The organism is Demequina sp. TMPB413 (assembly GCF_020447105.2).
In the GTDB taxonomy this organism is placed as follows: Bacteria; Actinomycetota; Actinomycetes; order Actinomycetales; family Demequinaceae; genus Demequina.
Window position 1 is genome coordinate 57,672 of sequence record NZ_CP096184.1, and the last position, 53,806, is coordinate 111,477.

The 53,806-nt window shown below is 64.9% G+C and carries 70 protein-coding genes and 1 pseudogene (1 of these 71 running past the window's edge); 63 read left to right on the plus strand and 8 right to left on the minus strand.

The window, feature by feature from the left end; all coding sequences use genetic code 11:
- From rpsG to LGT36_RS00250, 8 genes and pseudogenes are all read left to right on the plus strand, one after another.
- Positions 1-111, plus strand: partial view of a 30S ribosomal protein S7 gene (rpsG, locus tag LGT36_RS00215; RefSeq protein ID WP_226096928.1) — the end only. 360 nt of this gene lie to the left of the window's left edge; the window shows 111 of its 471 coding nt (coding positions 361-471); its start codon lies off the left edge, out of view; the stop codon is at positions 109-111.
- A gap of 48 nt (positions 112-159) precedes the next feature.
- On the plus strand, positions 160-2,274 hold the full coding sequence (gene fusA, locus LGT36_RS00220; RefSeq protein ID WP_226096929.1) for an elongation factor G: 2,115 nt from the start codon (positions 160-162) through the stop codon (positions 2,272-2,274).
- A 123-nt stretch (positions 2,275-2,397) separates the two neighbouring features.
- Entirely contained in the window at positions 2,398-3,588 is a 1,191-nt protein-coding gene (gene tuf / locus LGT36_RS00225) for an elongation factor Tu (protein WP_226096930.1), read from the plus strand.
- A gap of 273 nt (positions 3,589-3,861) precedes the next feature.
- Complete coding sequence (locus LGT36_RS00230; protein ID WP_226096931.1) at positions 3,862-4,728, plus strand: hypothetical protein; 867 nt, start codon at positions 3,862-3,864, stop codon at positions 4,726-4,728.
- On the plus strand, positions 4,725-5,033 hold the full coding sequence (locus LGT36_RS00235) for a hypothetical protein (RefSeq protein WP_226096932.1): 309 nt from the start codon (positions 4,725-4,727) through the stop codon (positions 5,031-5,033). Before LGT36_RS00230 ends, LGT36_RS00235 begins: the two co-directional genes overlap by 4 nt.
- Positions 5,027-5,137, plus strand: a pseudogene (locus LGT36_RS14195) (hypothetical protein); the annotation flags it as partial. The gene LGT36_RS00235 and the pseudogene LGT36_RS14195, both read left to right, overlap by 7 nt.
- 258 nt (positions 5,138-5,395) lie before the next feature.
- On the plus strand, positions 5,396-6,274 hold the full coding sequence (locus LGT36_RS00245; protein WP_226096934.1) for a hypothetical protein: 879 nt from the start codon (positions 5,396-5,398) through the stop codon (positions 6,272-6,274).
- 35 nt (positions 6,275-6,309) lie between these two features.
- Positions 6,310-6,459: a hypothetical protein gene (locus LGT36_RS00250; RefSeq protein ID WP_226096935.1), complete on the plus strand. Its 150-nt coding sequence runs from the start codon at positions 6,310-6,312 to the stop codon at positions 6,457-6,459.
- A gap of 296 nt (positions 6,460-6,755) precedes the next feature.
- On the opposite strand, the gene LGT36_RS00255 is transcribed toward LGT36_RS00250, so the two are convergent.
- Positions 6,756-6,944, minus strand: a complete 189-nt coding sequence (locus LGT36_RS00255; RefSeq protein ID WP_226264520.1) for a hypothetical protein — start codon at positions 6,942-6,944, stop codon at positions 6,756-6,758.
- Between the two features lie 45 nt (positions 6,945-6,989).
- Between LGT36_RS00255 and LGT36_RS00260 the strand changes: the two genes are divergently transcribed.
- From LGT36_RS00260 to LGT36_RS00465, 42 genes are all read left to right on the plus strand, one after another.
- Positions 6,990-7,472: a hypothetical protein gene (locus LGT36_RS00260; RefSeq protein WP_226096937.1), complete on the plus strand. Its 483-nt coding sequence runs from the start codon at positions 6,990-6,992 to the stop codon at positions 7,470-7,472.
- Positions 7,473-7,706: 234 nt separating this feature from the next.
- Positions 7,707-8,015, plus strand: coding sequence for a 30S ribosomal protein S10 (gene rpsJ / locus LGT36_RS00265; RefSeq protein ID WP_062074599.1), 309 nt, complete (start codon positions 7,707-7,709; stop codon positions 8,013-8,015).
- A 21-nt stretch (positions 8,016-8,036) separates the two neighbouring features.
- The gene (gene rplC / locus LGT36_RS00270) at positions 8,037-8,699 is read left to right on the plus strand and encodes a 50S ribosomal protein L3 (protein WP_226096938.1); all 663 of its coding nucleotides are present in this window, start codon (positions 8,037-8,039) and stop codon (positions 8,697-8,699) included.
- A gap of 5 nt (positions 8,700-8,704) precedes the next feature.
- Positions 8,705-9,403 (plus strand): 50S ribosomal protein L4, encoded by a 699-nt coding sequence (rplD, locus tag LGT36_RS00275; protein ID WP_226096939.1) that lies wholly within the window; start codon positions 8,705-8,707, stop codon positions 9,401-9,403.
- A 1-nt stretch (position 9,404) separates the two neighbouring features.
- On the plus strand, positions 9,405-9,710 hold the full coding sequence (gene rplW / locus LGT36_RS00280; protein WP_226096940.1) for a 50S ribosomal protein L23: 306 nt from the start codon (positions 9,405-9,407) through the stop codon (positions 9,708-9,710).
- Between the two features lie 16 nt (positions 9,711-9,726).
- On the plus strand, positions 9,727-10,566 hold the full coding sequence (rplB, locus tag LGT36_RS00285; RefSeq protein WP_226096941.1) for a 50S ribosomal protein L2: 840 nt from the start codon (positions 9,727-9,729) through the stop codon (positions 10,564-10,566).
- Positions 10,567-10,578: 12 nt separating this feature from the next.
- Entirely contained in the window at positions 10,579-10,857 is a 279-nt protein-coding gene (gene rpsS, locus LGT36_RS00290) for a 30S ribosomal protein S19 (protein ID WP_226096942.1), read from the plus strand.
- 30 nt (positions 10,858-10,887) lie between these two features.
- Complete coding sequence (gene rplV, locus LGT36_RS00295; RefSeq protein ID WP_226096943.1) at positions 10,888-11,253, plus strand: 50S ribosomal protein L22; 366 nt, start codon at positions 10,888-10,890, stop codon at positions 11,251-11,253.
- The gene (gene rpsC / locus LGT36_RS00300) at positions 11,254-12,066 is read left to right on the plus strand and encodes a 30S ribosomal protein S3 (protein ID WP_226096944.1); all 813 of its coding nucleotides are present in this window, start codon (positions 11,254-11,256) and stop codon (positions 12,064-12,066) included.
- A 3-nt stretch (positions 12,067-12,069) separates the two neighbouring features.
- Positions 12,070-12,492 (plus strand): 50S ribosomal protein L16, encoded by a 423-nt coding sequence (rplP, locus tag LGT36_RS00305; RefSeq protein WP_226096945.1) that lies wholly within the window; start codon positions 12,070-12,072, stop codon positions 12,490-12,492.
- The gene (gene rpmC, locus LGT36_RS00310) at positions 12,489-12,728 is read left to right on the plus strand and encodes a 50S ribosomal protein L29 (protein ID WP_291379116.1); all 240 of its coding nucleotides are present in this window, start codon (positions 12,489-12,491) and stop codon (positions 12,726-12,728) included. The genes rplP and rpmC overlap by 4 nt, the downstream gene beginning before the upstream one ends.
- A gap of 17 nt (positions 12,729-12,745) precedes the next feature.
- Positions 12,746-13,033: a 30S ribosomal protein S17 gene (gene rpsQ, locus LGT36_RS00315; RefSeq protein WP_255633033.1), complete on the plus strand. Its 288-nt coding sequence runs from the start codon at positions 12,746-12,748 to the stop codon at positions 13,031-13,033.
- A gap of 62 nt (positions 13,034-13,095) precedes the next feature.
- Complete coding sequence (rplN, locus tag LGT36_RS00320) at positions 13,096-13,467, plus strand: 50S ribosomal protein L14 (RefSeq protein ID WP_226096946.1); 372 nt, start codon at positions 13,096-13,098, stop codon at positions 13,465-13,467.
- A 1-nt stretch (position 13,468) separates the two neighbouring features.
- The gene (rplX, locus tag LGT36_RS00325) at positions 13,469-13,810 is read left to right on the plus strand and encodes a 50S ribosomal protein L24 (protein ID WP_226096947.1); all 342 of its coding nucleotides are present in this window, start codon (positions 13,469-13,471) and stop codon (positions 13,808-13,810) included.
- Positions 13,810-14,373 (plus strand): 50S ribosomal protein L5, encoded by a 564-nt coding sequence (gene rplE / locus LGT36_RS00330; RefSeq protein WP_226096948.1) that lies wholly within the window; start codon positions 13,810-13,812, stop codon positions 14,371-14,373. The genes rplX and rplE overlap by 1 nt, the downstream gene beginning before the upstream one ends.
- A gap of 2 nt (positions 14,374-14,375) precedes the next feature.
- Entirely contained in the window at positions 14,376-14,561 is a 186-nt protein-coding gene (locus LGT36_RS00335; protein ID WP_226096949.1) for a type Z 30S ribosomal protein S14, read from the plus strand.
- Positions 14,562-14,618: 57 nt separating this feature from the next.
- Complete coding sequence (gene rpsH / locus LGT36_RS00340; RefSeq protein ID WP_226096950.1) at positions 14,619-15,017, plus strand: 30S ribosomal protein S8; 399 nt, start codon at positions 14,619-14,621, stop codon at positions 15,015-15,017.
- 17 nt (positions 15,018-15,034) lie between these two features.
- Positions 15,035-15,574 carry a 50S ribosomal protein L6 gene (gene rplF, locus LGT36_RS00345; RefSeq protein WP_226096951.1) on the plus strand — a complete coding sequence of 180 codons (540 nt, stop codon included), beginning with the start codon at positions 15,035-15,037 and terminating at the stop codon, positions 15,572-15,574.
- On the plus strand, positions 15,574-15,945 hold the full coding sequence (gene rplR, locus LGT36_RS00350) for a 50S ribosomal protein L18 (protein ID WP_226096952.1): 372 nt from the start codon (positions 15,574-15,576) through the stop codon (positions 15,943-15,945). The genes rplF and rplR overlap by 1 nt, the downstream gene beginning before the upstream one ends.
- A gap of 25 nt (positions 15,946-15,970) precedes the next feature.
- Positions 15,971-16,543: a 30S ribosomal protein S5 gene (gene rpsE / locus LGT36_RS00355; protein WP_226096953.1), complete on the plus strand. Its 573-nt coding sequence runs from the start codon at positions 15,971-15,973 to the stop codon at positions 16,541-16,543.
- Positions 16,543-16,725: a 50S ribosomal protein L30 gene (gene rpmD, locus LGT36_RS00360; RefSeq protein WP_226096954.1), complete on the plus strand. Its 183-nt coding sequence runs from the start codon at positions 16,543-16,545 to the stop codon at positions 16,723-16,725. Before rpsE ends, rpmD begins: the two co-directional genes overlap by 1 nt.
- On the plus strand, positions 16,725-17,534 hold the full coding sequence (rplO, locus tag LGT36_RS00365) for a 50S ribosomal protein L15 (RefSeq protein ID WP_248642127.1): 810 nt from the start codon (positions 16,725-16,727) through the stop codon (positions 17,532-17,534). Before rpmD ends, rplO begins: the two co-directional genes overlap by 1 nt.
- A gap of 57 nt (positions 17,535-17,591) precedes the next feature.
- Positions 17,592-18,893: a preprotein translocase subunit SecY gene (gene secY / locus LGT36_RS00370; protein ID WP_226094627.1), complete on the plus strand. Its 1,302-nt coding sequence runs from the start codon at positions 17,592-17,594 to the stop codon at positions 18,891-18,893.
- Positions 18,893-19,459, plus strand: coding sequence for an adenylate kinase (locus tag LGT36_RS00375; RefSeq protein ID WP_226094626.1), 567 nt, complete (start codon positions 18,893-18,895; stop codon positions 19,457-19,459). Before secY ends, LGT36_RS00375 begins: the two co-directional genes overlap by 1 nt.
- Before the next feature lie 8 nt (positions 19,460-19,467).
- A complete protein-coding gene (map, locus tag LGT36_RS00380) occupies positions 19,468-20,277 on the plus strand; it encodes a type I methionyl aminopeptidase (RefSeq protein ID WP_226264605.1) in 810 nt (269 codons plus the stop codon).
- Between the two features lie 241 nt (positions 20,278-20,518).
- A complete protein-coding gene (locus LGT36_RS00385; RefSeq protein WP_226094666.1) occupies positions 20,519-21,010 on the plus strand; it encodes a hypothetical protein in 492 nt (163 codons plus the stop codon).
- 19 nt (positions 21,011-21,029) lie between these two features.
- Positions 21,030-21,341, plus strand: a complete 312-nt coding sequence (locus tag LGT36_RS00390) for a hypothetical protein (RefSeq protein ID WP_226094665.1) — start codon at positions 21,030-21,032, stop codon at positions 21,339-21,341.
- A gap of 168 nt (positions 21,342-21,509) precedes the next feature.
- The gene (locus LGT36_RS00395) at positions 21,510-22,187 is read left to right on the plus strand and encodes a hypothetical protein (protein WP_226094664.1); all 678 of its coding nucleotides are present in this window, start codon (positions 21,510-21,512) and stop codon (positions 22,185-22,187) included.
- A 131-nt stretch (positions 22,188-22,318) separates the two neighbouring features.
- Positions 22,319-22,957, plus strand: coding sequence for a hypothetical protein (locus tag LGT36_RS00400; protein WP_226264604.1), 639 nt, complete (start codon positions 22,319-22,321; stop codon positions 22,955-22,957).
- A 138-nt stretch (positions 22,958-23,095) separates the two neighbouring features.
- A complete protein-coding gene (locus LGT36_RS00405) occupies positions 23,096-23,404 on the plus strand; it encodes a hypothetical protein (protein ID WP_226096211.1) in 309 nt (102 codons plus the stop codon).
- A 137-nt stretch (positions 23,405-23,541) separates the two neighbouring features.
- Complete coding sequence (gene infA / locus LGT36_RS00410) at positions 23,542-23,763, plus strand: translation initiation factor IF-1 (protein ID WP_061963594.1); 222 nt, start codon at positions 23,542-23,544, stop codon at positions 23,761-23,763.
- Positions 23,764-23,809: 46 nt separating this feature from the next.
- Positions 23,810-23,923 carry a 50S ribosomal protein L36 gene (gene rpmJ / locus LGT36_RS00415; protein ID WP_026917227.1) on the plus strand — a complete coding sequence of 38 codons (114 nt, stop codon included), beginning with the start codon at positions 23,810-23,812 and terminating at the stop codon, positions 23,921-23,923.
- A 127-nt stretch (positions 23,924-24,050) separates the two neighbouring features.
- Positions 24,051-24,419, plus strand: coding sequence for a 30S ribosomal protein S13 (rpsM, locus tag LGT36_RS00420; RefSeq protein WP_226096209.1), 369 nt, complete (start codon positions 24,051-24,053; stop codon positions 24,417-24,419).
- 3 nt (positions 24,420-24,422) lie between these two features.
- Entirely contained in the window at positions 24,423-24,812 is a 390-nt protein-coding gene (gene rpsK, locus LGT36_RS00425; RefSeq protein ID WP_226096208.1) for a 30S ribosomal protein S11, read from the plus strand.
- Between the two features lie 155 nt (positions 24,813-24,967).
- Positions 24,968-25,957: a DNA-directed RNA polymerase subunit alpha gene (locus LGT36_RS00430; RefSeq protein ID WP_248642129.1), complete on the plus strand. Its 990-nt coding sequence runs from the start codon at positions 24,968-24,970 to the stop codon at positions 25,955-25,957.
- Between the two features lie 18 nt (positions 25,958-25,975).
- Positions 25,976-26,533 (plus strand): 50S ribosomal protein L17, encoded by a 558-nt coding sequence (rplQ, locus tag LGT36_RS00435; RefSeq protein WP_226096205.1) that lies wholly within the window; start codon positions 25,976-25,978, stop codon positions 26,531-26,533.
- Positions 26,534-26,565: 32 nt separating this feature from the next.
- Positions 26,566-27,495, plus strand: coding sequence for a tRNA pseudouridine(38-40) synthase TruA (locus LGT36_RS00440; protein WP_226096204.1), 930 nt, complete (start codon positions 26,566-26,568; stop codon positions 27,493-27,495).
- A gap of 359 nt (positions 27,496-27,854) precedes the next feature.
- Positions 27,855-28,298 carry a 50S ribosomal protein L13 gene (gene rplM / locus LGT36_RS00445; RefSeq protein ID WP_226096202.1) on the plus strand — a complete coding sequence of 148 codons (444 nt, stop codon included), beginning with the start codon at positions 27,855-27,857 and terminating at the stop codon, positions 28,296-28,298.
- Between the two features lie 23 nt (positions 28,299-28,321).
- Positions 28,322-28,831 (plus strand): 30S ribosomal protein S9, encoded by a 510-nt coding sequence (rpsI, locus tag LGT36_RS00450; RefSeq protein ID WP_226096201.1) that lies wholly within the window; start codon positions 28,322-28,324, stop codon positions 28,829-28,831.
- A gap of 15 nt (positions 28,832-28,846) precedes the next feature.
- Positions 28,847-30,208 carry a phosphoglucosamine mutase gene (gene glmM, locus LGT36_RS00455; RefSeq protein ID WP_226096200.1) on the plus strand — a complete coding sequence of 454 codons (1,362 nt, stop codon included), beginning with the start codon at positions 28,847-28,849 and terminating at the stop codon, positions 30,206-30,208.
- Entirely contained in the window at positions 30,205-30,906 is a 702-nt protein-coding gene (locus LGT36_RS00460) for a DedA family protein (RefSeq protein ID WP_226096198.1), read from the plus strand. The genes glmM and LGT36_RS00460 overlap by 4 nt, the downstream gene beginning before the upstream one ends.
- Positions 30,899-31,786 carry a bifunctional 2-polyprenyl-6-hydroxyphenol methylase/3-demethylubiquinol 3-O-methyltransferase UbiG gene (locus LGT36_RS00465; protein ID WP_226096197.1) on the plus strand — a complete coding sequence of 296 codons (888 nt, stop codon included), beginning with the start codon at positions 30,899-30,901 and terminating at the stop codon, positions 31,784-31,786. Before LGT36_RS00460 ends, LGT36_RS00465 begins: the two co-directional genes overlap by 8 nt.
- Here the strand turns inward: LGT36_RS00465 and coaA are convergent.
- A complete protein-coding gene (gene coaA / locus LGT36_RS00470; protein WP_226096196.1) occupies positions 31,783-32,757 on the minus strand; it encodes a type I pantothenate kinase in 975 nt (324 codons plus the stop codon). The genes LGT36_RS00465 and coaA overlap by 4 nt on opposite strands.
- Positions 32,758-32,815: 58 nt before the next feature.
- On the opposite strand from coaA, the gene glmS reads away from it, so the two are divergent.
- The 8 genes from glmS (at position 32,816) to LGT36_RS00510 (ending at position 40,489) form a co-directional block, all read left to right on the plus strand.
- Positions 32,816-34,681 (plus strand): glutamine--fructose-6-phosphate transaminase (isomerizing), encoded by a 1,866-nt coding sequence (gene glmS / locus LGT36_RS00475; RefSeq protein ID WP_226096194.1) that lies wholly within the window; start codon positions 32,816-32,818, stop codon positions 34,679-34,681.
- Between the two features lie 2 nt (positions 34,682-34,683).
- A complete protein-coding gene (locus tag LGT36_RS00480; RefSeq protein ID WP_226096192.1) occupies positions 34,684-35,040 on the plus strand; it encodes a holo-ACP synthase in 357 nt (118 codons plus the stop codon).
- Entirely contained in the window at positions 35,037-36,143 is a 1,107-nt protein-coding gene (gene alr / locus LGT36_RS00485) for an alanine racemase (protein ID WP_226096190.1), read from the plus strand. The genes LGT36_RS00480 and alr overlap by 4 nt, the downstream gene beginning before the upstream one ends.
- Positions 36,140-36,637, plus strand: a complete 498-nt coding sequence (gene tsaE, locus LGT36_RS00490) for a tRNA (adenosine(37)-N6)-threonylcarbamoyltransferase complex ATPase subunit type 1 TsaE (RefSeq protein WP_256465904.1) — start codon at positions 36,140-36,142, stop codon at positions 36,635-36,637. The genes alr and tsaE overlap by 4 nt, the downstream gene beginning before the upstream one ends.
- Positions 36,634-37,239, plus strand: coding sequence for a tRNA (adenosine(37)-N6)-threonylcarbamoyltransferase complex dimerization subunit type 1 TsaB (gene tsaB / locus LGT36_RS00495; RefSeq protein ID WP_226096188.1), 606 nt, complete (start codon positions 36,634-36,636; stop codon positions 37,237-37,239). The genes tsaE and tsaB overlap by 4 nt, the downstream gene beginning before the upstream one ends.
- Entirely contained in the window at positions 37,236-37,727 is a 492-nt protein-coding gene (gene rimI, locus LGT36_RS00500; RefSeq protein WP_226096186.1) for a ribosomal protein S18-alanine N-acetyltransferase, read from the plus strand. The genes tsaB and rimI overlap by 4 nt, the downstream gene beginning before the upstream one ends.
- A gap of 84 nt (positions 37,728-37,811) precedes the next feature.
- Positions 37,812-38,849 carry a tRNA (adenosine(37)-N6)-threonylcarbamoyltransferase complex transferase subunit TsaD gene (tsaD, locus tag LGT36_RS00505; RefSeq protein WP_226096184.1) on the plus strand — a complete coding sequence of 346 codons (1,038 nt, stop codon included), beginning with the start codon at positions 37,812-37,814 and terminating at the stop codon, positions 38,847-38,849.
- Positions 38,846-40,489 carry a glycoside hydrolase family 3 N-terminal domain-containing protein gene (locus LGT36_RS00510; RefSeq protein ID WP_226264603.1) on the plus strand — a complete coding sequence of 548 codons (1,644 nt, stop codon included), beginning with the start codon at positions 38,846-38,848 and terminating at the stop codon, positions 40,487-40,489. Before tsaD ends, LGT36_RS00510 begins: the two co-directional genes overlap by 4 nt.
- Before the next feature lies 1 nt (position 40,490).
- Here the strand turns inward: LGT36_RS00510 and LGT36_RS00515 are convergent, their stop codons facing one another.
- Complete coding sequence (locus tag LGT36_RS00515; RefSeq protein WP_226094966.1) at positions 40,491-41,666, minus strand: class I SAM-dependent methyltransferase; 1,176 nt, start codon at positions 41,664-41,666, stop codon at positions 40,491-40,493.
- 185 nt (positions 41,667-41,851) lie between these two features.
- Here LGT36_RS00515 and groES point away from each other — a divergent pair, with 185 nt between their 5' ends.
- A complete protein-coding gene (gene groES / locus LGT36_RS00520) occupies positions 41,852-42,145 on the plus strand; it encodes a co-chaperone GroES (RefSeq protein WP_226094968.1) in 294 nt (97 codons plus the stop codon).
- A 125-nt stretch (positions 42,146-42,270) separates the two neighbouring features.
- Here the strand turns inward: groES and LGT36_RS00525 are convergent, their stop codons facing one another.
- Positions 42,271-42,561 (minus strand): WhiB family transcriptional regulator, encoded by a 291-nt coding sequence (locus LGT36_RS00525; RefSeq protein ID WP_226094970.1) that lies wholly within the window; start codon positions 42,559-42,561, stop codon positions 42,271-42,273.
- A gap of 306 nt (positions 42,562-42,867) precedes the next feature.
- Here LGT36_RS00525 and guaB point away from each other — a divergent pair, with 306 nt between their 5' ends.
- Together guaB and LGT36_RS00535 are read left to right on the plus strand one after the other, a co-directional pair.
- Positions 42,868-44,379 (plus strand): IMP dehydrogenase, encoded by a 1,512-nt coding sequence (gene guaB / locus LGT36_RS00530; protein WP_226094971.1) that lies wholly within the window; start codon positions 42,868-42,870, stop codon positions 44,377-44,379.
- Positions 44,380-44,381: 2 nt separating this feature from the next.
- Positions 44,382-45,131 (plus strand): TSUP family transporter, encoded by a 750-nt coding sequence (locus LGT36_RS00535; RefSeq protein ID WP_226264602.1) that lies wholly within the window; start codon positions 44,382-44,384, stop codon positions 45,129-45,131.
- On the opposite strand, the gene LGT36_RS00540 is transcribed toward LGT36_RS00535, so the two are convergent.
- Positions 45,128-45,874: an exonuclease domain-containing protein gene (locus tag LGT36_RS00540; RefSeq protein ID WP_226094606.1), complete on the minus strand. Its 747-nt coding sequence runs from the start codon at positions 45,872-45,874 to the stop codon at positions 45,128-45,130. The two genes, LGT36_RS00535 and LGT36_RS00540, sit on opposite strands and share 4 nt — an antisense overlap.
- A 51-nt stretch (positions 45,875-45,925) precedes the next feature.
- Entirely contained in the window at positions 45,926-47,188 is a 1,263-nt protein-coding gene (locus LGT36_RS00545) for a Glu/Leu/Phe/Val dehydrogenase (protein ID WP_226264601.1), read from the minus strand.
- An 86-nt stretch (positions 47,189-47,274) separates the two neighbouring features.
- Between LGT36_RS00545 and LGT36_RS00550 the strand changes: the two genes are divergently transcribed.
- Entirely contained in the window at positions 47,275-48,399 is a 1,125-nt protein-coding gene (locus LGT36_RS00550; RefSeq protein WP_226094662.1) for a GuaB3 family IMP dehydrogenase-related protein, read from the plus strand.
- A gap of 197 nt (positions 48,400-48,596) precedes the next feature.
- Here LGT36_RS00550 and LGT36_RS00555 read toward each other — a convergent pair whose 3' ends face one another.
- Positions 48,597-50,687 (minus strand): methyl-accepting chemotaxis protein, encoded by a 2,091-nt coding sequence (locus tag LGT36_RS00555; RefSeq protein ID WP_248642131.1) that lies wholly within the window; start codon positions 50,685-50,687, stop codon positions 48,597-48,599.
- Positions 50,688-50,896: 209 nt separating this feature from the next.
- On the opposite strand from LGT36_RS00555, the gene LGT36_RS00560 reads away from it, so the two are divergent.
- The gene (locus LGT36_RS00560) at positions 50,897-52,198 is read left to right on the plus strand and encodes a hemolysin family protein (protein WP_226094800.1); all 1,302 of its coding nucleotides are present in this window, start codon (positions 50,897-50,899) and stop codon (positions 52,196-52,198) included.
- Here LGT36_RS00560 and LGT36_RS00565 read toward each other — a convergent pair.
- On the minus strand, positions 52,195-53,748 hold the full coding sequence (locus LGT36_RS00565) for an SAM-dependent methyltransferase (protein WP_226264496.1): 1,554 nt from the start codon (positions 53,746-53,748) through the stop codon (positions 52,195-52,197). The genes LGT36_RS00560 and LGT36_RS00565 overlap by 4 nt on opposite strands.
- Positions 53,749-53,806 lie beyond the last annotated feature (58 nt).

The following is a 53,806-nucleotide window of genomic DNA, read 5'->3' on the forward strand; positions in this document are numbered from 1 at the left end:
ATGAACGAGATCCTCGATGCCTCCAACGGCCTCGGTGCTGCAGTGAAGCGCCGCGAGGACATGCACAAGATGGCCGAGTCGAACAAGGCGTTCGCGCACTACCGCTGGTAGTCCGTAAACCTCGTTCGACGACAGAACACACTTAAGGGAGAACCACTCGTGGCACAGGACGTGCTGACGGACCTCACGAAGGTCCGCAACTTCGGCATCATGGCTCACATCGATGCTGGCAAGACGACCACCACCGAGCGCATTCTGTTCTACACGGGCATCACCTACAAGATTGGTGAAGTGCACGACGGTGCGGCAACGATGGACTGGATGGCACAGGAGCAGGAGCGTGGCATCACCATCACCTCGGCTGCCACGACGTGCTTCTGGGACAACACCCAGCTGAACATCATCGACACCCCCGGTCACGTTGACTTCACCGTCGAGGTGGAGCGCAACCTCCGCGTCCTCGACGGCGCCGTCGCAGTGTTTGACGGCAAGGAGGGCGTTGAGCCCCAGTCCGAGACCGTGTGGCGTCAGGCCGACAAGTACAACGTGCCCCGCATCTGCTTCGTCAACAAGATGGACAAGATCGGTGCCGACTTCTACTTCACCATCGACACCATCAAGAAGCGCCTTGGTGCGAAGCCGCTCGTGATGCAGCTCCCCATCGGTTCTGAGAGCGACTTCGTCGGGGTCGTTGACCTCATTGAGATGCACGCGAAGGTGTGGCCAGGTGACTCGAAGGGTGACGTGACCCTCGGTGCCAAGTACGAGGTCGAGCCGATTCCTGCCGACCTTCAGGCGAAGGCGGAGGAGTACCGCGCGGAACTCATCGAGCACGTCGCCGAATCGAGCGACGACCTCCTCGAGAAGTACCTCGCAGGCGAAGAGCTCACGATCCCCGAGATCAAGAAGGGCATCCGCAAGATGGTGCTCAACGCCGAGATCTACCCGGTGTTCTGCGGTTCGGCGTTCAAGAACCGCGGTGTGCAGCCCATGCTCGACGCTGTCGTTGACTACTTGCCGAACCCGCTCGACATGCCCGCCATCGAAGGCCACGCCATTGGTGACGAAGAGAAGATCGTGGAGCGTCACGCAGACGCCAGCGAGCCCTTCTCGGCTCTTGCGTTCAAGATCATGACGCACCCGTTCTTTGGCCGCCTGACCTACATTCGCGTGTACTCGGGCAAACTGGACTCTGGCGCTGCCGTGTTGAACGCCACGAAGGACAAGAAGGAGCGCATCGGGAAGATCTTCCAGATGCACGCCAACAAGGAAAACCCCGTTGACTTCGTGACCGCCGGCCACATCTACGCGGTGATCGGTCTGAAGGACACCACGACTGGCGACACCTTGTGCGACGCTTCTGCGCCTGTGGTGCTTGAGTCGATGACGTTCCCCGAGCCCGTGATTCACGTGGCGGTGGAGCCGAAGACAAAGGGCGACCAAGAGAAGATGTCGCTGGCCATCCAGAAGTTGGCGGAAGAGGACCCCACGTTCCGCGTGCGACTTGATGTCGACTCGGGGCAGACCGTCATCTCGGGAATGGGCGAACTACACCTCGACATCATCGTTGACCGCATGAAGCGCGAGTTCAAGGTGGACGCCAACGTAGGTAAGCCCCAGGTGGCCTACCGCGAGACGATTCGCCGTGCGGTGGAGAAGTACGACTACACGCACAAGAAGCAGACCGGTGGTTCCGGCCAGTTCGCCAAGGTGCAAATCACTCTTGAGCCGCTGCCCGCAGATTCCGAGGTCCAGTACGAGTTTGTGAACGCCGTCACCGGTGGTCGCATCCCCAGGGAGTACATCCCGTCTGTCGACGCAGGCATGCAGGACGCCATGCAGTTGGGTATCCTCGCCGGTTACCCGGTGGTGGGAGTGCGCGCCACGTTGGTTGACGGTGCCTACCACGACGTTGACTCGTCGGAAATGGCATTCAAGATTGCCGGATCGATGGTGTTCAAGGAGGCCTCCAAGAAGGCCGACCCCGCACTTCTCGAGCCGATCATGGCCGTTGAAGTACGTACGCCAGAGGACTACATGGGCGACGTGATCGGCGACCTGAACTCACGCCGCGGTCAGATTCGACAGATGTCGGACGCGGTCGGCGTGAAGGTCATTGATGCTTTGGTTCCGTTGTCGGAGATGTTCGGCTACGTGGGCGACCTGCGGTCTCGCACCCAGGGTCGTGCCGTGTACTCGATGACATTTGACAGCTACGCCGAGGTTCCTCGTAACGTTGCCGAGGAAATCATTGCCAAGACCCGGGGCGAGTAGTCCCAACGGTTGAAAAACAAGAAACAATAACGACCAGTAGGGAAGACGGACCCCGCGAAGGCCCCGGCCAGAGCGCGTATCTTATTCACTACCCGAGTCTCATCATCACAGGAGGAAGCCAACATGGCTAAGGCCAAGTTCGAGCGGACCAAGCCGCACGTGAACGTCGGCACGATCGGTCACGTCGACCACGGTAAGACGACGCTGACCGCTGCCATCTCGAAGGTGCTGCACGACAAGTACCCCGACATCAACCCCTTTACGCCTTTTGCCGACATCGACAAGGCCCCTGAAGAGCGCGAGCGCGGTATCACCATCAACATCGCGCACATCGAGTACGAGACCGAGAAGCGTCACTACGCTCACGTCGACGCACCCGGTCACGCTGACTACATCAAGAACATGATCACCGGTGCCGCACAGATGGACGGCGCAATCCTCGTGGTTGCGGCGACCGACGGCCCGATGGCCCAGACGCGTGAGCACGTGCTGCTCGCCAAGCAGGTTGGCGTGCCCTACCTGCTGGTCGCGCTGAACAAGGCCGACATGGTCGACGACGAGGAAATCCTCGAGCTCGTCGAGATGGAGGTCCGTGACCTCCTGAGCTCGCAGGGCTTCGACGGCGACAACGCCCCCGTGGTGAAGGTCTCCGCACTCAAGGCGCTCGAGGGCGACCCCGAGTGGGTCAAGACGGTTCAGGAACTCATGGACGCCGTGGACGAGCACGTCCCCGAGCCCGTGCGTGACATGGACAAGCCCTTCCTCATGCCGATCGAAGACGTGTTCACGATCACTGGTCGTGGCACCGTCGTCACCGGCAAGGTGGAGCGCGGCAAGCTCAAGATCAACTCTGACGTCGAGATCCTCGGCATCCGCGAGCCGCAGAAGACCACGGTCACCGGTATCGAGATGTTCCACAAGCAGATGGACGAGGCGTGGGCCGGCGAGAACTGTGGCCTCCTGCTCCGCGGCACCAAGCGTGAGGACGTCGAGCGCGGCCAGGTCGTTGTTGCTCCTGGCACCACGACGCCGCACACGCAGTTCGAGGGCAAGTGCTACATCCTGAACAAGGAAGAAGGCGGCCGTCACAACCCCTTCTACACGAACTACCGCCCCCAGTTCTACATCCGCACCACGGACGTCACCGGCGTCATCACGCTGCCTGAGGGCACCGAGATGGTCATGCCTGGCGACACCACCGAGATGTCGGTTGAGCTGATTCAGCCCATCGCCCTTGAAGAGGGTCAGGGCTTCGCGATCCGTGAGGGTGGCCGCACCGTCGGTTCAGGCACCGTCACCAAGATCAACAAGTAGTCCTCAGCACTCGCTGAACCCGGAGGGCCTCCACCGCAAGGTGGGGGCCCTCCGTCGTCTCTTGGCGTCCGTGCGCCGACGCACGACGAAAGTCCCATGCAATTGCACCAGTATTGGGGGCTTTTCCGCGCGCGCCGATCGTCCTAACGTGCTGAATGGGCACAGAGCCGTGCTCCGCGCATCGTTCAGACGATGCGGACCATACCTAGGAGGACTAATGCGCAGGACAGGAAGAGGGGGGGTGTCGCGCTGAGCGCGCTAGCCCTCGTCGTGATGAGCGGCGTTGCCGCAGCCGCTGAGGTCGAAGACACCACCGTCGCCGATGCCGTCGACGCGATCTATGCGATCGATGATGTGCTCGTGCCGGAGGCTATCCAGGTCGCTACAGCCGATGACTCCGTGGTGGTCGGTGACATGAGCGTCGACCTCTCGAGGGAGGCTGAGGACGGCGTGGTTCTTTCGGGTGGCGGTAGCGATCTGACGATCGATCTACCGTTTGCGGATCAGGCCGACGCTGCGGACCTGATCGACGGCACCGTGGTGTTCGACAACAACAACGGGTCAACGACCACGCCCTTGATCCACGGTGACGGGTCGTTGCAGATCGTCACCACGATCGCCGACGCCTACGCGCCTTTTGAGTACGCCTACGAACTCAACCCCGGCGAGGGCGGGGCTTTGGTCGTGACCGAGGACGGTGGCGTTGATGTGGTCGCAGCGGATGGCTGGGTGATAGCCCACATCGAAGCGCCGTGGGCGATGGACGCTGAAGGGCGACCGGTCCCCACCGCCTACGAAGTGAGCGGCACCGTACTCACTCAAGTGATCGCGCACGGAGACGGGTACGCATACCCGATCGTGGCGGACCCGAAGTTCACTCAGACGTGGTGGAACAAGACGCTCTATTTCAACAAGACCGAGTCTGCGGTGGTTGCCGCTGGCGCAGCGTCTGCCTCGTGGATCGCAGGCTATTTCGGGCTTCCGGGCAGGGTCATCTCAGGGGCGCTAGCCGGCTACGCCTCGGCCTTCGGTATCTACGCCGCAGCCGGCAAGTGCGGGAAACTGGTGTGGTACGTGGGCTACCCAACGCCAGTGCCTCAGCCGTACTGGGGCGGCGAAGCGGGGGGGTACTGCAAGTGACCGGTTACGACATCGCCTTGAGTGTCGCGCTCGGCCTGGTCGCCGCAACACTCCAACGCTCGGTGCCCCTCCGCGGGTTCGCGTGGCGGTACTCGTCCGCCCGGTTGTCTCTAGCCGCACAGTGCTTGATGGTCGTCGTGCTTGTCGCCGGACTGCTGTGGGGTCCAGAGGACAGAACGTGGGCGCTCCTGTTGGCGGGCTGGATGGGAGGCGTCGTCATTGGCGACGTTGTGTCAGTGTTGCGCCCGCAGACGCCACGGGATGCGGACACCGACGCAACCCCTCAGCGTGGTCGCCCGAGTTGACGGTCGACTTGGCTCACCCCTTAGCACTCGAACGGGGTCAGGGCTTCGCGATCCGTGAGGGTGGCGGCACCGTCGGTTCAGGCACCGTCACCAAGATCAACAAGCAGTCCTCAGCACTCGCTGAACGCGAAGGCCCCCGGCGCAAGCCGGGGGCCTTCGTCGTCTCCACGCTGATTTGCCCCCACAAGAGGGGTCTGTTCGAAGGATCGGCGCTTCACCTAATGTGAATGCACGCCCCCTATGGAGGCGTCGGTGCGGCCGCTGGGGTCACGCCAGATTCTCGGAGTGGAGAAGGCAATGAAGCAAACACTGAGAGGGGGGGCGTCGCACTGAGTGCGCTGGCGCTCCTAGTGATGTCGGGTGTGACGGCAGGAGCCGAGCCCGAGATCTCAGAAGCCGCGGAAGCCGTGCAAGCCATCGACGCAATCGTGGGTGGGCTCAGGGCTGATGCAGTCGGCGTCGTTGACGCCAACGCGGAAGTGGTCGCGAGCGACACCGTCGTCGAGTTCTCGGCGGACGCGTTGGATGGCATCGCCATCGGTGTTGACGGTGCCCCGGCCATCGAAGTGACACTGCCCTTCGCGGACGCGGCAGACGAGGGCGAGATCGTGGACGGTGCTCTCGTCTATGACAATAACAACGGAAGCACGACCACTCCGCTCGTCCATGACGACGGATCGGTGCAGATCCTCACCACCATTGCCGACTCAACGGCCCCAACGGATTACGAGTATGACCTCACGCTTGGCCAGGGCTCATCGTTGAGTATCGCGCCGGACGGCGGCGTTGTAGTCAAAGACTCCGAGGGCGCAGTGGTCGGCGTTGTCGAGAAGCCGTGGGCCTTCGACGCAACGGGTTCACCGGTCTCTACCCACTACGTTGTCGACGGCGATACGCTGGTGCAGGTGGTTGCGCACGACTCGTCAACCATCTATCCCGTTGTTGCGGATCCGTCAATCAGCTTTGGGTGGGCGATCTACGTGAAGTACTCGAAGGCCGATGTGAAGACCGTGACTTCGGGGCTCGGGGGTGCGATCAACGACAACGCCGAGTTCGGTCTGATTCTCTGTGGCAAGATCCCCCATTGGGCGGCAAAGGCTGGTTGCGCGCTCGTGGGCAAGAAGTTCCACACATCGATCTACAACACCTTCAAGGACGCGAAGGCCAACAACCAGTGTGTCGAGGTTCAGCTTGCCTACATCAGCTACCTACCTGTCTCGTGGAAGCGATACTCATGCTAAGGCGCATCGTCGGTGGTGGGCTCCTTCTAGGAGGCGTGGGAGTCATCGCCCAGTTGGTTTTGGGCGCGGTCCTTGCTTCCCAACCGCTGTGGGACGGCAGCCTGGTTGTGATCATGACGCTCACTGGCATGGTGGGGGGTTTTTTTGATGAGCGCCGCGATCGGCGCAGACGCGTCGACAAGTAGTGCAATTGCGGTACTTCGCGGCGGTGACGACGGTGTGAGCATCGTCACCGACACCAAGAGATAGTGCTGAGCGCTTGCTGAACACGAGGGCCCCCGGCTCACGCCGGGGGTTCTTGTCGTCTCCCATGCGGGGTGCGCCATCGCGCAAGGCGCGATATGGCTGTGGCGGGCGTTCAGGGTGCCCGAATGCCCGCCACAGCCATATCCGCGAGCTTGGGGCCGGTCTGCGAGTGGCCTGTGGGACACCGTTGAAGGGGTGTGTACCCCGTTGGTGGTGAGCCGCGCGACCCTTCGAGTCACTTCGCGTCGGGACGACGGTTCCACTTGACGCCGACGGCAATGAAGCCTGCCGCGAGCGTCAGCGGGAATGGGCCTGCGACGAGGGACAAGAGCAAGAACAGGGCCCCCAGGGTGGCACTCTGCGCCAGTGCGATCAGGCCAGCTGCGGCCAGGAACCCGAGTCCCACGAACCCCTGGCGCGCCACCCGCTGAGCACTAGGCTTGCGACACTAGTGGGAGAGGCGGGGAACGTGCGCGCACAGCAACGGCGTGGACGATCGAGAACCGAGCGGGTGTGGATTGGGGCGACGCTCACCGGTCTCACCGCTGGCGTGTCCACCTACTTTCTTTACTCAGCACGTGCTCTGGGCGGGTGGACGGCGGTAGGTGCCGAGGAGCGCGCGTTGCCGATGCTTGAACCGGCGCTCGCCGTCCTGGTGATCGCCCTGGCGGGGCTCGTTGGACGCGAACGGCTGTGGCTTGGCTTTGCGTGTGCGCCGATCGCAGGTTTTCTGGTGACGGGGTGTGTCCTCGGTGCCAGTTCCGGCCTGGACTCCGGCGTCGTGTTGGGAGTGGCGGCAGCGGCTTTTGTTGGTATCTACTCTGGGAGTTTGCCGCTGACCACCGCAGTCTCTGTGTGTTGTGCTGTGGTGATCTCGTCACTTGAACGCGACGCCAAACTCCGGGATGCGCTCGGCGAGGAGACGGGCACCACGGTAGGGGATCACTCGTAGGGCCCCAATGGCACGTGTCACACGCGTGAGCGGAACGTCGCGGAGTCGCCGGGTTTGCGCGATAGGCCGCGCGTCTGGCAGACTATTGCGGTTGCCTCCTGCAGGCGACCACTAGTTTGACCGCCCACCAACGAAACTTCGCTGGAGCGCGCGCGTGCCAGTACAAGCGACACGCCCGAGCGCGGGGGCCGGTCAGATGCCCATAGATGTACGAGAGAAAAGGCAGATAACGCCATGGCGGGACAGAAGATCCGCATTCGGCTGAAGAGCTATGACCACGAGGTCATTGACTCCTCGGCTCGGAAGATCGTGGAAACGGTCACGCGCGCCGGCGCCTCGGTAGTGGGACCCGTCCCGCTGCCCACGGAGAAGAACGTCTTCGTCGTGATCCGCTCACCCCACAAGTACAAGGACTCCCGCGAGCACTTCGAGATGCGCACCCACAAGCGCCTCATCGACATCGTGGACCCGACTCCGAAGGCTGTCGACTCGCTCATGCGCCTCGACCTGCCGGCGGACGTCAACATCGAGATCAAGCTCTAAGGCCAAAAGGACTCATAGATCATGACTACGACTTCCACTGCCAAGCGCGCCGTCACGGCGTTGCTGGGTACGAAGCTGGGTATGACGCAGGTGTGGGACGCGGAGGGCAGGGTTGTTCCTGTCACCGTCGTCCAGGTAGACACCAACGTCGTCACCCAGGTGCGCAACGCTGAGACGGACGGCTACGACGCCATCCAGCTCGCGTTCGGCGCCATCGACCCTCGCAAGGTGACCAACCCGCTCAAGGGCCACTTCGACAAGGCTGGAGTGACGCCTCGCCGTCACGTGGCCGAGGTGCGCACCACCAACGCCTCCGAGTTCTCGCTCGGCCAAGAGATCGCCGCCGACGTGTTCGAGGCAGGCCAGCTGGTCGACGTCACGGGCACCACCAAGGGCAAGGGCTTCGCCGGTGTGATGAAGCGTCACGGCTTCCACGGCGTCGGCGCTTCCCACGGTGCCCACCGCAACCACCGCAAGCCTGGCTCGATCGGTGGCGCTTCGACGCCGTCGCGAGTCTTCAAGGGCATCAAGATGGCAGGACGCATGGGCAACGACCGCAAGACGGTCCAGAACCTGCGCGTCGTGAGCGTCGACCTTGACAAGGGCTTCCTGCTGATCAAGGGCGCCGTGCCCGGGAACAAGGGCGGCGTCGTTCTCGTCCGCTCCGCCGCGAAGGGTGCGTGATCTCCATGGCTGACACGCTGACCGTCGACGTGGTCGACGCCAAGGGCAAGAAGGCCGGCTCTGTCGACCTTCCCGCCGAGATGTTCGATGTGGTCACGAACGTGCCACTGATCCACCAGGTGGTTGTCGCCCAGCGCGCCGCCGCTCGCCAGGGCACGCACGCCACCAAGACGCGTGCCATGGTCTCCGGTGGAGGTAAGAAGCCGTTCAAGCAGAAGGGCACCGGCCGCGCCCGCCAGGGATCGACCAGGGCCCCGCAGATGACCGGCGGTGGCGTGGTGCACGGCCCGCAGCCGCGCGACTACTCGCAGCGCACCCCCAAGAAGATGAAGGCGGCCGCATTGCGCGGCGCGCTCTCTGACAGGGCTCGCGCCGGCCGCGTGCACGTGCTGAAGAGCATCGTCTCCGGCGATGTGCCGTCCACCAAGGGTGCACTCAACGCGCTCGGCACCATCACTGCGGGCCGCTCGGCTCTCGTGGTGCTGACTCGCAACGACGACGTGTCGTGGAAGTCGCTGCGCAACGCCGCCGGCATCCACGTGGTGGCCGTTGACCAGATCAACACGTATGACGTCCTCATCAACGAAGACGTCGTGTTCACCGCTGACGCCCTCGAGGCGTTCCTCGCGGGACCTGCGAAGGGAACGTCGGCCAAGGCCGTCGCGACCGAGACAGAGGCCGCGTCAGAGGCGGAGGAGAACTAACATGACCGCATTGGGCAAAGACCCCCGCGACATCCTGATCAAGCCTGTGGTCTCTGAAAAGAGCTACGGCCTGATGGACCAGGGCAAGTACACCTTTGAGGTGGACCCCCGCGCGAACAAGACTGAGATCAAGATTGCCGTCGAGCAGATCTTCGGCGTCAAGGTCGAGTCCGTGAACACGATCAACCGCAAGGGCAAGACGCGTCGCACGCGTTTCGGCCTTGGCAAGCGCAAGGACATCAAGCGCGCGATCGTCACCGTTGCCGGTGATGGCGCGATTGACATCTTCAGCGGCCAGGCTAGCTAGGTAAGGGACAGGAACCATGGCTATTCGCAAGTACAAGCCGACGACGCCGGGCCGACGTGGCTCGTCCGTTGCCGACTTCGTCGAGGTGACCCGTTCGGAGCCCGAGAAGTCGTTGGTGCGCCCCCTTCACAAGAAGGGTGGCCGCAACAACACCGGCCGCATCACCACCCGTCACCAGGGTGGTGGCCACAAGCGCGCCTACCGTCTGATCGATTTCCGTCGTCACGACAAGGACGGCGTCCCGGCGACCGTTGCTCACATCGAGTACGACCCCAACCGCACGGCACGCATCGCGCTCCTGCACTACGCGGACGGAGAGAAGCGCTACATCATCGCTCCCGACCGTCTCAAGCAGGGTGACCCGATCGAAGCGGGTGCCGGTGCCGACATCAAGCCAGGCAACAACCTGCCGCTGCGCAACATCCCCGTGGGTACCGTCATCCACGCGATCGAGCTCCGCCCAGGCGGCGGCGCCAAGATCGCGCGGTCGGCCGGTTCCTCGGTGCAGCTGGTTGCCAAGGACGGCCCCTACGCCCAGTTGCGTATGCCGTCCGGTGAGATCCGCAACGTTGACGCGCGTTGCCGCGCCACCATCGGCGAGGTCGGCAACGCCGAACAGTCCAACATCAACTGGGGCAAGGCCGGCCGCATGCGGTGGAAGGGCAAGCGCCCCACCGTCCGCGGTGTCGTCATGAACCCGGTCGACCACCCGCACGGTGGTGGTGAGGGCAAGACGTCCGGTGGACGTCACCCCGTCAGCCCGTGGGGCAAGCCTGAGGGCCGCACCCGTCGGGCCAACAAGGAATCCGACAAGCTGATCGTGCGCCGTCGTCGCACTGGCAAGAACAAGCGCTAAGGAGCGATCGACATGCCTCGTAGCTTGAAAAAGGGCCCCTTCATCGACGGCCACCTTCAGAAGAAGGTAGACGCTCAGAACGAAGCGGGTACCAAGAACGTCATCAAGACCTGGTCGCGCCGGAGTGTCATCACTCCTGACTTCCTGGGTCACACTCTCGCCGTGCACGACGGCCGCAAGCACGTCCCGGTGTTCGTCACCGAGTCGATGGTCGGTCACAAGTTGGGCGAGTTCGCGCCAACGCGCACGTTCAAGGGCCACATCAAGGACGACCGCAAGGGCCGCCGCTAAGGCGCGCCCGGCAAACAGGAGTAGATCAACATGGAAGCCAAGGCGCAGACGCGGTACCTCCGCACGACTGCCCAGAAGGCACGCCGCGTGGTGAACCTCGTGCGCGGTCAGAACGCCGTCGAGGCTTCTGCCTCGCTGAAGTTCCAGCCGCAGGCGGTTGCCATCGACGTCCGCAAGCTCATCGACTCGGCCATCGCTAACGCGAGGCAGAAGGCCGAAGCCGCGAGCGAACGATTTGACGAGCGTGAACTCGTCATCACTTCGATCACGGTGGACGAGGGCCCGACGATGAAGCGGATTCGCCCTCGTGCACAGGGTCGTGCCAACCAGATTCTCAAGCGCACCAGCCACATCAGTGTGACAGTGGCGACGCCCGTCAAGGAAGGGGCCAAGTAAATGGGTCAGAAGGTTAACCCGCACGGCTACCGCCTGGGCATCACCACCGACCACCGCTCGCGTTGGTTCGCCGACTCCACCAAGGCCGGTGAACGCTACCGCGACTACGTGGATGAGGACGTCAAGATTCGCAACCTCATGAAGAAGGACCTTGAGCGCGCAGGCGTCTCCAAGGTCGAGATCGAGCGCACGCGTGAGCGCGTTCGCGTCGACCTTCACACGGCGCGTCCTGGCATCGTCATCGGTCGCCGCGGCGCCGAGGCCGACAAGCTGCGCTCTTCACTCGAGAAGCTGACCGGCAAGCAGGTCCAGCTGAACATCCTCGAGGTGAAGAACGCTGAGATCGACTCGCAGCTGGTGGCTCAGGGCATCGCCGAGCAGCTCGCTTCGCGTGTCGCGTTCCGTCGCGCCATGCGCAAGGGCATCCAGTCCGCTCTGCGCGGTGGTGCCAAGGGAATCCGCGTGCAGTGCTCTGGCCGCCTCGGTGGCGCTGAGATGTCTCGCTCGGAGTTCTACCGTGAGGGCCGCGTGCCTCTTCACACGCTGCGCGCCAACATCGACTACGGCTTCTTCGAGGCCAGGACGACGTTCGGTCAGATCGGCGTGAAGGTTTGGATTTACAAGGGCGACATGACAGAGAAGGAGTGGGCAGCCGAGCAGGCGAAGGCCCCTCGTGCTCAGCGTGGACGCGACGCTCGTGGCGGTGGCCGAGGCCCCCGTCGTGACGACGCACCCCGCTCGCAGGAAGCTCCCGCAGCTGCAGCCGCCCCCGCAGCAGAGGCCCCGGCGGCCGACGCTGGGAAGGAGAGCTAGGTCATGCTGATTCCACGTCGAGTTAAGCACCGCAAGCAGCACCACCCTGGTCGTTCAGGGATGGCGACCGGTGGCACAGAGGTGTCGTTCGGTGAGTACGGAATTCAGGCTCTCGAGCCCGCGTACGTCACGAACCGTCAGATCGAGGCCGCTCGTATCGCCATGACCCGTCACGTCAAGCGTGGTGGAAAGGTGTGGATCAACATCTACCCTGACCGCCCGTTGACCAAGAAGCCAGCGGAAGTCCGCATGGGTTCCGGTAAGGGTTCACCCGAGTGGTGGATCGCCAACATCAAGCCGGGCCGAGTCATGTTCGAACTCGCCGGTGTCCCGGAGGAGCTTGCTCGCGAGGCGCTGAGCCGCGCGCAGCACAAGCTCCCCATGAAGACTCGCTTCATCAAGCGTGAGGGTGGTGACAACTCATGACCATCGGAACCAAGGGCCTCGAGCCAATCGAGCTCGACGCGATGGAGAACGAGCGCCTCGCAGAGGAACTCAAGAAGGCGAAGGCCGAGCTGTTCAACCTGCGCTTCCAGTCGGCCACCGGCCAGTTGGAGAGCCACGGTCGACTGAAGGCCGTCAAGCGTGACATCGCGCGCATCTACACGATCCTGCGCGAGCGCGAGCTCGGCATCCGTACCGCCCCCGCGGCGAAGTCGTAAGTCAAGAGGTAATAAGTATGTCGAGCAAAAAGCACGCTACCGCGACAGTGGAGCACCGCGCGCAACGCAAGACGCGCCGCGGCTACGTCGTGTCGGACAAGATGGACAAGACCATCACCGTCGAGGTCGAAGACCGCGTCAAGCACGCGCTCTACGGCAAGGTCATGCGCCGATCTTCCAAGGTCAAGGTGCATGACGAGACGAACACCGCCGGAACCGGCGACCTCGTGCTCATCATGGAGACCCGCCCGTTGTCAGCGTCAAAGCGCTGGCGCCTGGTGGAGATCCTCGAAAAGGCCAAGTAACCCAACGTTCGACCAGGCTCGGCGCCTCAGGCGACGAGAACCAGACGACAGGAGAAGAAGACATGATTCAGCAGGAGTCGCGACTGCGTGTCGCCGACAACACGGGTGCCAAGGAGATCCTGTGCATCCGCGTTCTCGGCGGGTCGCACCGTCGCTACGCCGGCATCGGTGACGTCATCGTTGCCACGGTCAAGGATGCAATCCCAGGCGGAAACGTCAAAAAGGGTGAAGTGGTCAAGGCCGTGATCGTGCGTACCGTCAAGGAGACCCGTCGTCCAGACGGCTCATACATCAAGTTCGACGAGAACGCGGCCGTCATCCTCAAGGGTAAGGACACCGACCCTCGTGGAACCCGCATCTTCGGCCCAGTGGGCCGTGAGCTGCGCGACCGCAAGTTCATGAAGATCGTGTCGCTTGCTCCGGAGGTGATCTGACATGGCGAAGATTAAGAAGGGCGACCTCGTCGTCGTCATTGCAGGACGTGACCGCGGCCAGCAGGGCCACGTGCTCGAGGTGCTGAAGGACGAGGACCGTGTGGTCGTCGAAGGCATCCAGCGCGTCCAGCGTCACATCAAGCCGGGAACGCGCCGCGACAACATGGAGGGTGGCATCGTCACCGTCGAGTCGCCGCTTCACGTTTCAAACGTGATGCTCGTTGACCCGGAGACCAAGAAGGGCACCCGCGTGGGATTCCGCGCGGAGCAGGTTGAGCGTGACGGCCGTACTCGCACCAAGCGGGTCCGCGTCGCCAAGCGCTCGGGTAAGGACATCGACTGATGGCGACCGCTACGACAACTCAGGCTCGCCTCAAGGCGAGGTACCGCGCAGAGATCATTGCTGCGCTGAACGAAGAGTTTGGCTACTCCAACATCAACCAGGTTCCTGGCCTCACCAAGGTCGTCGTGAACATGGGTGTTGGCGATGCCGCCAAGGACAGCAAGCTCATTGAGGGTGCCATCCGCGACTTGACGGCCATCACCGGCCAGAAGCCGCAGGTGACGAAGGCCCGCAAGTCCATCGCGCAGTTCAAGCTCCGCGAGGGACAGCCGATTGGTGCGCACGTGACACTGCGCGGCGATCGCATGTGGGAGTTCCTCGACCGCCTGCTGTCGACCGCACTGCCTCGTATCCGCGACTTCCGCGGATTGAGCCCCAAGCAGTTCGACGGCAACGGCAACTACACGTTCGGCCTCACGGAACAGTCCATGTTCCACGAGATCGACCAAGACAAGATCGACCGGGTGCGCGGCATGGACATTACTGTCGTGACGACCGCGACCACTGACGACGAGGGTCGCTCGCTGCTGAGGCAGCTGGGCTTCCCCTTCAAGGAGAAGTAGCGATGGCGAAGACCTCTCTCAAGGTCAAGGCGAGCCGGAAGCCAAAGTTTCCTGTTCGGGCTTACAGCCGGTGCCAGCGATGCGGACGTCCGCATGCCGTGTACCGCAAGTTCGGCCTGTGCCGAATCTGCTTCCGCGAGATGGCACACCGCGGCGAGCTTCCCGGCATCACCAAGAGCAGCTGGTAAACAACTACGTCGCAGGTCCCGAGCAGGGAAACCACGGCGAGGAAGAGTGACTCACTCATGACAATGACCGACCCGATCGCAGACATGCTGACCCGTCTGCGCAACGCCAACACGGCCTACCACGACACCGTGTCCATGCCCCACTCGAAGCTCAAGGCAAACATTGCCAAGATCCTCGAAGAGCAGGGATACATCAACGGCTCAGCCGTTGCAGATGCCGAGGTGGGCAAGACGCTCACGCTGTCGCTGAAGTACGGCCCCAACCGCGAGCGTTCGCTCGCCGGTGTGCGCCGCATCTCGAAGCCCGGTCTGCGCGTATACGCAAAGTCGACCAACCTTCCCAAGGTGCTCGGCGGACTTGGCGTAGCAATTTTGTCCACCTCCTCCGGTCTATTGACAGACCGCGAGGCCGAAAAGAAGGGCGTGGGCGGCGAAGTCGTTGCCTACGTCTGGTAGCCGGAAAGGAGAGATCTATGTCTCGCATCGGCAAGCTCCCCGTTCCGGTTCCCGCCGGAGTGGATGTCACCATCGATGGATCTGACGTGACGGTGAAGGGTCCCAAGGGAACCCTTCAGCACACCGTCGCATCTCCGATCGTCGCCGAATTGGGCGACGCCGTCATCGATGTCAAGCGCCCCAACGATGAGCGCGTCTCGAAGTCGCTTCACGGCCTGACCCGCACTCTGATCGCCAACATGGTGACCGGTGTGACCGAGGGCTACGAGAAGAAGCTCGAGATTGTCGGCACGGGTTTCCGCGTGGTGGCGAAGGGTTCGGACCTCGAGTTCGCCCTTGGCTTCTCGCACCCCGTCGTCGTCTCTGCGCCTGAGGGCATTACGTTCGTCGTCGAGTCACCCACCAAGTTCGCAGTGTCGGGAATCGACAAGCAGCAGGTGGGCGAGGTTGCGGCCAACATTCGCAAGATTCGCAAGCCCGAGCCGTACAAGGGCAAGGGTGTCCGCTACGCAGGCGAACAGGTTCGTCGCAAGGCCGGAAAGACGGGTAAGAAGTAATGGGTATCACGGTGAAGGGCAAGGGGAAGTCGATCTCGCGTACGCGTCGTCACTTCCGCCTGCGCAAGAAGATCGCCGGCACGTCCGTCCGCCCGCGCCTCGTGGTGACGCGTTCAGCGCGTCACATGGTGGCGCAGGTTGTCGACGACACCGCGGGCAAGACGCTCGTGTCTGCGTCGACGCTTGAGGCAGACGTGCGCGCGCTAGACGGCGACAAGACGGCAAAGGCCACCAAGGTCGGCCAGCTCGTCGCTGAGCGTGCCAAGTCGGCAGGCATCGAGGCGGTCGTCTTCGACCGTGGCGGAAACAAGTACCACGGTCGCGTTGCGGCGGTGGCCGACGGCGCCCGAGAGGGTGGCCTGGCCCTGTAGCCGGGACGAGGAGCGAAGGAAAGCAATGGCTGAGAACAACAGCGGGCGTCGCGACAACAATCGTCGTGGCAACGAGCCCGAATCCAAGTTCATTGAGCGCGTCGTGACCATCAACCGCGTCTCCAAGGTCGTCAAGGGCGGCCGTCGTTTTAGCTTTACCGCGCTCGTCGTGGTGGGCGATGGCGAAGGCAACGTCGGCGTCGGCTACGGCAAGGCCAAGGAGGTGCCGTCGGCAATCTCCAAGGGCGTTGAAGAGGCGAAGCGGTCGTTCTTCCGTGTGCCCCGCATTCAGGGCACCATCCCGCACATCGTGCAGGGTGAGGCAGCGGCTGGCGTCGTCTTTCTGCGCCCGGCATCGCCGGGAACCGGTGTGATCGCCGGTGGTCCAGTGCGCGCCGTACTGGAGTGCGCCGGAATTCACGACGTGCTGTCGAAGTCTCTGGGCTCGTCGAACGCCATCAACATCGTCCACGCCACAGTGGATGCGTTGAAGCGTCTCGAGCAGCCAGAGGCTGTCGCCGCGCGTCGTGGGCTGCCAGTCGGCGACGTAGCGCCTGCAGCGATGCTGCGCGCCCAAGCAGCGGGGGTGGCAAAGTAATGCCTCGGTTGAAGGTGACGCAGAAGCGTTCGGAGATCGGCACCAAGCCTCAGCACCGCGAGACCCTGCGGTCGCTCGGGCTGAAGCGTGTCAATGACATTGTCGTGAAGGAAGACCGCCCCGAGATTCGCGGGATGGTCAATGCGGTTCGCCACCTGGTGACCGTGGAGGAGGTCGACTGATGGCCGAGGAAAACAAGGAGGCGCCCAAGAAGGCGCCTGCGAAGAAGCCTGCCGCCGACAAGGCGACTGCTGCTAAGAAGGCGCCGGCTAAGAAGCCTGCCGCTGACAAGGCTGCTACGGCTGACAAGGCGACTGCTGCTAAGAAGGCGCCGGCTAAGAAGCCTGCCGCTGACAAGGCTGCTACGGCTGACAAGGCGACTGCTGCTAAGAAGGCGCCGGCCAAGAAGCCTGCCGCTGACAAGGCAGCTGCTGCTGAGAAGGCCCCTGCCAAGGCATCGGCTGCTGACAAGGCCCCGACCACCAAGGCGACGGCCAAGTCGGCTGCAGCGAAGGCAACGCCAAGCGCTGACCAGCCCAAGGTCACGACGCTCAAGATGCACCACTTGCGTCCAGCTCCTGGTTCGCACCCCTCCAAGATCCGCGTGGGTCGCGGTGAGGGTGGCAAGCGAGGCAAGACTGCAGGTCGTGGCACCAAGGGAACTGGCGCCCGCTACCAGGTGCCTGCAGCGTTCGAGGGCGGTCAGACGCCTTTGCACATGCGGATTCCCAAGTTGCGTGGATTCAAGAGCCCGTTCAAGGTGCGCTACCAGGTGGTCAACCTCGACCAACTGGCTGAGCTGTTCCCCAAGGGCGGCAAAGTGACCAAGGCCGACCTGGTCGACAAGGGTGCGGTCCGCAACAACCTGCCTGTCAAGGTGCTTGGCGACGGCGACATCGCGGTAAAGGTGACCCTTGTGGACGCCGACGCGGTTTCGCGCAGCGCGAAGACCAAGATCGAGGCGGCTGGCGGCACCGTCAACGAGGGCTAGGCTCGTCGCGGGTCCGGTAAGCGCCGGACCCGCGACGCCCCCTTCAACGGAGGATTCATGCTTTCAGGCTTTCTCAGTGCGTTCCGCACGCCGGATCTGCGCAAGAAGCTGCTGTTCACGCTCGGGATTCTTGCGCTGTACCGACTGGGCGTCGCTGTCCCGACCCCCGGGGTCGACTACGGCAACGTTCAGCAGTGCATCGACACCAACTCCGCAGAGTCTGGGCCGCTGCAAATCCTCAATCTCTTCTCTGGTGGCGCCCTGCTCCAACTGTCCGTCTTCGCGCTCGGCATCATGCCGTACATCACCGCGTCGATCATGGTGCAGTTGCTGCGGGTGCTTATCCCTCGCTTTGAGGCCCTCCAGAAGGAAGGGCCTGACGGTCAGGCAAAGCTGACGCAGTACACGCGCTACATCACGGTGGGATTCGCTGCGCTCCAGTCCGCCTCATACGTGACGATGGCCCGCAACGGCGTGTTCTTCCCGGGCTGTGAGGCGGAGATCGTCCCCGACCAGTCCTGGAACACCATCACCACGATGGTGCTTACGATGACGGCTGGCACCGTCCTCATCATGTGGCTGGGCGAGCGCATCACTGAACGCGGCATCGGCAACGGCATGTCGCTGCTGATCTTCACGTCCGTGGCGTCGTCCTTCCCTGGAGCCATCGGCACCATCTGGAACAGCACGGACCGCGTGCGCAACACCATCGTGATCCTGTTGGTCATTTTCGCGGTGATCGCGGCCGTGGTCTACGTCGAACAGTCGCAGCGCCGCATCCCCGTGCAGTATGCGAAGCGCATGGTTGGCCGACGCATGCTTGGCGGCTCATCGACCTACATCCCGCTCAAGATCAACATGGCGGGCGTGATCCCCGTGATCTTCGCGTCGTCGTTGTTGCAATTGCCTTATGTGATCGTGCAGTTCGCCGGCGACAACCCTGCGGACTGGGTGATCTGGCTCCAGAACAATGTGACCCGCACCGACGCCCCCTTGCACATCGCGTTCTACATTCTGCTGATCCTCTTCTTCGCATACTTCTACACGGCGATCACGTTCAACCCGACGGAAGTCGCTGACAACATGAAGAAGTACGGCGGATTTGTCCCAGGGATCCGACCAGGGCAACCGACGGCCGACTACCTCGACTACGTGTTGTCCCGCATCACGGCGGCTGGTTCCTTGTACCTCGCGATCGTGGCGCTCGTGCCGACGATGGCGCTCGTGCTCCTCGGTCTCAACACGTCGATCCCGTTGGGCGGCGTGACGATTCTGATTCTCGTCGGCGTGGGTCTTGACACCGTGAAGCGTATCCAGGCTCAGTTGGAGCAACGCCGCTACGAAGGGTTCCTCAAGTAATGCGCCTGGTGTTGGTGGGACCGCCAGGTGCAGGTAAGGGCACTCAGGCGGCACGGTTGGCGGAGCGTTACGGCGTGCCTGCGATCTCCACGGGCGATATCTTCCGTGCCAACGTCAAGGGCGAGACAGAACTCGGCCGCGAGGCGCAAAGCTACATGTCAAAGGGCGCTCTCGTGCCGGACCAGGTCACGAACGCGATGGTGCGTGACCGTCTCGCTCAAGAGGACGTCTCCGAGGGGTTCCTGCTGGACGGCTATCCACGGAACCCCGAACAGGCGGTTGAGCTCGACGGCATGCTCGCCGTCACTGGAACCTCGCTTGACGCGGTAGTTGAGTTGACGGCGGACAGCGATGAGGTGACGCGGCGCCTGCTCAAGCGCGCACAGACAGAGGGGCGCGCCGATGACACCGAGGACGTCATCAGGCACCGACTCGATGTGTATGCCGAGTCCACGGCGCCCGTGACCGCCTATTACGAAGGCCAGGGACTCTTGGTGCAGGTGGACGGCATCGGTGACGTTGATGACGTCACCGAGCGCCTCGTCGACGCACTGCGCTCGTCCTAGGGTTCGGCATGGCACGGGGAGTCGAGTACAAGACACGACCGCAGATGCGCGTGATGGCGCGCGCGGGTCTGGTGGTCGCCGATGCTCTGGCGGCAGCCAAGGCCGCCGCGGTGGTGGGAGCGACGACGTCCGAGGTTGACGCCGCCGCGCGCCGCGTCATTGAGGGCGCGGGTGCCACCTCCAACTTCCTCGGCTATCACGGCTTTCCCGCCGTCAGTTGCGTGTCAGTGAATGACGAGGTCGTCCACGGCATCCCCGGTGCGCGCGTCATCGAAGACGGCGACGTCGTGTCGATCGACTGCGGCGCGATCATCGAAGGGTGGCACGGAGACTCTGCCCTGTCGCTCATCGCCGGAACCCCACGCGGCGGGCAGGATACGCATCTTGTGGAGCAGACCAGGGCGGCGCTCTGGGCTGGCATCGCGGCGCTCGCTAGTGCCGCGCGGCTCGACGAGGTCGCTGGCGCGATCGAAGACGTCGCCGACGCCGCAAAGCTTCACCCGTTGGAGGGCTACGTTGGCCACGGCATCGGGACCGCGATGCACCAGGGCCCTGACGTGCTCAACTACCGGACCAGGGCGCGCCAGCCCAAGGTCAAGCCGGGGATGTGTCTCGCGCTCGAGCCCATGTTTGTCGTAGGCACCGGTGAGTCAAACGTGCTTGAGGACGACTGGACGGTCGTTTCTGCCGACGGCTCGCGCGCGGCGCATTGGGAGCATTCCGTTGCGGTCCACGACGACGGAATTTGGGTATTGACGGCCCATGACGGGGGAGCGGCAGACCTGGCTCCCTACGGCGTCGTCCCCGTCGCGCCGTAAGCGACCTTCGCCGGAGCTACCCCCGAAAGGGTGCCCCCCTTTGTGGTGCCCCCAAGTGCTGTGTTACCAGGCATTTTGCGGCGATTCCTGTGCATGTTCTCACAATTGAGTCCGAAAAGTGGCGGGGCGACATGTCCGAAATGTATGACTAGGGCAACCGCTGGCGGGAGGGCACCCGTCGGATCACCGCTATACCAGCTGGGGCGATCGCCGTTCCTGTAGCCGCTCAGGGGGCTTAAGCATGACACGTGGCTTCTCTTCATCCGCCGGTGCGAACGTCGAGGTTCTCGACGCCGCGAGGCCGGGCCTTGATCGTGGCCAGATGGCCGCTCTGGCCACGTCGCGCCACAGGATCGTTCGGGAGACGATTGCACGCCGCGACGACGTGCCGGTAGGAATCCAGGCAGCTCTGGCCCAAGACGACGCGATGCACGTGCGAGCGGCGATCGCCGCCAACCCCGCGACGGTCAATGCCGTGCTCGATCACCTGGCTGCCGACAGGAACAAGGACGTTGTCAAGGCGCTGCTGACCAACAGAAGTCTCCCCTTCGCCCTCGTCGAGAGGCTCGCCCAGCACCGCCGTCGTGAGGTTCGCGCTGCGGCGCAGGCTCGCCACGGCGATGTGGCACCCATGCCACGTCCTACCCAGTGGCGAGTCGAGGACGCGATTTTCCCCGAACTCAGGGAACGGGCGACGATCGCTTCCGGCCAGACCCTGACGAGCGTTTCCTAAGAAGAGAGGGAGTTGCGACATGGCCTTCACCATGACCAGACCCAAGCACGAGGACCGACTCCGCGCCCTGGATCCTCAGACGCCACGCACCGAACTCGTGCAGCTTGCCGCGCATCGCGACCCCCTCGTCAAGGCGGCCGTCGCGTCGCGAAGGGACTGCCCGCTCGCCTCGATGCACGCCCTCGTCCACGAGTCGGATCCGCGAGTGCTCGAAGCGCTCGCCGCCAATGCGAGTGCGCCCCGTGCCGTGTTGGAACGCCTGGCCTCCCACCGCCGCGAAGCGATCCGCTCGCTAGCCACCAGGCGCCTGAAGTACGCGGCCCTCATGTAAGGCCCCTCACTCGTCCCGGCGCTCGTGACGACGTGCCCCCTCAGCCTCGTCGTCTCGTCGGGCGGACGGCGGCAGTCCCTAGGGACTGCCGCCGTTCTCTTCGTGTGCACGCTCCGTTATGCCAAGCGCCATCACGCCGTCACCGGCCGTTCATGCTGCCCCGTTAACGTGGCGAAGACGCATCTGACGACGTGGATGGAGGACCCGGTGGCCGACCGTCCAGGCAACTTGTGGACCCATGCGCTCATGGCGTCGTCCGGAGTTGCCATCAGCTACAGCGACGCCCCACGGCACGCCACTCCCGAGCAACTGGAAGCGGCCGATGCGTCCACGACCCTCGCTCGACTGCAGCGGCTGGCTGCCGCAGGGGACCGTGTGGTGCGCCAAACCATCGCGGGCCGTCCCGACTGTCCGCTGGGATTACTCGCGTCGCTCGCGCACGACCGTCTGGTCGACGTGCGAGTCGCCGTGGCAGGCAACAGCCGGCTCACCGATGCGGTGGCCCGCCACCTCGCCGGGGACAGGGACCCGCGAGTCCTCAAGGCGCTGGCCCGTAATGCCAGTGCACCTCGCGACATCATCGAAAGCCTCGCCCATCACCGCAAGAGCGAGGTCCGCCGCGTGGCGAGCAGGGAGATGGATGCGCGGTGGGGAGTTTCGCCGGAGCAAGAGGCAGCGCCCACCGAGCCAGAGGCAGGACTGCCATGGGAGCTCAGAGACAGGGTCCCTGCAGTAGCTCAGCCTCTCGGCGACGATGTGGGGCGGCCGATGACCGGGCCACGCCAGTCGAGCGATGCTGTCTTCCGTCCCACCGCATTTAACCCATTCGTTACGCGCTCCCCCTGAGTCCGTAACGCAGGCGCATTAGCGTCGGAGGTGCAACGGGGCCCGCCCCGGGCCCCATCACCGACGGGATGTGTTCCATGGCGCGCGGACTCAGATCCGCACCCGGCGCCAATGCCGAGGTGCATCAGGCAATGAACCCTGCGCTGACCAAGGCCGAGTTGCTCCCCCTTGGCAGCAGCAGGAGCGTGGCGGTCCGCGCCGTCGTCGCGTCGAGGCTCGACTGTCCGCTGGGTCTCATGGTCTCCCTCGCTCACGATTACCACCCCGACGTGCGGGGTGCCATCGCGAGCAATCCGAGCGCTCAGCGCAGCGTGCTTGCGTACCTGGCAGCGGACCGAAACGTTGAGGTGGTGAAGGCCGTGATCGACAATCCGTCTCTGCCGTCCGACATCCTCGACGAACTGTCGATGCATAAGAAGTCGGGCATCAGGGATGCCGCCACGCAGCGGCTCAATGGGACCACGGCCGCTGCGCGGCGCGCTGCGTCTAAGGCCGGCACTGGCGAGGATGCTCACGTCCCGGAGGTCGCCGAACACGTATCACCTGGTTCCCTCGCCATGTCGAGCGTGAGCTTCGTTGATGCGGGTATCTCGGTGCCGCCCCGTGACGCCTTACCTTTTGCGGGCGTAGGAGGGGGCGAGACCGTGGCGTCGCTAGCCCCCATCGCTGACTCCGGCGACGAGAAGGCCGCGACGCCTCACGACGACGATCAGGCGGCTCCGCGATGGACGAGGACGGCTCCAGTGCGGGGCTTCAGAGTGTCGGGCTAACGCTTGGACGGACGGGGACAACGCCGACGCCATGTCGTGTTCATCACAAAAAGTCGAGTTGGGGCACTTGTCCGCCCTACGATGTTCGCCAGGTGCGGGGTGACGGGCGCCCCGTGAAAAGGCCGAACGGAACTCAAGGTGGCACTTCCCCCAGCACGCGACGCATCGGAGGACATGGTGCGGGCGCTCGACCCAGACCTCACCGGATCTGCCCTCCTGCCCTTTGCGGCGCACCGCAGCCCGCGGGTACGCGCAGCGGTCGCGGCCAGGAGCGACTGCCCTGCAGGGGCGCTCATTTCGCTCGGCCACGACCATGACTTGTCCGTCCTTGAGGCGTTGCTCGGCAATGTGCGCACGCCTTCGTCAGTGGTCAGGGCCCTTGCGGACCACCGTAACCAGCGCGTCTCCGACCTCGCCGTGCAGCGGCTTCGCAACGGCTACCGCTAGTTCCCTCTAGGGCGCTTGCCCCGTCACGGCGCTACCGCTCCGGCACTCGATTTGAGACTTATCCACATCTCGGGTATTCTCGACGGTCGGGCGTTTTTGCGCGCCTGCACACCCATTCATCGACGTTAGCGGAGTTCATGGCCAAGAAAGACGGCGTCATTGAGGTTGAAGGTTCAGTAGTCGAGGCATTGCCGAACGCGTCATTCCGTGTGGAACTGACGAACGGACACCTCGTGCTGGCCCACATCTCAGGCAAGATGCGCCAACACTACATTCGGATCCTTCCTGAGGACCGTGTAGTGGTGGAGCTCAGCCCTTATGACCTGTCCCGCGGGCGCATCGTCTACCGCTACAAATAAGCGCTGCCGCCGGTGTGATGCCGGCGTCGGTCGAGGAAACCAAACCATGAAGGTGAAGCCGAGCGTCAAGCCCATCTGTGAAAAGTGCAAGGTGATTCGCCGCAATGGCCGTGTGATGGTCATTTGCGAGAACCTGCGCCACAAGCAGCGTCAAGGCTAGACAACCGATACAGACCTCGTTGAGATACCGGGAGACCGGAACCCGCGGCTCGGAGGCCGCGGCCCGCACCACTCACTAAGCGGGAAGTCTCAGCGACAGACCTCCGACTACGTATGGAGTAGCAAAAATGGCAAGACTCGTTGGAGTCGATCTGCCTCGCGATAAGCGCATGGAGATCGCCCTGACCTATATCTTCGGCATCGGCCGTACCAGGTCCCACCAGATCCTGGCAGCGACCGGAGTTGACGCCGACCTTCGCGTCAAGGACGCGACCGATGAGCAGCTCGTCGCACTGCGCGACTTTATCGAGGCGAACTTCGTCATCGAGGGTGACTTGCGCCGCGAGGTGCAGGGCGACATCCGTCGCAAGGTCGAGATTGGCAACTATCAGGGTCTGCGCCACCGCCGTGGCATGCCGGTCCGTGGTCAGCGCACCAAGACGAACGCGCGCACCCGCAAGGGACCAAAGAAGACCGTCGCTGGAAGGAAGAAGTAGGCCATGGCTGCACCAGTTCGCAAGCCTCGCAAGAAGCTGAAGAAGACCGTCGCGCACGGTCAAGCCCACATCAAGTCGACGTTCAACAACACGATCGTGTCGATCACCGACCCCTCTGGGGCCGTTGTGTCGTGGTCGTCATCAGGCCAGGTCGGGTTCAAGGGCTCTCGCAAGTCGACCCCCTACGCCGCGCAGATGGCCGCCGAGGCAGCAGCGCGCAAGGCGCAGGATGCCGGCATGAGCAAGGTGGACGTCTTCGTGAAGGGTCCCGGCTCAGGCCGCGACACTGCGATCCGTTCACTGACGGCAGCAGGCCTTGAGGTGACCTCCATCAAGGACGTGACTCCTCAGGCGCACAACGGCTGCCGCCCGCCCAAGCGTCGTCGCGGTTAGTGACTGGTGCCGCCGCGCCTGATGGCGCGGCGGCCAGCCGCACGCCGACCTCGCACCGCAAGGTGCCCCATAGATCTATAGACGTTGACACTTGCCGGAACGGACAGCCGGTGGGTTCGAGCATCAAATAGCGGATGCTCGGGAAGGATAGGAAAGTGCTGATTGCACAGCGTCCCACTTTGACCGAGAAGGTCTTGTCGGACAACCGTTCACAGTTCTCCCTCAAGCCGCTGGAGCCAGGCTTCGGTTACACCCTCGGAAACTCGCTCCGCCGCACGTTGCTCTCGTCCATTCCTGGTGCCGCAGTCACCAGTGTTCGCTTCGAGGGCGTCCTGCACGAATTCACCACGATCGAGGGGGTGAAGGAGGACGTCACCGAGATCCTCCTGAACCTCAAGAACCTCGTGGTTTCGTCCGATCACGACGAGCCCGTCATCATGTACCTGCGCAAGTCAGGTGCTGGAGCCGTGACCGCGGCCGACATTGCACCGCCAGCGGGTGTCGAGATCCACAACCCCGACCTGCACGTCGCGACGCTTAACTCGCAGGCAAAGTTCGAGGTCGAACTGACCGTCGAGCGCGGCCGTGGCTACGTCCCAGCGGCACTCAACAAGTCGTACGACGCAGAGATCGGACAGATTCCTGTCGACTCGATCTACTCGCCAGTGCTCAAGGTCACGTACAAGGTCGAAGCGACCCGTGTGGCCCAGCGCACCGACTTTGACGAATTGGTTCTCGACGTGGAAACCAAGTCATCGATCTCGCCGCGTGACGCGGTGGCATCGGCCGGCTCTACGCTCGTCGAACTCTTCTCGCTCGCACGTAGCCTCAACGAGGCGGCAGAGGGAATTGAGATTGGTCCTTCCGACACCGATGAGGCGCTCGAAGAGGACTACAACATGCCGATTGAGGACCTGACGCTCACGCAGCGCTCGTACAACTGCCTCAAGCGCGAGGGTATTCACACCGTTGGCGAGCTCACCGCGCGCTCGGAGACGGACCTCATGGACATTCGCAACTTCGGTCAGAAGTCGATCACCGAGGTGAAGGAAAAGCTCGCCGAGCTTGGCTTCACCCTGAAGGACGGCGGTCAGGACTACGACCCGACCGCTTCCGGTGTGTTCTTCTCCGGCGGCGACGAGTAACAAGGAGAACAACTCACTATGCCTACACCCACCAAGGGTCCCCGTCTCGGCGGAGGTCCTGCACACGAGCGCCAGATTCTCGCGAACCTCGCGCAGTCGCTGTTCGAGCACGGCCGCATCACCACCACGGAGACCAAGGCCAAGCGCCTGCGTCCCCACGCCGAGCGTCTGATCACCTTCGCAAAGCGGGGCGACCTCGCGTCGCGTCGTCGCGTCATGGGAATCATCTCTGACAAGGGAGTGGTGCACACCCTGTTCACCGAGATCGGCCCCGGATTCGCCGAGCGCGAGGGTGGCTACACCCGGATCACGAAGGTCGGCCCCCGCAAGGGCGACAACGCTCCTATGGCAGTGATCGAACTCGTGGAGTTCGGTGCTCCTGCCAAGAAGGCCGTCAAGGCCGAGGCGGAGAAGGCGACCAAGAAGGCGGCGCAGAAGGCTGACAAGGCACCCAAGGCGGAAGCGCCTGCTGCCGAGGAAGCCCCAGAGCCCGAGACTCAGGTCACCGAAGTTGAAGGTGCGCACACCGAAGAGCCCGCAGAGGGCCCCGAGGTGACAGAGAACGACGACAAGTAGCATCTCGCTCACGTATATCGAGGCGGGCCCGCATGACTGAACTGCATGGCAGTGACGTGGTGAGGGCCCGCCTCGATCTTTCTTACCACGGTGGATCTTTCAACGGTTGGGGGATCCAGCCGCGGCTGCGCACGGTGCAGGGTGAGCTAGAGGCTGGCCTCAGAAAGGTGGTACGCGGCCCCGCCGGTCGCACGTACGACGAGAAGACCCTGCGCATCACTGTGGCCGGCCGTACTGACGGCGGAGTGCACGCCCGCGGCCAAGCGGCTCATGTCGACATTCCTGTCGAGGCATGGAGCCGCTTGCCAGGAAAGACCACCCGCACCCCCGCACAGGCCCTCAGGGAACGCCTTGACGGGGTCGTAGGGGCGGATATCGTCGTGAAGGCTGCCTCGATCGCTCCGGAGGGTTTCGATGCTCGCTTCTCGGCCCTTGAGCGTCACTACGAGTACCGCGTATGCGATCGTTTTGAATTGCGGGATCCGCTTCAACACGCGTATGTGACGTGGATCGATCGCGCCCTCGACGTCGAGGCCCTCAACACCGCGTCGGCGACTCTCTTGGGCTTGCGCGATTTCGCGCCCTTCTGCCGTGGCCGCGAGGGCGCGACGACTATCCGTGAGTTGCGGGAGTTCTCCTGGCGAAGAGTGGAGACAGGCGCCGACGCTGGCCTCCTTGTCGCCACCGTGCGGGCTGACGCGTTTTGCCATGCGATGGTGCGCTCGCTCGTTGGCGCCGTGATGGCCGTCGGCTACGGGCGTCGAGATCTCCAGTGGCTGCACATGGTCGCCACTCACCCCACGAGGTCGCCAGCGATCACCGTGGCGCCTCCTGGCGGCCTGACTCTCGAGAGGGTCATCTACCCCCCGGACGCCGAGATGGCGTCGCGGGCAGAGGCGACGAGGGCGCGCAGGGCGCAATGGGAGCTCGAGGACGCGCGCGCATCCCGCGAGGCGACGTAGGGCGGACCCGCAACGCCCAGTAGCGACGCGGCCGCGCCGGTGGATCGCACGCGCTCGCACCCGGAATCACGGCATCCGCCGGGACTCAGGCGCGCTAGGCTAGGGGCAATCCTGTCGGAGGGGATGATCCTGACGTGGGTGCTTTGCATACGCAAGCGCCGTAGCGTCGCGGCCATCGCTTCTGCGGGAACTGAGGTGTGGGCTGGCCCAAATTGACCTACGAGCAACGCCGACGGTAGACTTGCCGGTCGTTGTGCGTTCCACGTGACCGGTGCATCCCACTCGCCGCCGCAGGACCCGCCGACCTTGCGATGCAGTACTGCATCGCGCCACCGATTTCTCGAGTAGAAGGCTTCATAGTGCGTACGTTTTCTCCCAAGCCTGGTGACGTGACCAGCAAATGGCACGTCATCGACGCTACTGACGTGGTTCTCGGTCGTCTGGCCTCACAGGCTGCTGCGCTGTTGCGCGGCAAGCACAAGGCGACGTTCGCTCCCCACGTCGATAGCGGTGACTTCGTCATCGTCATCAACGCTGAGAAGGTTGCCCTGACCGGGGCCAAGCTCACCGACAAGATGGTGTACCGCCACTCCGGTTACCCGGGCGGCTTGAAGACCAAGCCGATTGGCGAACTGATTGCCGATCAGCCCACCAAGGTCATCGAGAACGCGGTCAGGGGCATGCTGCCCAGGACCAAGCTCGGTCGCGCCCAGCTATCCAAGCTGAAGGTCTATGCAGGCCCTGAGCACCCCCACGCGGCGCAGCAGCCCGCCCCGTTCGAGATTTCGCAGGTGGCGCAGTAAGCGCCGCAGAAGGACACATCGAGATGGCAGACGAGACCACTGAGACCACTGAGTCCACCGAGACTGAGATCAACGAGTCGACCGACACCCCTACGGAGTTCACCTCCGAAACCGCGCCCGTTCGCGGCAAGGGCACGTCAGAGATCGCCCCAGGCGCTGGCCTTGGACGCCGCAAGGAAGCGGTCGCCCGCGTCCGCTTGGTGCCAGGCACCGGCAAGTGGCTGATCAACGGTCGCGACCTGGAGAACTACTTCCCCAACAAGGTGCACCAGCAGATCGTGAACTCGCCGTTCGCGGTCCTCGACATCGAAGAGAAGTTTGACGTTCACGCCCGCATTCACGGCGGCGGCCCGTCCGGCCAAGCAGGCGCCTTGCGCCTCGGTGTCGCTCGCGCACTGAACGCCATCGACCTCGACACCAACAGGGCGACCCTCAAGAAGTCTGGCTTCCTGACTCGCGACGCCCGCGTCGTCGAGCGCAAGAAGGCCGGTCTCAAGAAGGCCCGTCGCGCTCCTCAGTACTCGAAGCGCTAAGTCAGGCTCGCGCACATGGCGCGTCTGTTCGGCACGGACGGAGTCCGTGGTGTCGCCAACCGCGACATCACGGCGGAGTTGGCACTCGACCTCGCGGTCGCTGCCGCTCACGTCCTGGCCGAGCGGGGCGAGTTTTCAGGGCATCGTCCGCGTGCCGTGCTCGGCCGCGACACCAGGCTCTCAGGGCAGTTCCTGTCGTCAGCAGTGGCGGCCGGGCTCGCTTCGGCAGGCGTTGATGTCATCGATCTCGGCGTCGTACCCACTCCGGGTGTCGCATACCTGACCGCCTTCACGGAAGCCGACCTTGGCGTCGTGATCTCGGCGTCGCACAATCCGATGCCTGACAACGGCATCAAATTCTTCGCGCGCGGGGGAGTCAAGCTTCCCGATGCCGTCGAAGAGGCGATTGAAGCGCGCGTCGGTGATGACTGGGAACGACCCATCGGCGGAGACGTAGGCGAGGTCATTGCCTCGACCGACCTCCAAGCGGAGTACGTCGCCCACCTCGCGACCGCGGTCCAGGAATTCGCGGGGGCGTCCCTACCGCTGGCTGGTCTGACGATCGTGGTCGATGGGGCGCACGGCGCCGCAAGTGAGACGGGCCCTGCTGCTCTTGAGGCGGCGGGCGCCACGGTCGTGAAGCTGCACTGCGAACCTGATGGCCGCAACATCAATGCAGGTGCTGGGTCAACCCACATGGGACCGCTTGCCGCCGCGGTGGTGAGTGCCGGTGCCGACATGGGCGTGGCGTATGACGGAGACGCCGATCGCTGCCTCGCCGTCGACGGCGAGGGCTCCATCGTCAACGGTGACCACATTCTCGGCCTGCTGGCCGCCGCCATGCGCGACTCGGGGACGCTCTATCGGGACACGCTCGTCGCAACGGTGATGTCAAACCTCGGTCTACATCACGCGATGCGCGAGGCCAACATCGACATCGTTGAGACGGCGGTGGGCGACCGCTACGTGCTGGAGGCCATGCGAGAGGGCGGCTACTCGCTCGGGGGCGAGCAGTCTGGGCACGTGATTGTGTCCCGCTACGCCACGACGGGGGACGGAGTGTTGACCTCGTTGATGCTTGCATCACTCGTCACGAAGGACCGGTCGCTGGCAGAACTCGCGAGGAGCGTCACCACCCTCCCTCAGGTTCTGATCAACGTTGGGGGCGTCGATCGCTCCAGGGTGCACACCGATGCTGAGCTCGGTGCGGCACTCGACAGCGCCCGCGCAGAACTGGGCGACACTGGCCGCGTGTTGCTGCGCGCGTCGGGCACCGAGCCTCTTGTTCGCGTGATGGTCGAGGCGTCGACGCCAGAGGACGCACAGCGGCATGCAGATCGCCTTGCGGCAGTGGTGGCTGCCAGACTGTCTGTATGAGCGGCTTCTGGGACTGGCTAGTCCACCTGTCGAGCAACGTCGAACACGGCATCCTTGAGCTGGTCGATTCCCTGTGGATCTATCCTGCGGTCTTCGCGGTGTCAGTCATCGACGCGATTTTCCCCGTGGTGCCCAGCGAGTCGGTCATCATCGGCGCGGCGTCGGCTTGGCAATCCGTCGGTCAACCGATCCTCCCCTTGTTGTTTCTGGCAGGAGCGGCAGGCGCATGGTGCGGCGATCAGACCGCCTACTTCATCGGAACCAAGGTGGACGTCCGCCATATCAAGCTGTTCAGGCGCCCCAGGATCCTCGCGGCGCTCGATTGGGCCGAGCATTCATTGGAGACGCGCGGCACGTTGTACATCATCGCCGCGCGCTTCATCCCGATGGGCAGGGTTGCTGTCAATCTCTCCGCCGGCGCGCTGGGCTTTCCCCGCCGCCGCTTCATGGCAATCGACGCGGTTGCCGTCACGATCTGGGCAGCATGGGGCATCCTCATCGGCACGGTTGCCGCGAGCCTCTTCGAAGACAACCTCTTGCTGTCGATCGCAGCGGGCATCACGGGAGGAGTGGTGCTGGGCTTCGCCGTCGACAAGGTGATGAGCTTGGCCGGACTCAGCTCGCCTGAACTCCCGCCGTTGGCCGAGCAGATCGAGGCCGACGAGTCGCTGCCTGGCGAAGAGAGCCACCGTGACTAGCGAGCCAGTCGACGGCGTCGACATTCCATGGGAGGAGGCGCGGCGCGCGAACCTCGCCAACTGGGAGGACAGGGTCCCGCTCCACGTCGAGGCCTATCAGACCGCCGCTCTGCGTGAGGATCCCGACCACCTGAGCCCGGTGGTGCGCACCGACCTCGAGGCGCTACTGCCCCATCTGCCAGGTCAGTCGCTCGCCGGACTGGATCTGTGCCACCTTCAGTGTCACATCGGAACCGACACCGTCTCGCTCGCCAGGGCAGGTGCGCGCGTGACTGGAATCGACTTCTCGCCCGCCGCCCTTGATGCGGCTGCTGCGCTGGCCGCTGACTGCGGAGTGACGGCAGACTGGATCCAGACGGACGTGCTCGACGCGAGAGAGGCGGTGGACCGTCACCTCGGCGTCGAACGGCTCTTCGATGTCGTGTACACCAGCATCGGCACGATCGGTTGGCTGGGCGACCTCGACCGCTGGGCGGCGCAGGTGGCCGCGCTCCTGAAGCCAGGCGGCGTCTTCTACATTCGCGACGGACATCCCATGCTCGGCAGCCTCGACGAGTTCGCTCCTGAGCTGACCTTGCGTTACCGGTACTTTGGCGACGGACGCGCGCTCCAGTGGGACGACGAGGGGACCTACGTTGGCGACGGGAAGGTTCACCACACCCGCACCTACGAGTGGCCGCACCCCCTGTCAGAAGTCGTGACGGCTTTGCTGGCCCACGGCCTAGCGATCGTGGCGCTCGATGAGGGCAAGACGCTCCCGTGGCAATTCTCGCCGCGCATGCAGCCGGTGAGCAATGAGCCTGATGCGGACTACGCCTGGCCGGAGCACGAGCGCGATCTGGTGCCTTGCACCTTCACTGTGGTGGCCTGGCGGCTTTAGAGCTTGCGCATGTGCACTGACTGGACCGCGTGGTCCTTTCCTTTGCGCAGGATGATGGTCGCGCGCGACCGCGTCGGCTCGATATTGCGCTTGAGGTTTGGCTTGTTGATGGTGTCCCAGATGTGAGATGCCTTGGCGGTTGCCTCGTCATCCGAGAGATGCGCATAGTGCTGGAAATAGCTGTCGGGGCGGGCAAAGGCGGTGCCGCGTAGCGACAGGAATCTGTCGATGTACCACTGACGCACGTGCGGCTCTTCTGCGTCTACATAGATCGAAGCGTCAAAGTAGTCGGAGACGGCGAGCGCGGGAGACTCCTTGGTGCGCACGGCCGCAGGCTGGAGAACGTTGAGGCCCTCGACGATCAGAATGTCGGGGTGGCGCACCGTGATCCGTTCGTCGGGAACGATGTCGTAGGTCACGTGGGAGTACACAGGGGCGTCGGCCTCGGCGACTCCCGACTTCACGGCAGCGATGAACGACCTGAGCGCCCGTCTGTCATACGACTCAGGAAAGCCCTTTCGACCCATCAGGCCCCGCTCCTCCAGGACTGCGTTTGGCAAGAGGAACCCGTCGGTGGTGACCAGTTCGACGCGGGGTGACGAGGGCCAGCGAGCGAGCATCTCCCTCAGCACGCGAGCAGTGGTGGACTTGCCGACCGCCACCGAACCTGCGATCCCGACGACGAACGGGGTGCGGGATTCACGCTCGCCGAGGAAGGCGCTCGTGGCCGTGTGAAGCGAGCCAACGGCGTCCGAGTAGAGGGTGAGGAGGCGAGACAGCGGGCGGAAGATCTGATCGACCTCCCGCAAATCGATAGGGTCGCCGAGTCCGCGCAGCTGGCGGACGTCATCTGCCGTCAGCGGTAGAGGGGTGGCGTCAGCGAGCGCTGACCACTCCGCGCGGGTGAAGGAAAGAAACGGGCTGACACTCACCTCGTCGTCAAGGACGCTCACGGCACTATTGTCCCGCATGTGGGACCGCTAGCCGACGCGCCCCTCGAACCCGGCGGGGCGAACTACACTTGGGCGCATGTGCGGCATCGTGGGTTACGTAGGTTCAGGCGGTCCGAGTGCTCGGGCCGGTGGCGTCGTCATGGGCGGCTTGGAGCGCCTGGAGTACAGGGGGTACGACTCGGCGGGGCTCGCCGTCGTGACGAGCGATCGGGAGCGCCTTGCCGTCGCCAAGAAGGCGGGCAAGCTGACGAACCTCGCGAAGGAGTTGGCTCAGCACCCCTTGTCCGACGGGACAGCGGCCATCGGGCACACCCGCTGGGCCACCCACGGGCCGCCGACCGACGCCAACGCGCACCCCCACTTGGCTGCTGACGGCAGGATCGCGATCATCCACAACGGCATCATCGAGAACTACGGCGTCTTGAGGGCAGAACTGCTCGCCCAGGGAGTGACGTTCCACTCGGACACTGACACCGAGGTTGCCGGTCACCTCTTTGCCCGGTATGTCGACGAGGGTCTCGGGCTCGCCGATGCCATGAGGGCTGTCGCTCGACGGCTTGAAGGGGCCTTCACGCTGCTTGCTGTCGATGCAGCGTCGCCCGACGTGGTGGTCGGCACGCGACGCAACTCCCCGCTTGTCGCAGGGCTGGGCGAAGGAGAGAACTTCTTGGGCTCCGACGTCGTGGCGTTCATCGAGCACACCCGTATGGCGCTCGAACTCGGTCAAGACGAGATCGTCGAGATCACTCCCACCGCCATCCATGTCACCGACCTGGCGGGCAACCCCGTGGAGAGGGAGCCCTACGAGGTGACGTGGGACGCTTCTGCCGCGCAGAAGGGCGGCTTTGCCACCTTCATGGACAAGGAGATTCACGACCAGCCGGCGGCGGTTGCCGACACGTTGAGGGGACGCGTCAATGAGAGCGGTCGTCTTCAACTCGATGAGGGCATGATCGCAGAATCCGTGCTTGCCGCGATCGACAAGATCATCGTCATCGCGTGTGGCACGGCCGCTTACTCGGGCATGGTCGCCAGGTATGCGATCGAACACTGGACGCGGATCCCCGTCGAGGTGGAATTGGCTCACGAGTTCCGCTACCGAGACCCCGTGTTGTCGGTGCGAACCCTTGTGGTCGCCGTCAGTCAGTCTGGCGAGACTATGGACACCATCATGGCGCTGAGGCACGCGCAACAGCAGGGCGCTCCAGTGGTGGCGATTGTGAACGTCCAAGGGTCGACCATCGCTCGCGAGGCCGACGCCGTCTTGTACACACGCGCTGGTCCTGAGATCGCCGTCGCCTCGACCAAGGCTTTCTTGGCCCAGATCGCCGCCGCCTACTTGCTCGGCATCTACCTGGCGGAACTGCGAGGCAACAAGTTCCCTGACGAGATCGCCTCGCTGTTGGCTGAACTCGATGCCATGCCAGCCAAGATCCAGCGTGTGCTCGACACCGCCGAACCACTGCGGGAGATCGCTCGATCGATGGTCGACGAGCGCACCGTGCTGTTCCTTGGTCGTCACGTCGGCTACCCCGTGGCGCTCGAGGGCGCGCTGAAACTCAAGGAGCTTGCGTACATTCACGCCGAGGGCTTCGCGGCCGGAGAGCTCAAGCACGGCCCTATCGCGCTCATCGAGCCCGGTCAACCCGTGTTCATCGTGCTGCCGAGCCCGCGTGGCCGTGAGGTCTTGCACTCCAAGGTGATCTCCAATATCCAAGAGGTCCGCGCGCGCGGCGCCCGCACCGTCGTGATCGCAGAAGAGGGCGACATCGCCGCAGCGGAGCACGCCGATTACCTGATCACCGTTCCCGAGACGCCCACGCTGCTGATGCCTCTTGTGACGGTGGTGCCCTTGCAGATCTTCGCTCATGAATTGGCGAGCGCCAAGGGATTCGATGTGGACCAGCCTCGCAACCTCGCCAAGTCCGTCACGGTCGAATAGCCGTGGCCGTCGTCGGCGTGGGAATCGACGTCGTGGAGCTTGAGCGCTTCGATCGCGCCATCGCGCGCACGCCCCGGTTCGCCCAGAAGGTCTTCACTCCTGCCGAACGCGAACTCGGCCGCCACTCGATGGCGGCTCGGTGGGCCGCGAAGGAGGCACTCGCCAAGGCCCTCGGGGCTCCGGCGGGCCTGTCGTGGCAGGATGCCGAAGTGGTGCGCGACCCCTCAGGGCAGCCACGCTTCGAGATCTCGGGGACGGTCGCCTCCCGTGCGGAGCAACTGGGAGTCGTCACCTTGCACGTGTCGTTGTCACACGACGCGGGCATCGCGTCGGCGGTGGTCATTGCGGAGGGTCCATGAGCCTGCTCAACATCACGGTTGACACCGCCGCCATCACCCACAACGTGCGCGTGCTGACGCAGCGCACAAGCGCCCAGGTCATGGCAGTCGTCAAGGCCGACGCTTACGGTCACGGACTGATTCCGGCGTCCCTTGCGGCAAGGGCCGGGGGAGCCACATGGCTCGGAGTGGCCCAACCGCACGAGGCACTCGCACTGCGCGCGGCTGGCGACACCGGGCGCATCCTGACGTGGCTCTACGGCCCTGAACTGCCAGCGGCTGATCTTGTGCGCGCGGACGTCGACCTGTCGGTGAACTCGTCAGAGGTGCTGGGCGAGATCGTGGTCGCTTCTCGCAGCGTCGGCCGCCGCGCACGTGTGCACGTCGCCGTGGACACGGGTCTCGGCCGCGAGGGAGTGCCTCTTGCCCTTTTGCCCGGACTGCTGGAGTTGGCGAAGGCGGCGCAGCAAGAGGGTGTGATCCAGGTGGTTGGCATGTGGTCGCATCTCGCGTGGGCGGACGCACCGGGCCACGCCACGATCGATCGTCAGGCAGAGACGTTTGCGCGAGCGCTCGCGATGGCGCAAGAGGCAGGCGTCACGCTTGAGGTGCGGCACCTGGCGAACTCGGCGTGCACACTCACGAGGCCAGATTTGCACTTCGACCTCGTCAGGCCAGGGATCGCCGTCTACGGACTGCCGCCCGTCGAAGACCCCGAAGGTGACGACTTCGGCCTGCTGCCGGCGATGAGCGTCACGTCAAGCATCGTGCTCGTGAAGGATGTCCCTGCCGGCCAAGGCGTCAGCTATGGCCACGAGTATGTGACGCCGTTCCCCACCACGCTTGGATTGGTGAGCGCCGGTTACGCGGACGGCGTCTTTCGTTCGGCGGGGTCCGTGGCGGACGTCGCGGTGCGCGGCAGGCGCTACACGATTGCCGGTCGGGTGTGCATGGATCAGTTCGTGATCGACCTGGGACCAGCGACCGACGTGTGTGTGGGAGACCAGGTGACACTGATCGGCCCTGACGGCCCGAGCGCCAAGGACTGGGCGCGGGCGGTCGGCACGATCGACTACGAGATTGTCTGCCGGTTCGGCGGATTACGGGCCAAGGGGAGCGTGTGAAGTATCTGATTCCCAGCGGCGACGCGATGCGCGCGCTCGGTCAAGAGCTCGCAGGCGTCTTCAGGGCAGGCGACTTGGTGATCCTGTCGGGCGGTCTCGGCGCCGGCAAAACGACCCTTGTGCAGGGCATCGGGGCAGGCCTCGGGGTGCGGGGACAAGTGGCGAGCCCCACCTTCATCATCTCTAGGGTTCACACACCGCGCGCCGAAGGGCCCGTGTTGGTACACGTCGACGCCTACCGTCTCGCGTCCCTCGACGAACTCGATCACCTTGACCTCGATGCGTCGACGGACGAGGCTGTCACCGTGGTCGAGTGGGGCGAGGGCAAGGCAGAGACGCTCGCGGAGGGCCATGCGCTCATCACGATAGAACGCCCGCGCGGAGCGCTTGCCGATGGGGAGGATCCTGCCGCTGGTGTCAGGACGGTCACCATCACGACGACAGGGGCGAGTTGGCAAGGTCGCTCGTGGCCAGTGACGGGGTGGGACGCATGATCTTGTCTCTCGATACGTCGTCAGCGATGTCGGTGGCACTCACCGATGCCGACGCGAAGGAAGCGTTGGCACGAAGGTCCGTCTTTGCGCCCCGCGGCCACGCTGAACACCTCACCGACCTCGTGCGCCAGGTCCTGGATGAGGCTGCGGTCTCCAAAGCAGACGTGACCGCGGTGGCGGTGGGGACCGGCCCGGCACCCTTCACAGGTCTCCGCGTAGGGCTCGTGACGGCCCGCATGTTGGCTTTCGCATGGGGCGTTCCTGTGTGGGGGGTGTGTTCGCTCGACGCGCTCGGCGCTCAAGCCAAAGATGCCGTCGTCGTCGGCGACGCGAGGCGTCGCGAGGTGTACGTAGCGCGATACGTCGCAGGCTTGCGCACGGAAGGGCCAGCGGTGCTCGCGCCGGCGCAAGTGGAAGTGCGGCCGGAGGACATCCTTGTGGGACGCGGGGCGACCGCTTACCCCGAGGCCTTTCCTGGCGCCACCGAGGCCGACCCTGACCCGTTGTGGTTGGCGCGCGAGGCACTGCGTCGGCTCGCGGCCGGTGAGGACGTCGGGACGGAGCCGCTGTATCTGCGACGCCCAGACGTTCACGGCGCATGAGCGACGCCTTGAGCGAAGAGCCCCGACTGCGAGACCTCCAAGAGCGAGACCTTGAGTGGTTGGCCGAGCAGGAGCTCGTCATCTTCGGGTCGGCAGCCTGGTCGCAAGGTCTCATCCGTGAGGACTGGCGCTACGGCTCCAACCGCTATCGCGGAGCTGAGATTGGTAGTGAGTTGGCGGCCTACGCGATCTATGGTTTTGAGGGCGACGCGTTCCACCTGATGAACCTCGCCGTGACGCCCGACTACCGGCGGCGGGGCCTCGCGAAGGTGCTCATGGACGACTTCGTGGCCGAGGCGCGCTCTCACGGAGCCGCTGACGCCTGGCTCGAGGTGGCGGTGGACAACGAAGCCGCTCTCGCGCTCTATCGAGCATACGGATTCGAACTGGTGAGGGTGCGGCGCAAGTACTACCAGCCCGCCGGTATCGACGCTCTGGTGATGCGTCGGGAGCTCGCGGGTTACGAGCCTGCTGTCCACGCCGACTGATGGGCCCCCGCGCGGACGCCGCTGTCGTGGCCGACCACCACTGAGCCGTGCTTCCCTTGCGCTACAGCACCTAGAGTGGCTCCCATGGAGTTGGTGCTTGGCCTTGAATCGACGTGCGATGAGACGGGCGTCGCCCTGGTGCGTGGTCGCGAACTGGTGGCCGATGTGGTCGCCTCGTCCATGGACGAGCATGCCCGCTTTGGCGGCATCGTGCCCGAGGTAGCCTCGCGAGCGCACCTCGAAGCATTGGTCCCGACCGTCCACGAAGCGCTCACACGAGCAGGTCACTCCCTTGACGACGTCGACGCGATCGCCGTCGCCTCCGGCCCCGGACTGGTGGGCTCGCTCACGGTGGGCGTCGCGGCGGCGAAGGCGCTGGCTCTCGCGCTCGACCGGCCGCTATACGGCGTGAACCATGTGATCGGCCACGCTGCGGTCGATGAGCTGGTGCACGGAGAGTTTCCCGATCGCACGATGGCGCTCGTCGTGTCCGGTGGGCACACATCGCTGCTGCTCGTGGACGACATCGCGACGCAGGTGACGGAGCTAGGACACACGCTCGACGACGCTGCGGGTGAGGCGTTCGACAAGGTGGGCAGGCTGTTGAAGCTTCCCTACCCTGGCGGACCGCACGTGGACAGGCTCGCTCGCGAGGGCGATCCGACCGCCATCGCGTTTCCCCGCGCCCTGACCGCCCCCAAGGACAGGGAGCGGCACGCCTACAACTTCTCGTTTTCAGGCCTGAAGACTGCGGTCGCCCGATGGATCGAGGCTTACGAGGATTCTGGGCGCGCGGTCCCCGTCGCCGACGTCGCGGCATCGTTCGCCGCCGCCGTCGCCGACGTACTGGTGACCAAAACGCTCGATGCGTGCGAAAGGCATGAGGTGGGCACGCTCGTGATTGGAGGAGGCTTCTCCGCGAACAGCCAGTTGCGGGAGCTCGCGGCGCGTGAGGGGGCGCTACGCGGGATTGACGTGCGCATCCCGCCGCTCAAGTACTGCACCGACAACGGCGCCATGATCGCTGCGCTTGGCTCGGCACTTGTCTCTCGTTCAGTTGCGCCGAGCGCCCTCACCATCGGTGTGGACTCATCCATGCCGTTGGAGACGATTTCGGTATGAGCGCGCGCCGCGTGGTCGCCATCGTGGGCGCTGCTGCGGTGCTCGTGGCTGGCGCGGGTGCTACGTGGTTGGCCACTGGCCGCCCGGGCCTTTCTGAGTCGACGCCGGCGAGTACGGTGCCCGTGACCATCTCAAGCCCGGTGCTGCAGAACGCGCCGCCAAGCGACCTCCCGACCTTGGCATGGGGACCGACCGTGGTGGATGTGGCCCGCGCACAGGTTGCCGCATCGCAACTACCGCTCGACGTGGCGGCCGGTCACGTCATCGTCGCGTACTGGAACTCGCCCGACTCAGCGGGCGCGGCCGCCGTGGTGCGCGACAGCCATGTGGCCGGCGTGATTCTCATGAGTGGAGCCGTGGTGGACTCCGCCCAAGTGAGGCAAGTGACGGAGGCCGTGGCGCAAGCGGCTCAAGAAGACGGTCGCGAGTGGCCGCCGGTGATCTCGACCGACCAAGAGGGCGGTCCCGTGGCGCGGCTCGACGGGATTCTGCCCGAGATGCCGGCGTTCATGGCGGCGGGCGCCGCGTCGGACAAGGCGACGGTGACACACGCCTACGAAGCCGTCGCGAGGGACATGGCTGACTTGGGCTTCACGGTGAACTGGGCGCCTGTGGCCGATGTGACAGTGGGCCCCGGCGACCCGGTGATCCAGGTCAGGTCGGCGGGCTCCGACCCCGACAACGTCGCCGCCACCGTTGTCGCTGCCGTGGAGGGATTCATGGCTGGAGGAGTCGCTCCCGCCGTGAAGCACTTCCCTGGTCACGGTTCGGTGACGACGGACTCGCACGCGGCCCTGCCCGTGCAGACCGCAACAGTGGAGGAACTCTCCGCGCGTGACTTCGTTCCGTTCACGCGAGCGGTCGACGAGGGCGCGCCGATGGTCATGATGGGGCATATCTCGGTCGCCGAATGGGGTGGAGGGCCCGCCACTACCAACCCGGAGGCGTACGCATACTTGAGAGAAGAGCTCGGATTCACCGGGGTGGCGGCCACGGATGCCCTCAACATGGCCGCCATCAGCGACGTGTATGGGCCGGGTGACTCGGAAGTGGCTGCGCTCGCGGCGGGAGCGGACTTGCTGCTGCTACCCCGGGACGTGGAGGCCGCGCGCCAAGCCATCGTGGTGGCGGTAGAGAACGGCTCGCTTTCTCGACAGCGTCTCGACGAGGCCGTCGCGCGCGTCAGCCTCCTCATGACTCAGCAGGCCCAGTGGGCGGATGCCGCAGCGGGGCAATCGACCGACGTCGATTACGCGCGCCAGTTCGCAGCGACTTCCGCGACCGTCGTCGCACCGCAGTGCGGCGAGCCGCTGGTGGGCGACACCGTCAGGATCGTGGGCGGCTGGCCTGGTGAACGCCGTGCGCTCGCCGACGCCCTGGCCGCCTACGGCGTGGGCGAGTCAGAAGAGGGCACCACGGTTCGAATACTCGGTTCCTCCACGGGATCGGGCAACGCCGACGTTGTGGTGGCGATGGACGGGCCGTGGGGTCTTCCCGCGTCGCAAGCCACCGCGTACGTGGGGCTCTACGGGCGGTCAGAGGCGGCGCTCGCCGGACTGGCTGATGTTCTCACCGGCAACGTCCCCCCCGGTGGTTCCTGGCCCGTGCCTGGAATGCCAGGCACTCCGTGCGGGCGTTGACCTAAACGCGCTGTGCGATAAACGCGGTGCGCGCATCGCCGATCCGCGCCAGGATCACCGTGGCGCTCGAGTCGCCTTTCAATCTCAGACGGCGCCTCAGCGCGGCAGGGTCAACGTCGAGGCCGCGCTTCTTGATCTCGACGTGACCAACGCCGCGCGCAGCGAGAGCCGAGGCGAGGCGCTTTTCCGAGTAGGGAAGAGAATCGACGATGCGGAACGTCGTCGCAAAAGGAGAAGCGGCGGGTGTGTCTGTCGTGAGGTAGGCAAGGTGAGGGTCGAGCAAGCGGGCGCCGAGGCTCTCTGTGAGAGGCCCCACGAGTCCAGACCTGATGACGGCTCCGTCGGGCTCGAGAAGGTACTCGCCAAGCTCTCCCGGCTCGCCCGGCACTGGCGCACCATCAAGCACGTGTGCCTGACCGGCCTTGAGTACGAGCGCCGAGTGGGAATGGTGGTGCGCCAGCGCTCCCATCCACAGGCCCGCCTCGACGACATCGCCATCGACGCTCACCCATTGGGCTTCGGTCTCCTGAGGAACGTCGTCGTGCGCGATCGCCGGGCCTACCTTGATGCCCACTTCGGGCCAGCGGCGCCTGAGCGCGATGACTTCTCCGAGAGGCGGGGAGTAGTCGCGAGGGTCGTGGCGCCGGCCCAGAGCGTTGCGCCTGGCGGGATCGGCAAAGACGGCGTCGATGCCGATGTCGCCGCGAGCGAGAGTCTCCAGGGAGTCGGCGTGCACCACGGACGCACCGTCCCAGTGCCTCAGGTTGTGAGCTGCCAGGAGAGCCGTTGCTTCGTCGCGCTCGAAGGCCAGCACGTTGAGACCGAGAGTGGCGAAAGCCATCGCGTCCGCACCCAGGCCACACGTGAGATCCGCCACCGTCGTGACCCCAGCTGCGCGATAGCGCTGGCCGTGGTGTGCGGCGACGACGAGCCGGGTCGCTTGCTCGAGACCTTCTTGAGTGAAGACCATCCCCGCGGCGAAGTCGCCGAACTTGGCGCGAGCGTCGGCGCGAAGGCGTGACTGCGTGAGTGCGGCCGCCACCACGTCGGCATCCGCACCCCTGTCGCGAAGCTGCTGGGCAAGCACGAGCGCGTGGTCGGCGTCGTACGGCGGCAGGGGAGCAAGCAATGACAGCGTCTCGGGGGAGAGGGCCAAGCGTGCGGCGCGGGCGTCCATGACTCGATCCTGGCATGCCCGCGGTTTCTCCCCAGGCGAAAGGCAGGACTTCAGTTAGCACTCACTTCACGAGAGTGCTAAATTCTGAAGTGCTCCCAGTCGGGAGAGCGACCACTGCCTGACCCCCGCGACGGCGGGCCGCGGCCGCAAACTACACGTCACGTTCTAGGAAGGTGAGGTCCGCAGTGTCGGTCTCTATCAAGCCTCTCGAGGACAAGGTTGTGGTGAAGCCGGCAGTTGCCGAGCAGACCACGGCCTCGGGCCTCGTGATCCCCGATACCGCGAAGGAGAAGCCCCAGGAGGGCGAGATCGTCGCGGTCGGACCGGGTCGCATTGACGACAACGGAAACCGTGTACCGCTCGACGTCGCCGTCGGCGACAGGGTGATGTACTCAAAGTACGGCGGCACCGAGGTCAAGCACGGCGGTCAGGAATACCTGATCCTGTCGGTGCGCGACCTGCTCGCAGTCGTCGAGTAAACCTCGCAACGCAAGCGAAGGCCCCGGGGACCTCACGGTCGCCGGGGCCTTCGTGTTCTCCGTGCTGCTCCGCGGCCTTGAGGGGGGCTAGGCGGCGGGCGCTATGGAGATGGCCGGGAAGCGGGTTAGCTTGCCTGCTTCATACGGCCAGCGAGGATCGCATGGCGTTCGTCCTCGCTGAGTCCTCCCCACACGCCGAACGGTTCGCGCGCGGCGAGGGAGCGTTCCCTGCACAACTCAAGGACAGGGCAACGGTTGCAGTACTGCTTGGCGGCTTCGGCACGACGGCGGCGCGCAGCACCGCGCTCGCCTTCTGGGTGAAAAAACAGATTGGGGTCTGCTTCGCGACATGAACCTTCGTACTGCCACTCCCACTGGTCCTGCGTTGGGGCTGGCAATGTGGCGATCGTCTCCATCGTGCTCCTCGCTCGGTGGTGCAAAACTCGTCTTCATTGACTCACTCTGCCCTCGCTACCGCTCAAGGACAGAATTACCATAAACCGGACGAAACGGACAGTCAACGCGTCCGGCCCATGAGGACCTCGTCGTCCGGTCGACTAGGACCTTCATGACTGTTTGTACCCGCTCCTGACCAGGTTGAAAACCCCCATTTTGGGGGTGATTTGTCCATTCTTCCCAGGGTGAACACCGGCGCTATGCCGCCAGGGGTATGCCCTTGAGAGCGATCCTGTCGCCGCATGTAGAGCCCTAGACTTGGCTCCATGGCAACCAGCGAGCACGACCCCTTCGGGTTCACAGGCCTGACGTATGACGACGTTCTCTTGCTTCCTGGCGAGAGTGATGTCACGCCTTCAGAGGTGTCGACGGCGACCCGATTCACGCGCGGAATCTCCATCGCCGTGCCACTGCTCAGCGCAGCAATGGACACGGTGACAGAGGCGCGTCTGGCAATCTCGCTTGCCAGGCTCGGCGGCATCGGCGTGCTCCATCGAAACCTCTCGATCGACGACCAGGCCCAGCAGGTCGTGACGGTGAAGCGCTCCGAGTCGGGGATGATCACTGACCCAGTCACCATCAGTCCCGATGCCACTCTCGCGGACCTCGACGCCCTCTGTGCCCGTTACCGCGTCTCGGGTCTCCCCGTGGTTGACGCCGACGGCACGCTCGTCGGCATTATCACCAACCGCGACATGAGGTTCGTGTCTCCCAGTGACTACGCCGGCCGTTTTGTGCGCGACCAGATGACGCCCATGCCGCTCATCACGGCTCCAGAGGGAGTCTCCAACGCTGCAGCCTCCGAACTGCTCGCGAAGCATCGCGTCGAGAAGCTGCCGCTGCTCGACAAGGACGGCAAGCTCACCGGTCTGATCACCGTCAAGGACTTCGTCAAGACGGAGAAGTACCCGCTCGCCACCAAAGATGACGAGGGGCGCCTTCGAGTCGCCGCTGCCGTCGGGTTCTATGGGGATGCATGGGAGCGAGCGACAGCCTTGGTGGATGCCGAGGTTGACGCGCTCGTCGTTGACACCGCTCACGGGCACGCTCAAGCGATGATCGACATGATCCGCCGCCTCAAGTCCGACCCGGCAACGTCACACGTCCAGGTCATTGGCGGCAACGTCGCCACTCGCGCTGGTGCGGAAGCGCTGATCGACGCGGGCGTGGACGCCATCAAGGTGGGTGTCGGACCTGGATCGATCTGCACCACTCGAGTGGTGGCAGGCGTCGGCGTTCCTCAGGTGACGGCCGTGTATGAGGCCTCCCTTGCCGCTCGCGCCGCTGGCGTTCCGATCATCGCCGACGGCGGGCTCCAGTACTCGGGTGACATCGCCAAGGCACTGGTGGCAGGAGCGTCGTCCGTCATGATCGGCTCGCTCTTTGCCGGTTGTGCCGAGACGCCTGGCGATCTCGTCCTGGTCAACGGCAAGCAGTTCAAGAGTTACCGCGGCATGGGTTCGATGGGGGCGATGGCTTCCCGGGGGCGTCGCTCGTACTCCAAGGATCGCTATTTCCAGGCCGACGCTCCCAGCGACGATGACCTGATCCCGGAGGGCATCGAGGGGCGGGTGCCCTACAAGGGCCCCTTGTCCTCCGTGGTTAGGCAACTCGTCGGTGGCTTGGGGCAGTCGATGTTCTACGTCGGGGCACGCACCATTCCCGAGTTGCAGTCAAAGGGCAAGTTCGTGCGCATCACGCCTGCTGGTCTCAAAGAGAGCCATCCGCACGACGTCCAGATCACCGTCGAGGCTCCCAACTACGCCGGCCCGAATTAGCGGTGGAGCTCACCTGGCATGCGCTTGCCATCTTGGCCGTGGTGGCCCTGGTCGCCGGATTCCTTGACACTCTTGCGGGCGGCGGCGGTCTCCTGACGCTGCCCGCGCTCCTCTTGGCCGGGGTGCCGCCGCTCGCCGCACTCGGGACCAACAAGCTTCAAGGCTCCTTCGGCACCGGCATGGCGACGTACCAGGTGCTGAGACGTCGTCGAGTCTCGTGGGTGGACGTCAGAGGTCCGATGCTGCTCGCATTCGCTGGCTCCGTCGCAGGCTCGATCGGGATCCAGTTTGTCGACGCCGACGGTCTGCGAGTACTGATCCCCGTGGTGTTGGCACTGATCGCCGCCTACTTCCTGTTTGTGCCGCGCGCGCACCACCCGCCGACGAGCCCACGCGTCAGCGAGGGGACCTTCAGGGGTGCTGTCGTGCCGACCATCGGTGCGTACGACGGCGCTTTTGGCCCGGGTACCGGCTCGCTCTACGCTCTCACGGGAGTGGCGCTTCGCGCGCAGACGCTTGTCCAGTCGACCGCCGTTGCCAAGACGTTGAACTTCGCCACGAACGCGGCCTCGCTGGCCGTGTTCCTTGTGGCTGGCCAGGTGGTGTGGGTCGCAGGCGCCGCCATGATCGGAGGCCAGTTGCTCGGGTCGTACGTGGCCTCGCACGTGCTCTTCCGCGTCAAGCCATTGGTGCTGCGCGTGCTGATCGTGGTGATGTCGCTGGGGATGCTCGCGCGGGTGTTGGTGGGCTAGAAGAGCGCAGGAGCGTCGGCGTCGTCGCTCGGCACCTGAAGGGTAGCCACTGGCCACTCAGGGCTCGGGAGGTCGTCAACGGTGCCCTTCGAGACAAGCCACGCCCTGAAGCGGTTGGCCCACGCGCTGTGTGCCGACGCCTGCTGATCGTGCAGGTCTTGAAGAGCGACAGTGGCGAGCGATGGGTAGCGTTCCGCGATGGCGGGTACGAGGTCGAGGGTCGCCAGCACGTCAGCGTCGGCGGCGTGGAGGTCATCGGCCACTACCTGGACCCTGTACGTGCCGCACATGTCGATGAGCTTGCGCTTGCCCTTGCGATACGTGTCGAGATGGCGATCGAGCACGAGCGGATCGATAATCGGCCTGATCCCCTGCGGCAGGCGCTGGGCCAAGGTGCGCAGGCCGTGGCGCGCGAGTTCGGCCTCAAGAATGGTGAGGTCGTACTGGACGTTGAAGCCAACCACAGGGATGCCTGCTCCGAGAGCGTCGGCGAGGGCCGTGGCAATCTGCTCGAGAGCGTCGGCAGGATTTGCGCCTTCAGCTTGCGCCTTGGCGGTGGTAATGCCGTGCACCTCGGTGGCGCGGGCGGGAATCTCGATGCCAGGATTGATGAGCCACTCGCGCACCTCAACGGCGCCGCCGTGACGGCGAATCACCGCCGCAGTCACGATGCGATCGTTTTGGGGCGATACGCCCGTGGTCTCGGTGTCAAAGCCCACCATCGGTCCATCTATCCAACTCATGCCCTCAGCCTGTCACGAGGGTGAGACGCGGACCGCCAGGCGCGGCGACTGTCACGGGTACAGACCGCGTTGGCGATGCGCCTCGGTGACGCGGCGAACGGCGAGGGCGGTGGCTGCCGCCCTGTAGGTCAGCGAGTGCGCGCCCGCGTACTCGACCACGTCGTGCCAGGCGGCCGTGAGGCGCTCCTCCAGGCGCTCAGTGACCTCACGCTCGCTCCATTGGAAGGCCTGGTGAGCCTGGACCCATTCGAAGTAGCTCACGATCACGCCGCCCGCGTTGGCGAGAATGTCTGGCACTACCACGACGCCGCGCTCGGCGAGCAGTGCGTCGGCCGCTTTGGTGGTTGGGCCGTTCGCCCCCTCGACCACGATCTTTGCCCGCACCTCTGGTGCGTTTGCTGCAGTGATGACGCCCTCGATGGCGGCGGGAACCAACACATCGACGTCCAGCGTGAGCAGGTCGGCGGGATCGATCGCCTCCGCCCCAGGGTAGCCCGCGACGGAACCCGTCTGCTTCGCATGCTCCCCAAGCCCCGCAATGTCGAGCCCTTCTCTGGCATACACCGCGCCGTCGACGTCGCTCACCGCCTGCACGATGACGCCCTCTTCTGCGAGAAAGCGCGCAGCGTCGTACCCCACCTTGCCGAATCCCTGGACGGCTGCCGTGGCGCGCTCGCGCTCGACTCCGTGGGCGGCCATCGCGAGCAGTGCGATGTGCGCGACTCCTCTCGAGGTGGCCGTCGCACGACCGCGCGAGCCGCCGAGACTCACGGGCTTGCCAGTGACGACGCCCCTGACGGTGTGGCCGACGAGCGCAGAGTAGGTATCCATCATCCACGCCATCGTTTGCTCGTTGGTGCCGATGTCTGGCGCAGGAACGTCCACTTCGGGGCCGATGATCGGCGCGATCTCCGAGGTGTACCGCCTGGTGATGCGCTCGAGCTCGCCCTTGCTGTGGTCGCGCGGCTCGATCGCGACGCCGCCTTTCGCGCCCCCGTAAGGGACGTCAACGAGCGCGCACTTCCACGTCATCCACATGGCCAAGGCGCGCACTTCGTCAAGATCGACGGTGGCGGCAAAACGCAAGCCGCCCTTCGCCGGCCCTCGTGAGAAGTTGTGTTGCACGCGATAGCCGGAGTAGACCGCCACGCTGCCGTCGTCTCGGCGCAACGGAACGCTGACCTGCATCTCTCGGCGCGCCGTCGCGAGCATTTGGTGCATGCCCTCGTCATAGCCAAGATGGGCGACAGCCGCCTCCAACTGCGCGAGCGCGTCGGCGAGCGGGCCGTCGGCCGGTGGACGTGACTGAATCATCGTGACCTCCTGGTAGAGCTTCGACGACCTTAACCCCGCGAGGGCCGGCAGGGGAGAGGCAGTCCGCCGCCGGGTAGGCTGAGTGCGTGAGTAACGAGATCGAGATCGGGCGCGGCAAGCGCGGACGCAGGGCGTATTCCTTTGACGACGTGGCGATCGTGCCATCGCGGCGCACGCGCGATCCGCAGAACGTGTCGCTCGCGTGGCAGATCGACGCGTTCAGATTCGAGATTCCCGTGATCGCCGCGCCGATGGACTCCGTGATGTCGCCAGCGACGGCGATTGCCTTGGGGCAGCTCGGTGGTCTTGGTGTCCTCGATCTCGAGGGCCTGTGGACGCGGTACGAGGACCCGACGTCTCTGCTTGCCGAAATCGCATCGTTGCCGGCAGAGGCCGCGACCGCGCGCATGCAAGAGATCTACCGCGAACCCATCAAGGCCGAGCTCATTGCGGCGCGTCTTCGTGAGATGCGCGAGGCAGGGGTGACGGTCGCTGGCGCCCTGTCGCCCCACAACACCCAGGAGCACTACTCGGCGGTGTTGAGCGCTGGCGTCGACCTCTTCGTGATTAGGGGCACCACCGTCTCCGCCGAGCACGTGAGCGCCGACGGCGAGCCGCTCAACCTCAAGAAGTTCATCTACGAACTCGATGTTCCCGTGATCGTTGGCGGCGCGGCCACGTACCAGGCCGCCCTTCACCTGATGCGCACCGGAGCGGCAGGCGTGCTTGTCGGCTTCGGCGGTGGAGCGGCGCACACCACCCGAACCTCTCTGGGTATCCACGCGCCGATGGCCACTGCTGTCGCCGACGTTGCAGCCGCTCGCAGGGACTACCTTGACGAGTCTGGCGGTCGCTACGTTCACGTCATTGCCGACGGCGGACTTGGACGTTCCGGTGACATGGTCAAGTCCATCGCCTGCGGGGCAGACGCCTTCATGCTGGGCGCCGCGCTTGCACGCTCAGAGGAGGCGCCCGGCGGCGGATTCCACTGGGGCCCCGAGGCCCACCACCCAGAACTGCCTCGCGGCGAGCGCGTGCACGTCGGCTCAGTCGGCTCTCTTGAGGAGATCCTGTTTGGGCCAGGTGCGCGAGCTGATGGCACCACGAACCTGATGGGCGCTCTCCGTCGATCCATGGCGACGACCGGTTACTCGGACCTCAAGGAGTTCCAGCGCGTCGACGTCGTGGTGAGCCCTTACCAGGCGGGCTAGCCGTCTAGGCCCGTCCGCTGCGCCGACGCGGGCGCACGCCGCACGTGGCTTGATGTGTACTGCCATCTTGCGCTCAGCGCCGCCCGATGGCTTGATTCGTACCAGCCCGCCCCGCGGGCGGTACACATCAAGCCATTGGCGGCCGATCGCGCCGAGCAACGGTACACATCAAGCCATTTGTGAGGGGTGGGGAGCGCCTAGGCCAGCGTGAACTGGTCAACCCCTGTCGCCAGGTCCGTGGCGATCGACGTCAGGTCAGTGACCACGCCGCCCACCTCCGTCGCGCTTCGCTGGGCGTCTTGAGCCGACTCCGACAACACTTGTGCGGCAGCCGCGATATCGGTGGCGCCACCAGCGGCGACAATCAGATTGCGTTCGATCTCGGTGGTGGTCGCCGTCTGCTCTTCGATGACTGCGGAGATAGACGACTGGTGCTCATCGACCAAGGCGATCGACTTCTCGATGCGATCGACGGCGGCACGCATCTCGGCGGAGTCGGTCGCGACCTCCTCCAGCACGGGACGAATCGTCTCGATCGCCTCGGCGGTCTGTTGAGCCAAGTCCTTGACCTCGCTTGCGACCACCGCAAATCCCTTCCCTGCCTCGCCCGCTCGCGCCGCCTCGATCGTGGCATTGAGCGCCAGGAGGTTTGTTTGTGCGGCGATCGCGGTGATCGCCTTGAGCACCTCGGCAATGCGAGACGACGAGTCTCCCAGACGCTCGGCCGTCGTTGCCGCCTCTGTTGCGATCCCCACGGCCGTCCTCGTCTCGCCGGTCGCTGCGTGAACGTCGCGAGCGACTGACTGGATCGACGTGCGCATCTCCGTCATCGCGGTGGTGACCGACTGGACCTCGTGGTTCATCTCTGTCGCGGTGCCAGACGTCGTGCCGGCGTGCGTCGCCGTCTGGGTCGCGCTTCCTTGCAGGGCTTCGCTCGACCCGCTCAGCTGCTGTGCGGTCGCGCGAACCGCCTCAGCACCCTCCCGCAGGCTGGTGACCGCCGCCCGCATGCCGATGATGGTGTCGCCAAGGGCGTCGCCCATGCGGCCGATCTCGTCCTTGCCTTCACCCCGCACGTCCGCAGAGAGGTCGTGATCTGCGACTCGCCGTAGCGCTTCCGTGATGTGGCCAACACGCTTGGTGATGCGGCCAGCCGCCAGGACGATGAACGCGACGGCCAGGACGGCCACGCCAAGTCCGACGCCCAGCAGGGTCATCGTCAGTCGCTGCGTACCTTCGGCAAGGTTATTGGGCACCACCTGTAGGTCGGAGTCCAGACCCCAAGCGGCGATCGTCCAGCCCCACGGCGCAAATCGCGTCACTTCGACCTGGGCTCCGCCTTCTGCTAGGTCGACGCGCTCCTTGGCCGTGGCGTCGGCGTCGGGGAGGGCTGTGCCAGCGTCGATGAGGCGCTGCGCAAACTCGGCGTCGGCGGGAGTCCCTGCCGCAACTCCCGGCGGCGGCACAACCCATTCGCCGGCGTCGGACAGGACCGTGACGTAACCGTTGTTGCCGACGGTGACCTGGGCGAGGGCTTCGCGCAGGGGGGCGTCCACTTCCGATTGGGGAAGGCCAACAAAGATCGCGCCTACCGCAGCGCCGTCTCTCATGATGGGGGCGTAGGCGGTCACGTACTGCTCGCCGACGACGGTGGCCGTTCCGTAGAAGGGCTCGCCGGCGAGCAAAGCCTTGACGACGGCGTTGGGGCTGCCGTCGGCGTTCGTGGCGGCGATGTAGGTGCCGATCGCCCGCTCTCCAGCATCGTTCGGCACGGTGGTGGCGACGCGGAGCATGTCGCCTTCCTCGTTCATGCGTTGGAAGGCCGTAGTGGCCGCCCCCAGAAGGTCGGTGACCTGGTCGACGACGGGCACCGGCGTGGAGAAGCTGGAGACCTGCCCAACGTCCATCCCGCCGATGATCACGCGAGGCAGCTCCACAGTGGTGATGTCCCCGGTGGCCTGGTTCTTGGCGTCCCACGTGATGGGTGCGCCCAGGGTGAGGTCTCCCATATCGGCAACGGTCTGCTGTGCGACGGCGAGCTCCGACTCCATGCGCGTCGTGACGGTGTCGACCTGCGTGGACACGAGTGCGCGCGCCGACTTCGCGGTTTGGGTCATCGATTCGGTGGTCAGTTGCTCGACATCACGGCCCGCTTGGTCTGCGAGCTGGTTTGCCTGCACGGCGCCGACGGCCGTGAGGGCGATGGAGGTGACGAGCACGGCAAGGGCTCCGAACGCCACCAGTTGCCACTTGAGACTGGCGCCAAGGGTGGCACGCATGATCTTCATGAGGGACCTTCGTCCTGGTAGGAGGGTGGTTTCAGTTGTCACATCGGTCCGCTGCCCCCATAAATGAGGGCAGCACGTGTGATCCTTCACACGCCGCGAGTGGGCTGCAGAATTGACGGGCGGAGGCTGCGCGGTTGTACTTTCTCCATGGATGACCCTGCGAGTACCCGTTCTCTGCCCGTACGTCGATCGTGGGGCGAGGCGACCTCATGACAGAACCCATGTGGCTCAGCGTCGGCCTTGTCTTGCTGTTCATCCTGATCGGTGGCGTCTTCGCGGGTACGGAGTTGGCTCTCGTGTCACTGCGCGAAAGCCAACTTGATCAACTGGCCAAGCGCGGCAAGCGCGGCGCCCACGTGGCTCGCGTCGCCCGCGACCCCAACCGATTCCTTGCGGCCGTCCAGATCGGCGTCACCGTCGCAGGCTTCATCTCTGCGGCGTATGGTGCCGCGACGCTCGCGCCTGCCCTTGCCCCCTCGCTCGAGTCTGCGGGCCTTGGACAGGAGGCGGCGCTTACGGCCGCGACCATTCTCCTCACACTGATCGTGGCGTACCTGTCGCTTGTGCTGGGCGAACTCGTGCCCAAGCGATTTGCCCTGCAGCGTGCTCAAGGGCTCGCGCTTGCGGTCACTCCCGCCCTTGATCGCTTTGCCACGGCCATGCGTCCCGTCATCTGGCTGTTGTCCGTCTCGACGGACGCCGTGGTTCGCGTTCTTGGCGGCGACCCCAAGGTCAGGGCGGAGTCGATGTCAGGCGAAGAACTGCGCGACCTCGTTGACTCCCATGAAGGTTTGCCCGCCGACGCGCGCCGCATCGTGAGCGACGTCCTCGGGGTAAGCGATCGCACCGTGGCCGAGGTGCTTCGCCACCGAGCGGACGTCGAGTTCGTTGACGCGTTGACGCCAGCCGCCGAGGTCAGTGCGAGGGTGTCACAGCTCCCGTACTCTCGCTACCCGGTGATCGCGGACACCATGGATGACGTGATCGGTTTTCTTCACGTGCGCGACCTTCTCACCGCCAACCCTGATCAGCCCGCCGGGCGCTTCGCACGGCCGATCCTGTACGTCCCCTCGACGGCCTTAGTGATGCCAGTACTCGCTCAGATGCGCGCGGAAAGACACCAGATCGCCGTGGTGGTCGACGAACACGGCGGCACTGACGGCATCGTCACGTTCGAGGATCTGTTGGAGGAACTCGTGGGCGAGATCGCTGACGAGTACGACCCCCCGGCACCGCCACGGCTCGACACCGACGGTGACAGTCTCGACGCGGGGTTGACGATCGAAGAGTTCGCCGATCGCACGGGGTTTGCCTTGCCTGACGGGCCGTACGAGACCGTGGCTGGGTTCGTCATGGCACGACTTGGGCGGTTGGCGCGCGTGGGTGACGAGGTGACCGTCTCTGTCGAGAGCGAGGAAGACGCCGACGCTCACGGACTTCTCATCACCGTCGCACAGGTCGAGGGGCGCCGGATACGTCTTGTGACGGTGTCGTTTGCGGCGGAGGTCTAGGGCACACGCCGACGCATGAGCACCACGCCGTCGAGCAACGTGGCGGGTCGATCGTCAGGACCGCTCACCTGCCGCTCCCTGTCCGCCGCGATGACGGTGGTCCACTTGGTGGGATCGAGACCGAGCGACTCGACCTCCTGGGCCGCGGTGAGGAAGGTGTGATTCGCGCTGTGGCTGGGATCGGCCCAGGGCGGTGGGGCGGCATGGGTGATGACCAGAAGGTGGCCCCCAGGAGCGACGGCCGCGGCGGCCGACTTCAAGATCGAGGCGCGTGCGAGGGCGACCGGCGAGTGCAGGAACGAGGCGGTCACAAGGTCGTACTCCTCGCTGGGCGTCCACTCGGACAGATCGGCCGCCTCGAACGTGGCACGGCCCTCACCCGCGGCCGCCGCAGCCGTCTTAGCTCGGACGATTGCGGTCGCCGAGATGTCGATGCCATGCGCGCGCCAGCCCTGGGATGCGAGCCACACCACGTCGCCACCCTCACCGCAACCGAGATCCAACGCCGTGCCAATGGGGATGGTGGCGACGACGTCGGCGAGGGTGGCGTTGACGCGTCCAGACCACATGGTCTCCCCGCCCGCGTACCGCTCCTCCCAATAGTCTGCCGGCGCGATATCGCGAGAGGCGACCGCATCGTCGGCGTCTTGCTGGGCGAGGAAGGCGTTGACTGCGGCACCCGCCATCGAGCCAGCACTCATCGATAACGGCACATTCGCGTGAGGTGTCACGACGTTGCCAGCTGCCCAGATGCGGGGGTCAGACGTGCGACCGGTCTCGTCGACCACAAGGAATGACCCCATGGCGGTGTCGTGGCGGGCAAGACCGAGCCCTGCCAGCATGGCGTCGTGCGGCGCGAGCGTGCCGCCCGCGAACAAGGCGTCGAGGGGCAGCCGATCGCCATCGGTGGTGACGACGTGCTGCAACTTTCCCTCCGGACCTTCAAGAGCGCCGACGCCGGTATCGAGCACCGTGACCCCTCTGGCGCGCAGGCGGGCAAGGGCCTCGATGTCGAGGACGTCTGGCTGAGGTGCGAAGACCGTGACCTCAGGGCTCAACTGACGGAGCAAGAGCGCCAGATGTGACTGGAGGGGTGACGTGACCAGCAGGCCAAGACGTTGATCCCGTACCTCCCACCCGTGGCAATACGGGCAGTGGAGCACGGAGGTTCCCCATCTCTCGGCGATGCCGTCAATGTCAGGCAGGTGGTCCGTCGCGCCGGTGGCAAGCACGAGCGATCGAGCAAAGATCGTCTCGCCCTCGACCTGCACATGGAAGCCACGATCGGCTTGTGTCACGTCGCGCACGTGTGCCACGCGGTGTTCGATGCCGTAGATAGCCGCCTCGGCGCAACCGCGCTCGAGTAGAGCGCCCGGTTCAGTGCCTTCGTGTCCCAACACGCCATGCATGTGGGAGGCGAATCGGTTCCTGGGCTGCGCGGCGTCGATGACGAGGACGCGTCGACGGGAGCGGCCGAGCATGAGTGCGGCGGAGAGGCCTGCGGGCCCGCCTCCGAGAACGATGGCGTCATACGTGAGGTGAGGGGACATGGTCTTAGACTGGGCCGTGGCATGCGGCTATTGCAACTAGTTTTGCGGAAACGGCAAG

Coding starts and splice junctions, on each gene's coding strand:
- tuf (WP_226096930.1), top strand. CDS start 2,398: ATGGCTAAGGCCAAGTTCGAGCGGACCAAGCCGCACGTGAACGTCGGC.
- LGT36_RS00230 (WP_226096931.1), top strand. CDS start 3,862: ATGAGCGGCGTTGCCGCAGCCGCTGAGGTCGAAGACACCACCGTCGCC.
- rpsJ (WP_062074599.1), top strand. CDS start 7,707: ATGGCGGGACAGAAGATCCGCATTCGGCTGAAGAGCTATGACCACGAG.
- rplC (WP_226096938.1), top strand. CDS start 8,037: ATGACTACGACTTCCACTGCCAAGCGCGCCGTCACGGCGTTGCTGGGT.
- rplD (WP_226096939.1), top strand. CDS start 8,705: ATGGCTGACACGCTGACCGTCGACGTGGTCGACGCCAAGGGCAAGAAG.
- rplW (WP_226096940.1), top strand. CDS start 9,405: ATGACCGCATTGGGCAAAGACCCCCGCGACATCCTGATCAAGCCTGTG.
- rplB (WP_226096941.1), top strand. CDS start 9,727: ATGGCTATTCGCAAGTACAAGCCGACGACGCCGGGCCGACGTGGCTCG.
- rpsS (WP_226096942.1), top strand. CDS start 10,579: ATGCCTCGTAGCTTGAAAAAGGGCCCCTTCATCGACGGCCACCTTCAG.
- rplV (WP_226096943.1), top strand. CDS start 10,888: ATGGAAGCCAAGGCGCAGACGCGGTACCTCCGCACGACTGCCCAGAAG.
- rpsC (WP_226096944.1), top strand. CDS start 11,254: ATGGGTCAGAAGGTTAACCCGCACGGCTACCGCCTGGGCATCACCACC.
- rplP (WP_226096945.1), top strand. CDS start 12,070: ATGCTGATTCCACGTCGAGTTAAGCACCGCAAGCAGCACCACCCTGGT.
- rpmC (WP_291379116.1), top strand. CDS start 12,489: ATGACCATCGGAACCAAGGGCCTCGAGCCAATCGAGCTCGACGCGATG.
- rpsQ (WP_255633033.1), top strand. CDS start 12,746: ATGTCGAGCAAAAAGCACGCTACCGCGACAGTGGAGCACCGCGCGCAA.
- rplN (WP_226096946.1), top strand. CDS start 13,096: ATGATTCAGCAGGAGTCGCGACTGCGTGTCGCCGACAACACGGGTGCC.
- rplX (WP_226096947.1), top strand. CDS start 13,469: ATGGCGAAGATTAAGAAGGGCGACCTCGTCGTCGTCATTGCAGGACGT.
- rplE (WP_226096948.1), top strand. CDS start 13,810: ATGGCGACCGCTACGACAACTCAGGCTCGCCTCAAGGCGAGGTACCGC.
- LGT36_RS00335 (WP_226096949.1), top strand. CDS start 14,376: ATGGCGAAGACCTCTCTCAAGGTCAAGGCGAGCCGGAAGCCAAAGTTT.
- rpsH (WP_226096950.1), top strand. CDS start 14,619: ATGACAATGACCGACCCGATCGCAGACATGCTGACCCGTCTGCGCAAC.
- rplF (WP_226096951.1), top strand. CDS start 15,035: ATGTCTCGCATCGGCAAGCTCCCCGTTCCGGTTCCCGCCGGAGTGGAT.
- rplR (WP_226096952.1), top strand. CDS start 15,574: ATGGGTATCACGGTGAAGGGCAAGGGGAAGTCGATCTCGCGTACGCGT.
- rpsE (WP_226096953.1), top strand. CDS start 15,971: ATGGCTGAGAACAACAGCGGGCGTCGCGACAACAATCGTCGTGGCAAC.
- rpmD (WP_226096954.1), top strand. CDS start 16,543: ATGCCTCGGTTGAAGGTGACGCAGAAGCGTTCGGAGATCGGCACCAAG.
- rplO (WP_248642127.1), top strand. CDS start 16,725: ATGGCCGAGGAAAACAAGGAGGCGCCCAAGAAGGCGCCTGCGAAGAAG.
- secY (WP_226094627.1), top strand. CDS start 17,592: ATGCTTTCAGGCTTTCTCAGTGCGTTCCGCACGCCGGATCTGCGCAAG.
- LGT36_RS00375 (WP_226094626.1), top strand. CDS start 18,893: ATGCGCCTGGTGTTGGTGGGACCGCCAGGTGCAGGTAAGGGCACTCAG.
- map (WP_226264605.1), top strand. CDS start 19,468: ATGGCACGGGGAGTCGAGTACAAGACACGACCGCAGATGCGCGTGATG.
- LGT36_RS00385 (WP_226094666.1), top strand. CDS start 20,519: ATGACACGTGGCTTCTCTTCATCCGCCGGTGCGAACGTCGAGGTTCTC.
- LGT36_RS00390 (WP_226094665.1), top strand. CDS start 21,030: ATGGCCTTCACCATGACCAGACCCAAGCACGAGGACCGACTCCGCGCC.
- LGT36_RS00400 (WP_226264604.1), top strand. CDS start 22,319: ATGAACCCTGCGCTGACCAAGGCCGAGTTGCTCCCCCTTGGCAGCAGC.
- infA (WP_061963594.1), top strand. CDS start 23,542: ATGGCCAAGAAAGACGGCGTCATTGAGGTTGAAGGTTCAGTAGTCGAG.
- rpmJ (WP_026917227.1), top strand. CDS start 23,810: ATGAAGGTGAAGCCGAGCGTCAAGCCCATCTGTGAAAAGTGCAAGGTG.
- rpsM (WP_226096209.1), top strand. CDS start 24,051: ATGGCAAGACTCGTTGGAGTCGATCTGCCTCGCGATAAGCGCATGGAG.
- rpsK (WP_226096208.1), top strand. CDS start 24,423: ATGGCTGCACCAGTTCGCAAGCCTCGCAAGAAGCTGAAGAAGACCGTC.
- rplQ (WP_226096205.1), top strand. CDS start 25,976: ATGCCTACACCCACCAAGGGTCCCCGTCTCGGCGGAGGTCCTGCACAC.
- LGT36_RS00440 (WP_226096204.1), top strand. CDS start 26,566: ATGACTGAACTGCATGGCAGTGACGTGGTGAGGGCCCGCCTCGATCTT.
- rpsI (WP_226096201.1), top strand. CDS start 28,322: ATGGCAGACGAGACCACTGAGACCACTGAGTCCACCGAGACTGAGATC.
- glmM (WP_226096200.1), top strand. CDS start 28,847: ATGGCGCGTCTGTTCGGCACGGACGGAGTCCGTGGTGTCGCCAACCGC.
- LGT36_RS00460 (WP_226096198.1), top strand. CDS start 30,205: ATGAGCGGCTTCTGGGACTGGCTAGTCCACCTGTCGAGCAACGTCGAA.
- coaA (WP_226096196.1), bottom strand. CDS start 32,757: ATGCGGGACAATAGTGCCGTGAGCGTCCTTGACGACGAGGTGAGTGTC.
- glmS (WP_226096194.1), top strand. CDS start 32,816: ATGTGCGGCATCGTGGGTTACGTAGGTTCAGGCGGTCCGAGTGCTCGG.
- alr (WP_226096190.1), top strand. CDS start 35,037: ATGAGCCTGCTCAACATCACGGTTGACACCGCCGCCATCACCCACAAC.
- tsaB (WP_226096188.1), top strand. CDS start 36,634: ATGATCTTGTCTCTCGATACGTCGTCAGCGATGTCGGTGGCACTCACC.
- rimI (WP_226096186.1), top strand. CDS start 37,236: ATGAGCGACGCCTTGAGCGAAGAGCCCCGACTGCGAGACCTCCAAGAG.
- tsaD (WP_226096184.1), top strand. CDS start 37,812: ATGGAGTTGGTGCTTGGCCTTGAATCGACGTGCGATGAGACGGGCGTC.
- LGT36_RS00510 (WP_226264603.1), top strand. CDS start 38,846: ATGAGCGCGCGCCGCGTGGTCGCCATCGTGGGCGCTGCTGCGGTGCTC.
- LGT36_RS00515 (WP_226094966.1), bottom strand. CDS start 41,666: ATGGACGCCCGCGCCGCACGCTTGGCCCTCTCCCCCGAGACGCTGTCA.
- LGT36_RS00525 (WP_226094970.1), bottom strand. CDS start 42,561: ATGGAGACGATCGCCACATTGCCAGCCCCAACGCAGGACCAGTGGGAG.
- guaB (WP_226094971.1), top strand. CDS start 42,868: ATGGCAACCAGCGAGCACGACCCCTTCGGGTTCACAGGCCTGACGTAT.
- LGT36_RS00540 (WP_226094606.1), bottom strand. CDS start 45,874: ATGAGTTGGATAGATGGACCGATGGTGGGCTTTGACACCGAGACCACG.
- LGT36_RS00545 (WP_226264601.1), bottom strand. CDS start 47,188: ATGATTCAGTCACGTCCACCGGCCGACGGCCCGCTCGCCGACGCGCTC.
- LGT36_RS00555 (WP_248642131.1), bottom strand. CDS start 50,687: ATGAAGATCATGCGTGCCACCCTTGGCGCCAGTCTCAAGTGGCAACTG.
- LGT36_RS00560 (WP_226094800.1), top strand. CDS start 50,897: ATGACAGAACCCATGTGGCTCAGCGTCGGCCTTGTCTTGCTGTTCATC.
- LGT36_RS00565 (WP_226264496.1), bottom strand. CDS start 53,748: ATGTCCCCTCACCTCACGTATGACGCCATCGTTCTCGGAGGCGGGCCC.